General features: G+C 32.9%; 51 protein-coding genes and 1 pseudogene (2 of these 52 cut by a window edge). 51 read left to right on the top strand and 1 reads right to left on the bottom strand.

The annotated features are described in order from the left end of the window. The 7 genes from WFZ86_RS02285 to ctlX all read left to right on the top strand — a co-directional run. Positions 1-851, top strand: the 3' portion of a protein-coding gene (locus WFZ86_RS02285; protein ID WP_064716169.1) for a DNA-directed RNA polymerase subunit alpha. The gene continues 142 nt to the left of window position 1, outside the view; 851 of the gene's 993 nt are visible here — the last part of the coding sequence; the start codon falls outside the window, past its left edge; the stop codon is at positions 849-851. Between the two features lie 39 nt (positions 852-890). Continuing rightward, positions 891-1,385 (top strand): 50S ribosomal protein L17, encoded by a 495-nt coding sequence (gene rplQ, locus WFZ86_RS02280; protein WP_342690437.1) that lies wholly within the window; start codon positions 891-893, stop codon positions 1,383-1,385. A gap of 149 nt (positions 1,386-1,534) precedes the next feature. Beyond that, positions 1,535-2,644, top strand: a complete 1,110-nt coding sequence (gene carA / locus WFZ86_RS02275) for a glutamine-hydrolyzing carbamoyl-phosphate synthase small subunit (protein WP_342690436.1) — start codon at positions 1,535-1,537, stop codon at positions 2,642-2,644. A 111-nt stretch (positions 2,645-2,755) separates the two neighbouring features. Beyond that, on the top strand, positions 2,756-4,048 hold the full coding sequence (gene eno / locus WFZ86_RS02270; protein WP_342690435.1) for a phosphopyruvate hydratase: 1,293 nt from the start codon (positions 2,756-2,758) through the stop codon (positions 4,046-4,048). 156 nt (positions 4,049-4,204) lie between these two features. After that, positions 4,205-5,488 carry a citrate synthase gene (locus WFZ86_RS02265; protein ID WP_342690434.1) on the top strand — a complete coding sequence of 428 codons (1,284 nt, stop codon included), beginning with the start codon at positions 4,205-4,207 and terminating at the stop codon, positions 5,486-5,488. Positions 5,489-5,553: 65 nt separating this feature from the next. Next, positions 5,554-6,468: a dimethylarginine dimethylaminohydrolase family protein gene (locus WFZ86_RS02260; protein ID WP_342690433.1), complete on the top strand. Its 915-nt coding sequence runs from the start codon at positions 5,554-5,556 to the stop codon at positions 6,466-6,468. A gap of 58 nt (positions 6,469-6,526) precedes the next feature. Next, entirely contained in the window at positions 6,527-7,462 is a 936-nt protein-coding gene (gene ctlX / locus WFZ86_RS02255; RefSeq protein WP_342690432.1) for a citrulline utilization hydrolase CtlX, read from the top strand. Between the two features lie 55 nt (positions 7,463-7,517). On the opposite strand, the gene WFZ86_RS02250 is transcribed toward ctlX, so the two are convergent. Next, positions 7,518-8,144, bottom strand: a complete 627-nt coding sequence (locus WFZ86_RS02250; RefSeq protein WP_342690431.1) for a MarC family NAAT transporter — start codon at positions 8,142-8,144, stop codon at positions 7,518-7,520. Between the two features lie 151 nt (positions 8,145-8,295). Between WFZ86_RS02250 and WFZ86_RS02245 the strand changes: the two genes are divergently transcribed. From WFZ86_RS02245 to WFZ86_RS02030, 44 genes and pseudogenes are all read left to right on the top strand, one after another. Further along, positions 8,296-8,664, top strand: a complete 369-nt coding sequence (locus WFZ86_RS02245) for a CoA-binding protein (RefSeq protein ID WP_342690430.1) — start codon at positions 8,296-8,298, stop codon at positions 8,662-8,664. A gap of 164 nt (positions 8,665-8,828) precedes the next feature. Beyond that, positions 8,829-9,908: a DegT/DnrJ/EryC1/StrS family aminotransferase gene (locus WFZ86_RS02240; RefSeq protein ID WP_342690429.1), complete on the top strand. Its 1,080-nt coding sequence runs from the start codon at positions 8,829-8,831 to the stop codon at positions 9,906-9,908. A 150-nt stretch (positions 9,909-10,058) separates the two neighbouring features. Then, positions 10,059-10,688: a recombination mediator RecR gene (gene recR, locus WFZ86_RS02235; protein WP_342690428.1), complete on the top strand. Its 630-nt coding sequence runs from the start codon at positions 10,059-10,061 to the stop codon at positions 10,686-10,688. Between the two features lie 59 nt (positions 10,689-10,747). Continuing rightward, the gene (locus WFZ86_RS02230) at positions 10,748-11,545 is read left to right on the top strand and encodes a polysaccharide biosynthesis/export family protein (protein ID WP_342690427.1); all 798 of its coding nucleotides are present in this window, start codon (positions 10,748-10,750) and stop codon (positions 11,543-11,545) included. Positions 11,546-11,561: 16 nt separating this feature from the next. Further along, positions 11,562-14,027 carry a polysaccharide biosynthesis tyrosine autokinase gene (locus tag WFZ86_RS02225; protein WP_342690426.1) on the top strand — a complete coding sequence of 822 codons (2,466 nt, stop codon included), beginning with the start codon at positions 11,562-11,564 and terminating at the stop codon, positions 14,025-14,027. After that, a complete protein-coding gene (locus WFZ86_RS02220) occupies positions 14,027-14,998 on the top strand; it encodes an SDR family oxidoreductase (protein WP_342690425.1) in 972 nt (323 codons plus the stop codon). Before WFZ86_RS02225 ends, WFZ86_RS02220 begins: the two co-directional genes overlap by 1 nt. A gap of 78 nt (positions 14,999-15,076) precedes the next feature. Continuing rightward, complete coding sequence (locus WFZ86_RS02215) at positions 15,077-16,468, top strand: UDP-glucose 6-dehydrogenase (RefSeq protein WP_342690424.1); 1,392 nt, start codon at positions 15,077-15,079, stop codon at positions 16,466-16,468. Positions 16,469-16,731: 263 nt separating this feature from the next. After that, positions 16,732-18,018, top strand: a complete 1,287-nt coding sequence (locus tag WFZ86_RS02210) for a nucleotide sugar dehydrogenase (RefSeq protein ID WP_342690423.1) — start codon at positions 16,732-16,734, stop codon at positions 18,016-18,018. Positions 18,019-18,182: 164 nt separating this feature from the next. Further along, positions 18,183-19,229: a dTDP-glucose 4,6-dehydratase gene (gene rfbB, locus WFZ86_RS02205; RefSeq protein ID WP_342690422.1), complete on the top strand. Its 1,047-nt coding sequence runs from the start codon at positions 18,183-18,185 to the stop codon at positions 19,227-19,229. Between the two features lie 92 nt (positions 19,230-19,321). Then, positions 19,322-19,786, top strand: coding sequence for a UpxY family transcription antiterminator (locus WFZ86_RS02200; RefSeq protein ID WP_342690421.1), 465 nt, complete (start codon positions 19,322-19,324; stop codon positions 19,784-19,786). Positions 19,787-20,222: 436 nt separating this feature from the next. Beyond that, on the top strand, positions 20,223-22,625 hold the full coding sequence (locus WFZ86_RS02195) for an SLBB domain-containing protein (RefSeq protein ID WP_342690420.1): 2,403 nt from the start codon (positions 20,223-20,225) through the stop codon (positions 22,623-22,625). 213 nt (positions 22,626-22,838) lie between these two features. Then, positions 22,839-23,918 carry a Wzz/FepE/Etk N-terminal domain-containing protein gene (locus tag WFZ86_RS02190; protein WP_342690419.1) on the top strand — a complete coding sequence of 360 codons (1,080 nt, stop codon included), beginning with the start codon at positions 22,839-22,841 and terminating at the stop codon, positions 23,916-23,918. 298 nt (positions 23,919-24,216) lie between these two features. Next, positions 24,217-24,642 (top strand): annotated as a pseudogene (locus tag WFZ86_RS02185) (adenylyltransferase/cytidyltransferase family protein). 21 nt (positions 24,643-24,663) lie between these two features. Continuing rightward, positions 24,664-25,785, top strand: coding sequence for a non-hydrolyzing UDP-N-acetylglucosamine 2-epimerase (wecB, locus tag WFZ86_RS02180; RefSeq protein WP_342690418.1), 1,122 nt, complete (start codon positions 24,664-24,666; stop codon positions 25,783-25,785). Between the two features lie 5 nt (positions 25,786-25,790). Next, positions 25,791-27,182 (top strand): lipopolysaccharide biosynthesis protein, encoded by a 1,392-nt coding sequence (locus WFZ86_RS02175; protein ID WP_342690417.1) that lies wholly within the window; start codon positions 25,791-25,793, stop codon positions 27,180-27,182. Continuing rightward, on the top strand, positions 27,179-27,745 hold the full coding sequence (locus tag WFZ86_RS02170; protein ID WP_342690416.1) for an acyltransferase: 567 nt from the start codon (positions 27,179-27,181) through the stop codon (positions 27,743-27,745). The genes WFZ86_RS02175 and WFZ86_RS02170 overlap by 4 nt, the downstream gene beginning before the upstream one ends. 34 nt (positions 27,746-27,779) lie before the next feature. Next, positions 27,780-29,447, top strand: coding sequence for an FAD-dependent oxidoreductase (locus tag WFZ86_RS02165; protein WP_342690415.1), 1,668 nt, complete (start codon positions 27,780-27,782; stop codon positions 29,445-29,447). A 5-nt stretch (positions 29,448-29,452) separates the two neighbouring features. Next, positions 29,453-30,532 (top strand): polysaccharide pyruvyl transferase family protein, encoded by a 1,080-nt coding sequence (locus WFZ86_RS02160; RefSeq protein WP_342690414.1) that lies wholly within the window; start codon positions 29,453-29,455, stop codon positions 30,530-30,532. 144 nt (positions 30,533-30,676) lie between these two features. Then, on the top strand, positions 30,677-31,669 hold the full coding sequence (locus tag WFZ86_RS02155) for a glycosyltransferase family protein (RefSeq protein ID WP_342690413.1): 993 nt from the start codon (positions 30,677-30,679) through the stop codon (positions 31,667-31,669). Positions 31,670-31,712: 43 nt separating this feature from the next. Continuing rightward, entirely contained in the window at positions 31,713-32,561 is an 849-nt protein-coding gene (locus WFZ86_RS02150) for a glycosyltransferase family 2 protein (protein WP_342690412.1), read from the top strand. Beyond that, on the top strand, positions 32,548-33,618 hold the full coding sequence (locus tag WFZ86_RS02145; RefSeq protein ID WP_342690411.1) for an EpsG family protein: 1,071 nt from the start codon (positions 32,548-32,550) through the stop codon (positions 33,616-33,618). Before WFZ86_RS02150 ends, WFZ86_RS02145 begins: the two co-directional genes overlap by 14 nt. 5 nt (positions 33,619-33,623) lie before the next feature. Further along, on the top strand, positions 33,624-34,712 hold the full coding sequence (locus WFZ86_RS02140) for a right-handed parallel beta-helix repeat-containing protein (protein ID WP_342690410.1): 1,089 nt from the start codon (positions 33,624-33,626) through the stop codon (positions 34,710-34,712). Positions 34,713-34,719: 7 nt separating this feature from the next. After that, complete coding sequence (locus tag WFZ86_RS02135) at positions 34,720-35,874, top strand: glycosyltransferase family 4 protein (RefSeq protein WP_342690409.1); 1,155 nt, start codon at positions 34,720-34,722, stop codon at positions 35,872-35,874. Further along, a complete protein-coding gene (locus WFZ86_RS02130) occupies positions 35,864-36,466 on the top strand; it encodes a sugar transferase (RefSeq protein ID WP_342690408.1) in 603 nt (200 codons plus the stop codon). Before WFZ86_RS02135 ends, WFZ86_RS02130 begins: the two co-directional genes overlap by 11 nt. A gap of 1 nt (position 36,467) precedes the next feature. Then, complete coding sequence (locus WFZ86_RS02125) at positions 36,468-37,082, top strand: acetyltransferase (protein WP_342690407.1); 615 nt, start codon at positions 36,468-36,470, stop codon at positions 37,080-37,082. Positions 37,083-37,254: 172 nt separating this feature from the next. Next, positions 37,255-39,198: an NAD-dependent epimerase/dehydratase family protein gene (locus WFZ86_RS02120; RefSeq protein WP_342690406.1), complete on the top strand. Its 1,944-nt coding sequence runs from the start codon at positions 37,255-37,257 to the stop codon at positions 39,196-39,198. Between the two features lie 139 nt (positions 39,199-39,337). After that, positions 39,338-40,477, top strand: a complete 1,140-nt coding sequence (locus WFZ86_RS02115) for a DegT/DnrJ/EryC1/StrS family aminotransferase (protein WP_342690405.1) — start codon at positions 39,338-39,340, stop codon at positions 40,475-40,477. Positions 40,478-40,958: 481 nt separating this feature from the next. Next, entirely contained in the window at positions 40,959-41,507 is a 549-nt protein-coding gene (rfbC, locus tag WFZ86_RS02110; RefSeq protein ID WP_342690404.1) for a dTDP-4-dehydrorhamnose 3,5-epimerase, read from the top strand. Between the two features lie 132 nt (positions 41,508-41,639). After that, a complete protein-coding gene (gene rfbD / locus WFZ86_RS02105) occupies positions 41,640-42,497 on the top strand; it encodes a dTDP-4-dehydrorhamnose reductase (RefSeq protein WP_342690403.1) in 858 nt (285 codons plus the stop codon). A 176-nt stretch (positions 42,498-42,673) separates the two neighbouring features. Then, a complete protein-coding gene (gene rfbA / locus WFZ86_RS02100; protein ID WP_342690402.1) occupies positions 42,674-43,543 on the top strand; it encodes a glucose-1-phosphate thymidylyltransferase RfbA in 870 nt (289 codons plus the stop codon). A gap of 215 nt (positions 43,544-43,758) precedes the next feature. After that, on the top strand, positions 43,759-45,702 hold the full coding sequence (locus tag WFZ86_RS02095) for a polysaccharide biosynthesis protein (RefSeq protein WP_425402850.1): 1,944 nt from the start codon (positions 43,759-43,761) through the stop codon (positions 45,700-45,702). A 257-nt stretch (positions 45,703-45,959) separates the two neighbouring features. Next, positions 45,960-46,829 carry an ABC transporter permease gene (locus WFZ86_RS02090; protein ID WP_342690401.1) on the top strand — a complete coding sequence of 290 codons (870 nt, stop codon included), beginning with the start codon at positions 45,960-45,962 and terminating at the stop codon, positions 46,827-46,829. Between the two features lie 41 nt (positions 46,830-46,870). After that, positions 46,871-48,097 (top strand): ABC transporter ATP-binding protein, encoded by a 1,227-nt coding sequence (locus WFZ86_RS02085; protein WP_342690400.1) that lies wholly within the window; start codon positions 46,871-46,873, stop codon positions 48,095-48,097. Next, a complete protein-coding gene (locus WFZ86_RS02080; RefSeq protein WP_342690399.1) occupies positions 48,079-48,600 on the top strand; it encodes an acyltransferase in 522 nt (173 codons plus the stop codon). The genes WFZ86_RS02085 and WFZ86_RS02080 overlap by 19 nt, the downstream gene beginning before the upstream one ends. Before the next feature lie 9 nt (positions 48,601-48,609). Beyond that, on the top strand, positions 48,610-49,422 hold the full coding sequence (locus WFZ86_RS02075) for an FkbM family methyltransferase (protein ID WP_342690398.1): 813 nt from the start codon (positions 48,610-48,612) through the stop codon (positions 49,420-49,422). Position 49,423: 1 nt separating this feature from the next. Next, positions 49,424-50,455 (top strand): glycosyltransferase family 2 protein, encoded by a 1,032-nt coding sequence (locus WFZ86_RS02070; protein WP_342690397.1) that lies wholly within the window; start codon positions 49,424-49,426, stop codon positions 50,453-50,455. Further along, positions 50,439-51,494, top strand: a complete 1,056-nt coding sequence (locus WFZ86_RS02065; protein WP_342690396.1) for a glycosyltransferase family 4 protein — start codon at positions 50,439-50,441, stop codon at positions 51,492-51,494. Before WFZ86_RS02070 ends, WFZ86_RS02065 begins: the two co-directional genes overlap by 17 nt. Beyond that, positions 51,487-52,341 (top strand): glycosyltransferase family 2 protein, encoded by an 855-nt coding sequence (locus tag WFZ86_RS02060; RefSeq protein ID WP_342690395.1) that lies wholly within the window; start codon positions 51,487-51,489, stop codon positions 52,339-52,341. The genes WFZ86_RS02065 and WFZ86_RS02060 overlap by 8 nt, the downstream gene beginning before the upstream one ends. Then, the gene (locus WFZ86_RS02055) at positions 52,328-53,413 is read left to right on the top strand and encodes an acyltransferase family protein (protein ID WP_342690394.1); all 1,086 of its coding nucleotides are present in this window, start codon (positions 52,328-52,330) and stop codon (positions 53,411-53,413) included. The genes WFZ86_RS02060 and WFZ86_RS02055 overlap by 14 nt, the downstream gene beginning before the upstream one ends. Next, positions 53,414-54,301, top strand: coding sequence for a glycosyltransferase family 2 protein (locus tag WFZ86_RS02050; protein WP_342690393.1), 888 nt, complete (start codon positions 53,414-53,416; stop codon positions 54,299-54,301). It begins immediately after the preceding gene. A gap of 4 nt (positions 54,302-54,305) precedes the next feature. Next, a complete protein-coding gene (locus WFZ86_RS02045; protein ID WP_342690392.1) occupies positions 54,306-55,139 on the top strand; it encodes a glycosyltransferase family 2 protein in 834 nt (277 codons plus the stop codon). Continuing rightward, positions 55,136-56,050, top strand: coding sequence for a glycosyltransferase family 2 protein (locus WFZ86_RS02040; protein WP_342690391.1), 915 nt, complete (start codon positions 55,136-55,138; stop codon positions 56,048-56,050). The genes WFZ86_RS02045 and WFZ86_RS02040 overlap by 4 nt, the downstream gene beginning before the upstream one ends. Positions 56,051-56,053: 3 nt before the next feature. Then, the gene (locus tag WFZ86_RS02035) at positions 56,054-56,959 is read left to right on the top strand and encodes a glycosyltransferase family 2 protein (protein WP_342690390.1); all 906 of its coding nucleotides are present in this window, start codon (positions 56,054-56,056) and stop codon (positions 56,957-56,959) included. 40 nt (positions 56,960-56,999) lie between these two features. Beyond that, positions 57,000-57,671, top strand: the 5' portion of a protein-coding gene (locus tag WFZ86_RS02030; protein WP_342690389.1) for a glycosyltransferase family 2 protein. 177 nt of this gene lie beyond the right edge of the window; 672 of the gene's 849 nt are visible here — the first part of the coding sequence; it begins with the start codon at positions 57,000-57,002; its stop codon lies off the right edge, out of view.

Here is a 57,671-nt window from a genome sequence, read left to right as displayed (position 1 = left end):
CATTAGAAGGATATGCAATAACATCTGTTCGTATCGAAGGTGTAGATCATGAGTTTTCCACTATTTCAGGAGTTGTTGAAGATGTTACCGAGATAATCCTAAATCTAAAGCAAGTACGTTTTAAACGTCAAATTGAAGATATAGATAATGAATCAGTTACTATTTCTGTTTCAGGTAAAGATCAATTAACAGCTGGTGATTTTCAAAAGTTTATTTCAGGTTTTCAAGTTTTGAATCCAGAACTTGTTATCTGTAATTTAGACAGTAAAATCAAATTAAGTTTTGATTTAACTATTGAAAAAGGAAGAGGATATGTTCCTGCAGAAGAGAACAAAAAACAGAATGCAGCTATTGGTACAATTTTTACAGATTCTATTTTTACACCTGTAAAAAATGTAAAATATGCTATTGAAAACTTTCGTGTTGAGCAGAAGACAGATTACGAAAAATTAGTTTTTGAAATTAAAACTGATGGTTCTATTAATCCAAAAGATGCTCTTACTGAAGCTGCAAAAGTTTTAATTCACCATTTCATGTTGTTTTCTGATGAAAGAATTACACTTGAGGCTGACGAAATTGCACAAACAGAATCTTATGATGAAGAGTCACTACATATGAGGCAATTGCTTAAAACTAAGCTTGTTGATATGGACTTGTCTGTTAGAGCTTTAAATTGTTTGAAAGCGGCTGAAGTTGATACACTTGGTGATTTAGTATCTTTTAATAAAAATGACTTAATGAAATTCCGTAATTTCGGTAAAAAATCTTTGACTGAACTAGATGAATTGGTTGCAGTTAAGAACCTGACTTTCGGTATGGATTTAACAAAATACAAACTAGATAAAGAATAATCTAATCCACCTTCATGGTGTGATTAAATTCATAAAGCAATGAGACACGGAAAAAAAAATAATCACTTAAGCAGACAGACTTCTCATAGAAAATCTATGTTAGCTAATATGGCTTGTTCTCTTATTGAGCACAAGCGCATTAATACTACTGTTGCTAAGGCTAAAGCGCTTAAACAATTTGTTGAGCCGCTTATAACAAAATCTAAAGCTGATACTACTCATAACCGTCGTATCGTTTTCTCTTATTTACGTAGTAAATATGCTGTAACTGATTTATTCAGAGATGTTGCTGCAAAAGTTGGAGATCGTCCAGGTGGATATACTCGTATTATTAAAGTTGGTAATCGTTTGGGAGATAATGCTGATATGGCAATGATCGAACTAGTAGATTTTAACGAACTTTATAACGGAGGTAAAAAAGAAGTTAAAAAAGCAAAAAGCCGTCGTGGTGGTAAAGCTAAAAAAGTTGAAGAAGCTACTGATACTGATGCTCCTGAAGCTAGTGCTGAGCCAACTGCTGAAGCTGCTGAATAAATATGAGAATAATTATTCAATAAAAATTAAGGATAAGCTATTTATAGTTTATCCTTTTTTTTTGAAATTAAAATTATCTTTTATTTATTATACTCTTTAATTGTTTCGCCTCCTTTTATAATTTAAATTTGCAAAATTTTTAACTACAAATGAAATATACAACTAGACAACAAGCTTTATTATTACTTAGTGATGGAACTATTTTTTATGGAAAATCAATTGGTTTAAGCGGAATCGCTTATGGGGAAGTTTGTTTTAATACAGGAATGACTGGATATCAAGAGATTTTTACAGATCCTTCTTATTTTGGGCAACTAATGGTAGCTACAAATGCTCATATTGGTAATTATGGAGTCAATGATAAAGAAGTAGAGTCAGACAATATAAAAATATCTGGTCTTATTTGTAAAAATTTTAGTTTTAACCATTCGCGTCCAGATGCAACCGAGAGTCTTGAGAATTATTTTAAAAATCAAAATTTAATTTGTATTTCAGATGTTGATACTAGAGCTCTTGTGAGTTATATCAGAGAGAATGGTGCAATGAATGCTGTTATTTGTACTGATGGGACATCAATCGAAGATTTAAAATTGGCATTGGCTAATGTTCCTGATATGAAAGGTTTAGAACTGGCTTCAAGAGTATCAACAAAAAAGCCTTATTTTTATGGTGAGGAAAATGCAAAATATAAAGTATCAGCTTTAGATTTAGGTATTAAAACTAATATCCTGCGAAACCTTGCCAAAAGAGACTGTTATATAAAAGTCTTTCCTTATGATGCTAGCTTTGAAGATTTAGCGTCGTTTAATCCTGATGGATATTTTTTATCAAATGGACCTGGTGATCCTGATCCACTTGAAAGTGCTATTAATGTTGCAAAACAAATCATCGAAATAGATAAACCTTTGTTTGGAATTTGTTTAGGGCATCAAGTAATTGCATTGGCAAATGGAGTTTCGACTTATAAAATGTTTAATGGACACAGAGGTATAAATCATCCAGTTACTAATTTAGAAACTGGAAAAGGTGAAATTACTTCTCAAAACCACGGATTCGCCGTAAATAAGGAAGAATTAGAAAAGCATCCTGATTTGGTAATAACCCATTTGCATTTAAACGATTCCACTGTTGCAGGAATGAGAATGAAAAATAAAAATTGTTTTTCTGTACAATATCATCCTGAAGCAAGCCCTGGTCCACATGATTCATCTTATTTATTTGATCAGTTTATTGTTAATATACAGAAAGCAAAAAGCTAAAACGTTATCGTTAATAAATTATAAAATATAGTCTATTCTTTATTTATGATTATCATTTTATTTCCGTAATTTTGAGTAAAATACAAATTAATAACATAAAATATAAGAATAATGAGTATTATTGTTAAAATTTTCGCAAGACAAATTTTCGATTCAAGAGGTAATCCAACTATTGAAGTAGATGTAATTACAGAAAATGGAATTATAGGAAGAGCTGCAGTTCCATCAGGAGCTTCAACAGGGGAGCATGAGGCGGTAGAGTTGAGAGATGGTGGTAAAGCCTTTTTAGGAAAAGGTGTTTTGACTGCTGTAAATAATGTAAACACAATTATAGCTGAAGAATTAGTAGGTACTTCTGTATTTGAACAAAATAAAATTGATCAATTAATGATTGATTTAGATGGTACTCCAAATAAATCAAAATTAGGAGCAAATGCTATCTTGGGTGTTTCTCTTGCTGCTGCGAAAGCTGCTGCAAATGAATTAGGACTTCCTTTGTATAGATATGTAGGTGGAGTTTCAGCTAATACTTTACCATTGCCAATGATGAATATTATTAATGGTGGTTCTCATTCTGATGCTCCTATTGCTTTTCAAGAGTTTATGATTATGCCCGTAAAAGCAACATCATTTACACATGCTTTGCAAATGGGTACAGAGATCTTTCATAATCTTAAAAAAGTATTGCACGATAGAGGTCTTTCTACGGCTGTTGGTGATGAAGGAGGTTTTGCTCCGAATTTAGCTGGTGGTACTGAAGATGCATTAGATACTATCAAAAAAGCTGTGGAAGCGGCAGGTTATACGTTTGGAGATGAAGTAATGATTGCTTTAGATTGTGCTTCTTCTGAGTTCTATGTTGATGGTAAATACGATTATTCTAAATTTGAAGGTCCAACGGGAAAAGTTAGAACATCAGCTGAGCAAGTTGATTATTTAGCAGAATTAGCAGCTAAATATCCAATTATTTCTATCGAGGACGGTATGCAAGAAAATGATTGGGAAGGTTGGAAATTATTAACTGAGAAAATTGGTGATAAAGTACAATTAGTTGGTGATGATTTATTTGTTACTAATGTAGAGCGTTTGTCTACCGGTATTGAAAAAGGAATAGCGAATTCAATCCTTGTAAAAGTTAACCAAATTGGTACTTTAACAGAAACGATTGCTGCAGTAAATATGGCTAAAAATGCTGGTTATACTTCTGTAATGTCTCACCGTTCAGGAGAGACTGAAGATTATACTATTGCTGATTTAGCGGTTGCTTTGAACTGCGGGCAAATTAAAACAGGTTCAGCATCTCGTTCTGATCGTATGGCAAAATACAATCAGTTATTGAGAATTGAGGAAGAGCTTGAAGCTACAGCGTATTTTCCTGGTAAAAATGCTTTTAATGTGAAATAACACAAGTGAGATTTTTATAACAAAAGCCATCTGTTTATTCAGATGGCTTTTTTTGTAAAACATTTAACAAGTTGGAGATTGAAATCGTTTTTAAATTAGTTCTAAATTCATTAGATTTGGGAAATTATTTAATTTAAAGTATATCCATATAATATTATGTCAAAAATAGCAACGTTAGAAATTGATGGCAATAAATTTGAGCTTCCATTTATAGTAGGAAGTGAAAATGAAGGTGCTGTTGATATTAGTAAATTAAGAGACTTATCTGGGGTAATTACTATTGATCCGGGTTATAAAAATTCTGGTTCATGTAAAAGTGAAGTTACCTTTTTAGATGGTGAATTAGGAATTCTTCGTTACAGAGGGTATTCAATCGAAGACTTGGCTGAAAAAGCACACTTTTTAGAAGTGTCTTATCTTGTTATTTTTGGGGAATTACCAACTACAGAACAATTAGTGCAGTTTGAGAATGATATTCGTAAACATACTTTGGTGAACGAAGAGATGAAAAATATCATAGATGGGTTTCCAAAAACTGCGCATCCAATGGGGGTTTTGTCTGCATTAACAAGCGCATTGACTGCATTTAATCCAAAATCAGTTAATGTTGAAAATGAGAAGGAAATGTATGAGGCTGTTTGCAAAACTATGGGTAAATTTTTAGTTATTGCTACTTGGACTTATAGAAAAAGTATGGGATTCCCTTTGAATTATTATGATAATACTAAAGGATATGTTGAGAATTTCATGCGACTTATGTTTGAATTACCAACAGGACCTTACCAGGCAGATCCAGTTGTAGTAAGTGCTTTAGATAAATTATTTATTTTGCATGCAGACCATGAACAAAACTGTTCTACATCAACAGTTCGCATGGTAGGTTCTTCTCATGCTGGTTTATTTGCTTCTATTTCTGCAGGAGTTTCTGCACTTTGGGGACCTCTTCACGGTGGAGCTAATCAAGCAGTTTTAGAGATGCTTGAAGAAATTAATAAAGATGGTGGAGATGCTGAAAAGTATTTATCAAAAGCAAAAGATAAAAATGATCCTTTCCGATTGATGGGATTTGGTCATAGAGTATACAAAAATTTTGATCCTAGAGCAAGAATTATTAAGAAAGCGGCAGACGAAGTTTTAGCTACTTTGGGTGTTGAAGATCCAATTTTGGAAATAGCTAAAAAATTAGAAGTAGCAGCTTTGGAAGATGAATATTTCAAATCAAGAAGCTTGTATCCTAATGTTGATTTCTATTCTGGAATTATTTATAGAGCTTTAGGTATTCCAACTGATATGTTTACTGTAATGTTTGCAATTGGTCGTTTGCCAGGTTGGATTGCTCAATGGAAAGAAATGAGAGAAAACAAAGAACCTATTGGTCGTCCAAGACAAGTTTATGTTGGATATCCATTACGGGAATTTAAAGGTGTAGATAAAAGATAAAAATCAAAACTAAAAGCTTCACGAATCTGTGAAGCTTTTTTGGTTCTAAATAATTTCAAGTTAGAATGTTAGATTTAAATGTAAAAAATGAAACGGCGCGATTAAGAAAGGTTATTTTAGGATTAGCAAATAGTAATGGGTCGACTCCAACTGTTGATGAGGCTTATGATCCAAAATCATTGGAGCATATTTTAGCAGGTACTTATCCTATTGAAAAAGACATGGTCGCTGAGATGGATGCGTTCAATTCTGTTTTTCAAAAATATGAGGTTGATGTACTTAGGCCTGAATTAATTGCTGATTATAACCAAATATTTGCAAGAGATATTGGATTTGTTATTGATGATGTTTTTATCAAATCGAATATTTTACCAGATAGAGAAAGGGAGTTGGATGCTATTCAATATATAATCGATCAAATCAATCCTTCTAAGGTTGTTAGACCTCCAGAAGAAGTTCACATAGAAGGCGGTGATGTTATGCTATGGAATAATTACATTTTTATAGGGACTTACAAAGGGAGTGACTACAAAGATTATATAACCGCAAGAACAAATTGGCAAGGTGTTGATTTTATTAAGCAACTTTTTCCTAATAAAATAATCAAAGATTTTGATTTGGTAAAATCAAAATTGGAAGCAAGAGATAATGCATTACATTTAGATTGTTGTTTTCAGCCAATAGGCAATGATAAGGGGATTATTTATAAAAATGGGTTTAGGGAAGAGTCTGATTACTTGTTCTTAGTGAATCTTTTTGGTAAGGAAAACTTGTTTCATATCACTAGAGATGAAATGTATGATATGAATTCTAATGTGTTTTCTATTGCTCCTAACGTTGTCATTTCTGAAAGAAATTTCACTAGATTAAATAATTGGTTAAGAAATCAAGGTTTTATGGTTGAAGAAATTCCTTATGCTGAAATTGCCAAGCAAGAAGGATTGTTACGTTGTTCTACCTTGCCATTAGTAAGAGATTAAAAAAAATGTTTTTGGGTTAAAATGCTAAATTTATAAATTTGTTTTAAATTAATAAAAAATGAAACAAACAACCAGCTCTATATTGATGATTCGTCCAGTTGCTTTTAGAATGAATGAGCAAACTGCTGTAAATAATTATTACCAAAAAGTTTTAGATGGACTTTTACCTGCTAGTGTTAATGCAAAAGCTCAAGAAGAGTTTGATGCATTTGTTGCTAAATTACGTTCAGTTGGAGTTAATGTAATTGTTGTTGATGATACCCTTAGTCCTGACACGCCGGATAGTATTTTTCCAAATAATTGGATTTCTTTTCACGAAAATGGAGATGTAGTTTTGTATCCCATGTTTGCCGAAAATCGCCGAATGGAAAGGAGAGAAGATATTCTAGATGTTTTGGAAGACGAGGGTTTTGTGATTAATGAAATCATGGATTACACAGAGGCTGAAATGGATGGTATATTTTTGGAAGGGACAGGGAGTTTATTGTTAGATCGTGCCAATGGGAAAGCGTATTGTGCGTTATCGCCAAGAGCCGATGAAGAACTGTTTATTGAGTTTTGTGAAGATTTTGATTTTGCGCCAGTAATTTTTGAAGCCTTTCAAACCGTAAATGGAGATAGAAAATTGATTTATCATACCAATGTAATGATGTGCTTGGGAGAAACTTTTGCTGTTTTGTGTGCAGATGCAATTGATGATAAAAAAGAGCGTAAGATGTTGATTGATAGTCTGAAAAACGATGACAAGCAAGTTGTTTTGATTACAGAAGATCAAGTGAATAATTTTGCAGGTAATATGCTTGAGGTTAAAGGTGCAGACGATAGAAGATATTTAGTTATGAGTGCTGCAGCTCACCAAGCATTGACTAAAAAACAAATTACGCAACTAGAGGAACATGTTACTATTTTGAGTTCAAGTTTAGATACTATTGAGGCTTGTGGTGGCGGAAGCGCTCGCTGTATGATGGCGGAGATTTTTTTGCCAAGAGCATAGATATATTTTAAAATTCAGCCTGTCAGAAGTTAGTTTTTGACAGACTTTTTTTTGCTTAAAAATTAGCTTTGATAATGTTGATTAGTGCACTTACAATGTATTGTATACCAATAGCGATGACTATAAATCCAACAATACGAGAAATGGCAACAATTCCAGATGCCCCTAGTGCTCTTGCTAGATAATGAGCGCTTCTTAAAATAATGTATATTGTTGCCGATATAGCAAGAATAGCCGCAATCGAAATTAAAATTTCGTTGGTAGATTTGTGCTGGTTATAAAAAGCAATTAGTAATGACATAGAACCAGGTCCCGCGAGCATAGGAATGGCTAATGGAGTCAATGCAATGTCGTTTCTTTGTTGTGCTTCGTTTTCAATCTTTTTGTTGATTCCTCTTTTTTTGTTGAATTTTCCTGACAATAGAGAGAATCCAGAACTCACAATCACAATCCCGCCAGCAATTCGTAGAGAATCAATACTGATGCCAAAGAAAGTAAGGACATATTGGCCAATCAGGTAGGAGACGACTAGAATGATAAAAACGTTAATGGATGTCCAAAGGGAGAGTCTATTACGTTCTGATTGAGCATCGTTTTGTGTTAATCCAACAAAAATAGGTACAGTTCCAATCGGATTTAGTACAGAAAATAAAGCTGCAAATAGATAAAAAAATAATTCCATAAGTCTGATTTTATCACAAAGCTACAATTTTTAGAATGATAAATCTTGCTCGTTTGTTATTTAATTGTTTCTTAAATACAATGATTTTCGAGACTTAAAAGAGTTAACGCTTAGTTATTTTTGGCTACTTTTGTAACATATATTCTGAAAAATGACAAAAAATAAAAAGACAGTAGTTTTAGGAGCTACTTCTAAACCAGAAAAGTACGCTTTTAAAGCCATATCCATGTTGGTGCAAAAAGGGCATTCTGTAATAGCCATAGGACAAAACGCTGGAGAAGCAGCTGGTGTTAAAATTCAAACCAAAGCGATACCTTTAAAAAATATTGATACCGTTACGTTGTATTTAAATCCAGCTAGTCAAAGAGATTATTATAATTATATCGTTGAAGCTCAGCCGAAACGAGTAGTTTTTAATCCAGGTACTGAAAATCCGGAACTTTATCAGTTGTTAGAGTTAAATGGTATTCAAGCTGAAGTGGCTTGTACTTTGGTTTTATTAGCTACGAACCAATATTAAAAATTAAACTCTTTTTTGAGTTAGCAAAGTAATTCATATTTCGATTTATTAAAACATAAGAATTTAGAGAATTTTAATTACTGCTTTATTTCAGTTGTTTTTTGTTTTGATAAAAAGTAAAAAAAATAATCTCCCTTTTTTAGCATTTAAAGCTAGTAGTATTTATGAATGTAGATAGAATTTTTCTGTCTGAAGCTCACTCCAGCGGTAAGGAGCTGTCTTATTTGCAGAAGGCATTGCAAGTTAAGGCAATTACTTCCGGCGGTAGTATTGTGCGTGATTTTGAAAAAGATTTGGAACATTATCTAGAAGATAAAGTATATGTTAATGCTACAAATTCAGGAACAGCAGCCATACATTTAGGCTTGATGTTATTAGGAGTGCAATCTGGTGATGAAGTTTTGTGTCAAACGATGACGTTTTCAGCTTCTGTGAATCCTATTCTTTATATTGGTGCTACACCTGTTTTTGTTGATAGCGAGCCATCAACTTGGAATATGTGTCCAGTAGTTTTGGATGAAGCGATACAAGATAGGCTATCTAAAGGTAAAAAAACAAAGTGCATTGTGGTTGTTGATCTTTATGGGATGCCTTATCAAGTCGAAAAAATTCGTGCAGTTCCAGCTAGTTATTCCATTCCTCTTTTGGAGGACAGTGCAGAGGTATTGGGTAGTAGTTACAAAGGTATGCCTTGTGGTACACTTGGCGATATTGGTGTTTTTTCTTTTAATGGTAATAAAATCATAACCACTTCTAGTGGAGGAGCTTTGTTGCTTTTGGATAAGTTGCAAAAAGAGAGAGCTACTTTTTTGGCTACTCAAGCCAGAGATGCAGCACCCTATTATCAGCATAGTGAAATTGGGTATAATTACGCTATGAGCTCAATTGCAGCAGCAGTTGGAAGAGGACAATTAGAGGTTTTGAAAGAACGCATACAGGCGCGGCGTGACAATCATTCGTTTTATTGTGAACTATTTTCTGAGGCTAAAGGGATAACCGTTTTTTCTGAGCCGAGTAACGATTTTTTCTCCAATTATTGGTTAACTACAATTTTGATAGATAAGGAAAAGACCAATGGATTAACTCCTGAAATTTTTCGTTTGTTTTTAGAAGAATTTAATATTGAGGGACGTCATTTATGGAAGCCGATGCATTTGCAGCCTATATTCGAAAAATATCCTTATTACGTAGATAAAATGGCAGCTTCATTGTTTGAAATAGGATTATGTCTTTCAAGATTCTAGTTTAACTGAAGAAGGTGAAGCAATAATTCGAGAGAGTTGTCTTGCTTTGTTGCAGAAGTACCGCTGTTTATAATGTATGCTAGTAAATGTAAAGTGCTAGTTTGTCTTTAGAGCTATGTTTTTTTCAATTTTAAAAGTATTTTTGTCCCTATGGAATTTTCTTCAAAATTATTAGAAAAAGCGGTAAACGAAATGGTCCAATTGCCTGGAATAGGGAAGAGAACGGCCTTGCGTTTGGTGTTGCATTTACTCAAACAGCCTTTAGATCAAACACATTTTCTGGCAGAGGCTTTAACAAATATGCGAAATAACATTCGATTTTGTTCCAATTGTCATAATATTTCGGATACAGAATTGTGTCAAATTTGCTCGAATCATTCTAGGAATCACCAATTAATTTGCGTTGTAGAAGATATTCGAGATGTTATGGCTATTGAAAATACGGGGCAATACAAAGGAGTTTATCATGTTTTGGGGGGTAAAATTTCACCAATTGATGGGGTAGGGCCAAGTCAATTAAATATTAATTCGTTGTTAGAAAAAGTAAACTCAGGACAAGTAAAAGAATTGATTTTCGCTCTGAGTTCTACTATGGAGGGTGATACGACCAATTTTTATATTTACAAACAAATTGCTAATACACATTTGATTGTTTCCACAATAGCTAGAGGAATAGCCGTGGGAGACGAATTAGAGTACGCAGACGAGGTAACTCTTGGTCGAAGTATTTTGCAACGCGTGCCTTTTGAATCTTCGTTTAGGGTAACAAGTTCCAATTAATAGTTTTTGTTTTCTGTTAATTGTGAATGATAAACTATATTTGTAACAAAATAACTAGCATGAACAAATCGATTTTCTTTTTGGTGATGATGAGTGGTCTACTTTTAGCTTCTTGTATACCAACAAAAGATTTAACTTATTTACAGCAAAAAGAGTCTGAATCTCCTGAAAAAGCTATTGCAGCTATTGAGTTGAAACCATACCGTTTGCAAACCAATGATGTGTTAAGTATTAATCTAAAAACCATTGATCCTAAATTAGTCTCCATATTTAATGCCAATACTAATGCGAACGAGAACATGGTTCAAACTTCGGAAAATAGTTTGTATTTTAATGGATATCGCGTTGATGATCACGGTAATATTCGTATTCCAATTTTAGGAGAGATTAATGTATTAGGCTATACATTAGAAGAAGTACGCTTAAAAATTGAAAAGCAATTGTTAGAAGAATACTTCAACAAAGAAGCGAATCTTTTTGTAAACGTGAAGCTTTCTGGATTTAGATATACCATCAATGGTGAAGTAGGGAGTACAGGGACAAAAATGCTCTATCAAGAAAATGTACACATACTTGAAGCGATTGCAAATGCGGGAGATATTACAATGGTTGGAAATAGAAAAGAAGTTACCATTATGAGAAAAACACCCACAGGTGTCGAAATGCATGATTTGGATTTAACCGATAGAAATGTAATTAATTCACCTTATTATTATTTGCAACCTAATGATTATATCTATGTAAAACCACTCAAGCAAAAGTCTTGGGGAACAGGTAAGACAGGGATAGAATCACTAGGTACGGTTATTACATTGTTATCTTTGGTGACCACAACTTATTTATTATTAAAAAATTAATTCCTTTTTCTAGAAGATGCTTGACCTAAAAGATTTTTCCATTTTTGAAAATCAATCCACTTTTGATTTCAAAGGCTTTTTGATAAAAATAGCAGGATACTGGAAGTGGTTTTTGATGAGTTTAGTTATTGCTTTCTTTATTGCTTATCAAGTAAATATTCGGAAAGAAAAAATATATGGTTTAGAGACGTTAATTTCTGTAAAAGAAGAAAATAATCCTTTGTTTACTTCAAACACCAGTCTAACATTCAATTGGGGCGGAGTCTCTGATGAAGTACAGACCATAACTACGACATTGCAATCTCGATCTCATAATGAGTTGGTAGTCGAAAAGCTGCAATATTACATTGACTATTTGGTTCAAGGAGAATACAATCTGATTGATGCATATGGTGCTGTTCCATTCGAATTAGTTTTGGATAAAAAGAAAGGGCAAATAGCAGGTACGCTTATCAGTATTACTTTTGTATCAGAATCAGTATATGAGATAAAAATTCCTTTTGAAAACAACTCCGTTTCATTGATTCATTATGTAGATAACTCTAAATCTAATACCGCAGTGGCTGTGGGGGAGTTTAAGAAAAGATATAGAGTGGGAGAGGTTATTACTTTGCCTTTTTTGAATTGGAAATTACAAATTAAAGATAATCCAGGGTTCTATAAAGGGAATGAATATTTTGTTCGTTTTAATGACTTTGATGGAACTGTTATAAATTATAAAGGAATTGGTGTAAGAGCAGATGAAGGGGGATCGATACTGGCTTTAAGTATGCAGGGCACCAACAAGGCACGTTTGGTCGATTATTTGAATGCCACTGTAAAAATGTTAATCAAAAGGCAATTAGATAGTAAGAATCAATTTGCTACTAATACGATTGCCTTTATCGATAGCACTTTGGTATCAATGGAGTCTCAATTGAAAGAAACCGGTAATGAATTAAAAACTTTCCGGAGAGACAAGAATATTATTGATGTAGAAGATGGAGGGGTTAGGTTTTCGGATAGAGTCCTTAAATATGATGTTCATAAGGATGAAATTACACGAAAAATTGCCTATTACAATTCGTTGAAATCTTATCTGAAAAATAGTGTAGATTATTCAAAACTTCCAGCACCTTCTGTAGCTGGGATTGAAGATCCTAATATCATAGTAAACGTTTCTAAATTGATTGCTTTATCTACGCAACGATCAGAAATGGCTTATGCTGTAAAAAGCGAGAAGATTTTTAAAGATTTTGACAACCAAATGATGGCAGTAAAAAATGTTTTATTAGAAAATATTGCCACTGCCAAACAATCATTGCAGTATGATTTGGCAACAATTAATAGCAAGATTGGGGAATCAGAAAGTGCTATAAAGCAATTACCAGAAGATCAACAAGAATTGATAAAAATCAAGCGGAAGTATGATTTGAGTGACAATATTTATAATACATTTTTACAAAAAAGAAGTGAAGCTGATATTGTAAAAGCAGCTAATTTGTCAGACATTCATTTTATTGACCCTGCTAAGGATGTAGGAGGAGGTCTTATAGGCCCAAAGACTTCTGTTAATTATGTTTTGGCTCTGTTTTTAGGAATTTTAATTCCACTGATAGTTGTTTTGATTATTTTCTTTATCAATAACTCTATTCAAAACACAGATGAGTTAGGTAGCTTGACTCAGATACCTCTAATTGGAGTTGTTGGTGTTAATAGAGATAAAACGAGTTTAGCAGTTTATGATAAACCAAAATCGGCTTTGTCGGAATCCTTTCGAGCGATACGTTCCTCTCTACAATTTATGTATAAAAAGCAGAATGTAGATGGGGCAAAAACATTAATGATTACTTCTTCAGTGAGTGGTGAGGGCAAAACATTTTGTTCTATTAATATTGCAACTGTTTTTGCTTTAAGTGAAAAGAGAACAGTAATTGTTGGATTGGATTTACGTAAACCTAAACTTTTTGAAGAGTTTAATTTGAATAATGATAAAGGGGTAGTCAATTATTTAATCCATCAAAACACCTTAGAGGAGATTACTAATACTACCGAAGTGCCTTTCTTGGATGTTATTCTTTCAGGGCCTGTTCCGCCAAATCCAGGTGAGTTGATTATTAGTGAAAGTATGGGTGAAATGATTGCTGCTTTAAAGCAAAAGTACGACTATATTATTTTAGATACTTCTCCAGTGGGATTGGTTTCTGATGCGCTTGAACTGGATCAGTATTGTGATGCGACACTATATATTGTTCGTCAGAATTTCTCTAAGAAAGATATGATAACTTTGTTGAATAATAGAGTAAAAAGAGGAGAATTGAAGAACGTTAGTATAGTATTGAATGGTTTTGAGAATAAAGCAAGATATGGAACGGGCTATGGTTATGGTTATGGTTACGGATACGGGAACAATACCTATGCTGAAGGGTATCATGACCGAGAACCTAAGAAAAAGTTGATCACAAAAGTACTAGATTGGTTGAAAAAAGAAAGAAAAGTGTAATGGAGGCAACGATTTTAATCACAGGGGGTGCTGGTTTTATTGGCTCTAATTTAACCGAATATTTTTTAGCAAAAGGATATAAGGTGGTGGCCCTAGATAATTTTGCAACTGGACATCTTCATAATCTTGCTGCTGTGGCCTCCCATTCACATTTTAAATTAATTGAAGGCGATATTAGAAATATCAATGATTGTGCATTAGCTGTTGAAAGTGTTGATTATGTGTTACATCAAGCAGCATTAGGTTCTGTTCCGCGCTCAATTGGAGATCCTGTTACTACCAATGAAGTAAACGTTTCTGGTTTTTTGAATATGTTGGTGGCTGCAAGAGACGCCAAAGTAAAACGTTTTGTATATGCAGCAAGTTCTTCTACTTATGGTGATTCTCAAGGGCTACCAAAAGTGGAAGAAGTAATAGGCAAACCATTATCTCCCTATGCGATTACAAAATATGTTAATGAACTATATGCTGAGATTTTTGGGAAAACGTACGGTTTAGAAACAATCGGTTTGCGTTATTTTAATGTTTTCGGACGGAAACAAGACCCTAAAGGTGCTTATGCCGCAGTTATTCCTAAATTTGTGATGCAGTTGATGCAACATGAAAGTCCAATAATTAATGGAGATGGAAATTATTCTAGAGATTTTACCTATATCGACAATGTTATTCAAATGAATGAATTGGCAATGACGACCGCTCATCCAGAAGCTATTAATACTGTTTTTAATACTGCCTTTGGAGACCGTAATACATTGAATGATCTTGTGGGGTATTTGAAAAAGTATTTAGGGGAATTTGATGAAAGCATTAAAAACATTCCTATTAATTATGGTCCCAATCGCGCGGGCGACATTCCTCATTCGTTGGCTAGTATTGATAAGGCAAAACGGCTTTTAGGGTATGCTCCTCAGTTTTCTCTACAACAGGGCTTAAAAGAAGCGGTGGTTTGGTATTGGGAGCATTTGAGATAGTACTTCAACCACTTTTGTTTCTTATTGGCTATTCTCAGTCGCCAAAAAAGGTTTAATCTAAAGTAATAAAAATAAAAAATGTCAATTACAAAAATATGTTGCATAGGAGCCGGATATGTTGGAGGACCAACGATGGCGGTTATAGCACAAAAATGTCCACATATCCAAGTGACTGTGGTGGATTTGAATCAAGAAAGAATTGCGGCATGGAATGATGCAGACGTGAACAATATTCCAATTTACGAGCCCGGTTTGTCCGAAGTTGTAGAAGAAGCTCGAGGGCGTAATTTGTTTTTTTCTACCGATGTGGAAAAAGCTATTGATGAAGCGCAGCTGATTTTTATCTCAGTGAACACCCCAACCAAAACTTATGGAAAAGGAAAGGGAATGGCTGCGGATTTAAAATACATCGAGTTGTGTGCCCGTCAGATTGCTAAAATTGCGAAAGACAATAAAATTGTAGTTGAAAAGTCGACTTTACCAGTGCGTACAGCCGAAGCGATTAAAAGTATTTTAGATTATACAGGTAATGGGGTACAGTTTCAAATTTTATCTAACCCAGAGTTTTTAGCTGAAGGTACTGCAGTGAACGATTTGTTATTTCCTGACCGAATTTTGATTGGGGGTGATGCTTCAATAGAAGGACAAAAAGCTATCCAAGCTTTAGTCGATGTATATTCTAATTGGGTTTCGCCTGAAAAGATTTTGACGACTAATTTATGGTCTTCCGAATTGTCTAAATTAACGGCTAATGCTTTTTTAGCGCAGCGCATTTCTTCCATCAATGCGATGTCGGAATTATGTGAACAAACGGGTGCAGATGTGAATGAAGTCGCTAAGGCTATTGGAATGGATAGTCGAATTGGACCCAAGTTTTTGAAAGCCTCAGTTGGGTTTGGGGGGTCTTGTTTTCAAAAGGATATTTTGAATTTGGTGTATATTGCTAAGTCCTATGGTTTATATGAAGTGGCCGATTATTGGGAGCAGGTCATTATTATGAATGATCATCAAAAAAGACGTTTCTCTAATAAAATTGTGCAAACCTTATACAATACGGTAGCCGATAAAAAGATCGCTTTTTTAGGCTGGGCCTTTAAGAAAGATACCAATGATACTCGTGAATCGGCGGCTATTTATGTGGCTGATGATTTGATTAATGAAGAAGCGCGACTTTCGGTGTATGATCCTAAGGTACCGTTTAAAAAAGTACTTGCCGATTTGGATTATTTAGAGTCACGAAGTACAACACAAAATCAAAAACATATTGCTCCTGCAACTTCTGCCTATGAAGCATGTGAAAACGCTCATGCTGTTGCCATTCTAACAGAGTGGGATGAGTTTAGAACTTACGACTGGCAAAGAATTTACGATAGTATGCAAAAACCGGCCTTTGTTTTTGATGGGCGAAATATTTTAGACGCTGACCAGATGAAAGCCATTGGTTTTGTTTACAATAGGATTGGGGCTTAGTAATACTATGGGGTGTTGGTTAAAGAATTAAACAGCTAACCAAGTTAGACCAAAAAACTATCATTAATTTTAGTGATTTTTTATTTTCATTTTTTAATTTATAATATCGATTAGCGTTTCAAAAACAGTAGGTTGTATTTCGAGTGCCGCTTTTTGTTTTTTTTTGCAACTTTTAAATGCTAGGTATAGCTGTTTAGATTTTGTTATATTTGCAATCCCGATAACTTTCAGCTGACTGTTGTTGATTTAAAATAAGTAGCGCATTGGATACAAAAATTAAAATTGCCGTAATTGGATTAGGATATGTAGGATTGCCTTTGGCTAGACTTTTTGCTACTCAGTATTCAGTTGTTGGATTTGATATTAATGAAAACCGAATTTCCGAATTGCAAAAAGGGACTGATAGTACTTTAGAAGTAGCGGATGCGGTTCTTCAATCTGTTTTGGTTCACGATTTCGACTCCGTTACTAAAGGTTTGTTATGTTCTAGTGATTTAGCAACTATTCAAGATTGTAATTATTACATCGTTACGGTACCTACACCCGTGGATAAAAACAATCGACCTGACTTATCACCTTTATATAAATCCAGTGCAACAGTTGGAAAAGTATTAAAAAAAGGAGATGTCGTTATTTACGAATCTACTGTTTATCCGGGTGTAACCGAAGAGGAGTGTGTGCCTGTTTTAGAGCAGGTTTCGGGGCTTCAATTTAATGTTGATTTTTTTGCTGGGTATTCTCCTGAACGTATTAATCCAGGGGATAAAGAACATACCGTAGAAAAAATTTTAAAAATCACCTCGGGATCTACTCCTGAAGTTGGTCAAAAAGTTGATGCCTTGTATCGATCGGTTATCTTGGCCGGGACTCATTTGGCACCTTCTATAAAAGTAGCCGAAGCCGCTAAAGTTATCGAAAATTCGCAGCGTGATATCAACATTGCTTTTGTTAATGAATTAGCTAAAATCTTCAATTTACTCGATATAGATACTGCCGAGGTCTTAAAGGCAGCGAGTACGAAATGGAATTTCCTACCCTTCAAGCCAGGCTTGGTGGGAGGGCATTGTATTGGGGTTGATCCTTATTATTTGGCACAAAAAGCCCAAGAGAAAGGGTATCATCCCGAAATTATTTTAGCTGGGCGACGTTTGAATGACAGCATGGGGGAATATGTGGCTTCTCAAGTCGTAAAGCTCATGATTAAAAAAGGGGTGACGATCAATGGCGCCAACTTGTTGTTGTTAGGAATTACTTTCAAAGAAAATTGTCCCGACGTTCGTAACACCAAAATCGTAGATGTGGTTCGCGCTTTGGTAGATTATGGTATTCAGGTTACGATTTATGACCCTTGGGCTAATCCTGATGAAGTAGTGCATGAATACAGATTGACTACGATAAACGAATTGCCAAATACTACTTTTGATACTATAGTTTTAGGGGTAGCGCATCAAGTTTTTTTGGATATAGACTATGCTGTTTTGAGAAAAGAGAAAAGCGTTTTATATGATGTAAAAGGGGTGTTACAAGTGCCTGTGGATGGGAAGTTGTAAGCTAAATTGTTAGTTATTTGTGTTTTTGTTTTGTGATTTATGGGTTTTAGGTTAACTGTTGACTAAAAATATAATATAAAAATTTGCTAGGATTTAGTTTTATATGTGTTGGTTTTGGTTTGCGGAGAACCTATGATATAGATTACTTTGATAAAAAATAAAAGATGAAAAAAATATTGATTACTGGAGGTGCAGGGTTTATTGGGTCACACGTGGTGAGGCGTTTCGTAACTAATTATCCTCATTATCATGTTTTTAATTTAGATGCTTTGACGTATGCAGGTAATCTAGAGAATGTCAAGGATATTGAAAAAGCGCCTAATTACACTTTTGTTAAGGGAGATATAACCGATGAAGCTTTCATTGGCGCTTTGTTTGCTCAGTATCATTTTGATGGTGTACTACATTTAGCAGCTGAATCGCATGTCGATAGATCTATTACGGATCCTTTGGCGTTTGTCAAGACGAATGTTTTTGGTACTATGATTTTATTGAATGCCGCTAAAAATCAGTGGAAAGGTAGTTTTGAAGGTAAACGCTTTTATCATATTAGTACTGATGAGGTTTATGGATCTTTGGGTACTGAAGGGCTCTTTACCGAGACCACTCCTTATGATCCTAATTCGCCCTATTCGGCTTCAAAAGCGAGCTCGGATCACTTCGTGCGTGCTTATGGCGAAACGTACGGATTGCCTTATGTGCTTACTAATTGTTCGAACAATTACGGACCGTATCATTTTCCAGAGAAATTGATTCCACTTTTTGTCAATAATATCATTCATAATAAATCTTTACCTGTTTATGGTGATGGGAATTATACTAGAGACTGGTTGTTTGTTAAGGATCACGCGGTAGCTATCGATTTGGTTTTTCACAAAGGAAAGAATCATGAAACTTATAATATCGGAGGTTTTAATGAATGGAAAAATATTGATTTGGTGAAACTCTTGTGCCGTATCATGGATGAAAAATTAGGTCGTCCAGAAGGAAATTCTCAAGAGTTGATTACTTACGTGAAAGATCGTCCTGGGCATGATTTGCGTTACGCTATTGATGCTAGTAAAATTAATAAAGAATTAGGTTGGAAGCCTTCTGTTACTTTTGAAGAAGGACTAGAGCAAACTATCGATTGGTATTTGAGCAATCAAGAATGGTTGAATAATGTTACTTCTGGGGCGTATGCTTCGTATTATGAGCAGCAGTATTTGTAGTTGGCGGTTATCCGTTTTAAGTTATGAGTTGACGTAACAGACAACCAAGAATGGACAATCGAGAACCGAAAGATAATAACTGAAAACCGAAAATGAATTGGTACGTACTCTATACAAAGCCCAAATGGGAGAAGAAGGTAGCTGAAAGGCTTAATGCAATTGGTATTACTTCTTATTGTCCTACAGTAGTTAAGGTGCAACAATGGAGTGATCGGAAGAAAAAAGTGGAAGTGCCTTTGTTTTCGTCCTATGTCTTTGTGCATTTGGAGGAAAAGGAGAGGAATGATGTTTTTGCGGTTACTGGAGTGCTACGTTATTTGTTTTGGCTAGGGAAGCCTGCTGTAGTTCGAGAGAACGAAATTCAGGCTATTCAGCACTGGCTGTCGGAGCCCGATGGGTTTGAGATTGCTGTCACAACTTGGCAACCGGGCGATCGCGTGGCCTTAGAATATGGAGTTTTTAAAGATCAATCGGCTATTGTTCAGGAAGTTAAAAGTAATGCTTGTGTCTTGGTTTTGGAAGCCTTGGGTTGTGTGTTGCGGGTTGGGAAGAAGTGAGGAGTGAGATGTGAAAAGTGAGTATATGGATTGGTGAAATTGGTGAGTTTTGTAAGAGTAAATCTTATTTTATTTATTCTCAACTATTTGATTAGTAGTTTGCATGAATTTATAAAATTAAGATTTAAATAGTCTGTAAATTCTTGTTTATTTGCGTTAAATTCGTAAAAAAAATAAAAAGGGAGTCTTGAATGGGACTCACAGTGGCGGAGCCTTGGATAGAGATGAGGAGTGAGAAAGTAGAAGTGAGTTTGTAAGTAATCAGTGAGGGAGTAGGTGGTAAATAAAGGATAGAAGTTAAAAGTTATAAAAAATTAGTTGCGTCAGGCCATCGCTTTTAGTCCTTAGCTGTGATCGGTCTGAAAGTTGCATAAACAGATTACAAATTTCTTATATCAGTCGTTGAAAAGGCTGAACATAAATACATTTAATAGATATGAAAAAAATAATACTTGCTTTTGTTTTGGTTTTAGCTTTTTTACAGCCGTACATGTTGGTGGCTCAGGATTTATTAAAAAGTCAAAATTTAAGTGCTGTAATAGTTGATAATTTAAAGGACACAGATATTCTTAAAATAAAAGCACAGTTAAAAGCGAATAATTTGTCAATTGATCAAGCGGAAACTATGGCACTTTCAAAAGGGATGTCAGCAACAGAGTTTGGTAAATTGAAACTCCGATTGCAAGAAGAAAATCAGGAGCAAGTGCTAACAAAATCAGAACCTTTATCTTTTCAAGAAGGTAGAGTAAAGGAAAAGGCTGCTGCTGGAAAAGTTAAGGACACTACCATCGCAAGAATCTTTGGTACGGAGTTGTTTGATAATCCAACACTTAATTTTGAACCAGATTTAAAGTTAGCGACTCCTGTAAATTATGTTTTAGGTCCTGGAGATGAGTTACAAGTGGCTATTTATGGAGTACAAGAATACAGTGGTTCATTAGCCGTTTCTCCAGAGGGTAAAGTGTCTATCCCCTATGTTGGACAACTTTATGTTAGTGGTATGACGGTTGAAGCAGCGACAGCTAAGATTAAAGGCGCAGTAGCTAAGGTCTATAGTACGGTAAGAAATGGACAATCTACACTTTCCGTAAGTTTAGGACGCATACGAACGATTAAAATTACAGTGATTGGTGGTAAACAACCTGGAAATTACTCCGTTTCTTCGTTAGGAACCGTTTATCATGCCTTGCATTTGGCGGGAGGGCCAGGTATAAATGGTAGTTTCCGAAATATTGAATTGATTCGTAACAATAAGTTGCTACGAAATATCGATTTATATCGTTTTTTAGTAAGTGGTAATGCTAGCGACAATATTGGTTTAAAAGACAACGACGTAATAAGGATACCTTCTTATTCAAATCGAGTGACTATTGAGGGGGAAGTTAAAAGAGCAGGTATTTTTGAATTAAAATCAGGAGAGAGTTTTAAAGACTTGCTTCGTTATGCCTCGGGTTTTACAGATATGGCCTATACCGCATCTGTGCAAGTATTACAAAAAACAGCTAAAGAATTGAAGGTAGAAGATATTAAGTCAAGTAGCTTCGGTAGTTATCTTCCTAAAACAGGTGATTTCTTTAAAGTTGCTGAAATTTTAAATCGTTTCGAAAATAAGATTGCCATACAAGGAGCTGTTTTTAGACCTAGTATTTATTCCTTCTATTCCGGTATGAGGGTTATGGATTTGATCAAGTTGGCTGAAGGATTAAAAGAAGACGCTTATCTCAAAAGAGCACGGATAAGCCGTTTAAAAAGTGACTTGACAACCGAGGTTATTTCCATAGCCTTAGATCAAGCGCTAAACAATCAAAATCAAGCGAATATTTTATTGCAAAAAGATGATGAAGTAACGATTTACTCCGTAAATGATTTTGTAGAAGATTATGTGGTAACCATAGAAGGGGAGATAAAAAAACCAGGGGCTTATGCTTATCTAGAAAATTTGACCTTAAATGATTTGTTGATAGAAGCAGGGGGACTGAAAGATGCAGCCTCAAAACGTGTAGAAATTGCGCGTATGAAAAAAGCTGAAGAAATAGACGATAAAGATCTCAATAGGGTTGAACTAATTCAACTAGATATTGATCCTAAGAGTAACGAACAGCTTACTAATTTTAGCTTACAACCTTTTGATGTTGTTACCATAAGACGCATTGGATTGTATGAAAAACCACAAACTGTTTCTGTTGAAGGAGCAGTTGCTTACCCTGGAAAGTATGTGATTAGTACTAAAAACGAAACCATTTATGATGTTATTTCAAGAGCAGGAGGCTTATTGTCTAAAGCAAATATCTTTGGTGTAAAAGTGATACGCTCGATTAAACAAAAACAAATTAACGATTTAAAACGAGTTAATACTGGGGATGAATCTAATAAAGAAGAGTTAAAAGATATAATTGCCCAAAATTTGAATCAAACAATTATTCCAATTGATTGGGATCAGATTGAAAAAGACCCTAGACATAGAAGTAACATTGTATTGCAAGCAGGTGATAAAATACAAGTGGCAGATTATGATGGAAGTGTTAAGGTCTCTGGCAATGTAGTGTTAATGTCTGAGATTCCTTTTCATAAAGGAAAAGGATTTGCTTATTATTTTAATGCAGTAGGAGGGGTTGATGACAAAGGCTGGAAGAAAAAATCCTATATTGTTTATCCTAATGGTAAGGCAGCTACTACAAGTAGTTTTTTGTTTTTCACCAGCTATCCAAAAGTAATTGCGGGATCACAAATTATTGTTCCTGAAAAACCCGAAAGACAGAAGATGACTACGGGAGAGTGGGTTAGTATTGGAAGTGTGATTACAAGTTTGGCACTATTAGTAGTAACGGCGTTTAAGTAGTTGTGGTTTGTGAGTTGGGGATTGCGGTTATGGGTTAAGTCTTTACAGTAGTCCTTATAAAATAACCTCATTTGTCAGCTTGAGTGCAGTCGAGACAGCTTAGTCCGAAAACCTAAAGTAAGATAGAAAGTAGAAGGTAGAAAATAGAGCTAAAGTGTAAAATTTTAACCAATTAATACGTTAAACAATTAATCGAAAACCGAAATTTGAATAATGGAGGAACAAAAAAATAGCATAAAGAGCGACGAAATATCGTTAAAAGAGTTAATAGGAAAAATTAAGGATTGGTACCACTATTTGCTTACGAAATGGAAGCTTATTGTACTGGTAGGGATTATTGGAGGAGTCCTAGGTCTTACTTATTCTTTTATAAAACAACCGGTCTATACGGCAACTTTAACCTTTGCTTTAGAAGATGAAAAAGCAGGGGGTGGTTTAGGTGGTGCTTTAGGATTAGCAAGTACTTTAGGATTGGATTTAGGTAGTAGTGGAGGAAGTATGTTTGCGGGTTCTAATCTAACCGAGTTATTCAAATCACGTGCTATGGTGGAGAAAACCCTGCTAAGTACAGTTATTGATACCAACGGAAAGCTTATTACCTTAGCCGAAGTGTACATCAAAAACAACGACTGGCGAGAAAAATGGGAGAGGCAAGCTCAACTCAAAACTATTCAATTTTTGCCTGGTGTAAAGCGTGCGTATTTCACAAGAGTGCATGATAGTATTTTGGGTGTTATGTATGAAAATCTTTCTAAAAAGAGCTTGTCGGTATTCCAAAAAGAAAAAAAAATTGCGATTGTTAATATTGATGTCATTGATAAAAACGAATTGTTTGCTAAACAGTTTTGTGAGAACTTAGCCAAGACCGTTTCTGATTTTTATGTTACTACGAAAAGCAAAAAAGCCAAAATGAATATGGATATTCTAATTCGCCAAACGGATTCTATTCGTGGGGAGTTGAATGGGGCGATAACTGGAGTGGCAGTAGCCAATGATAATACCTTTAATTTGAATCCTGCTTTGAATGTTCGTAGAGCCCCCTCTGCTAGGCGACAAGTGGATGTTCAGGCTAATACGGCCATTCTAACCGAATTAGTCAAACAAACAGAATTGGCTAAAGTTACCTTAAGAAAAGAAACTCCTTTAATTCAGGTAATTGATCGTCCGATATTGCCTTTGCCTAAAGTAAGATTAGATAAAGCTAAAGGACTGTTATTGGGTGGATTTTTAGCAGTTTTTTTGACTGTTTTATTTTTGATTGGAAGGCGTGTAATGAAAGAGATGATGAATTAGTCACGGGTTAGCTGTTTTAAATGGTTAATCGGCTAATTAATTTAAAAGGTTAAGAAAGGTAACGTTGAGTAACTAAAGAAATTTTATGTATAGTGCAGTTGATACTCTTTAGTCCAAAGTTCTAAAAGAACGGAATACAACAAAGTATAGGGTTGAGAATAAGAGGAAGATAAAATAGGAGCTTGAAATTAAAGTTTAATCGTTTAAGATTTAAGGTTGTAATAAAAACCTTTATCCTTCAACAAATAACATAGCCTCTAGATAGTTTCCCATTTGGGAGCTAGAATGGCTTCATCATATGAAAATAGGAATTACCTTTAGTGCTTTTGATTTGTTTCACGCTGGTCACGTAAAAATGTTAGAAGAAGCGAAACGTCAATGTGACTATTTAATTGTGGGTTTACAAACGGATCCTAATTTAGATAGACCAGAAAAAAACCAACCAGTGCAAACAGTTGTAGAGCGTTACATTCAATTGAAGGGCTGTAAGTTTGTGGATGAAATTGTTCCTTACGCTACTGAACAGGATTTAGAAGACATCTTGCGTTCTTTTAAAATTGACATACGCATCCTAGGAGACGAATATCAGGAGTAAAACTTTACTGGGCGAATATATTGCGAAGCTAAGGGAATTGAATTGTATTTCAATATAAGAGATCATCGGTTTTCAAGCTCAGGTTTGCGAAAAGAATTGAGTCAGAAAGAGATGAAATTTAAAATATAAGAAAATATAACATTAATTTAAATGATAAAAAATTTAATCATATTTGGTACACGACCTGAGGCTATTAAAATGGCACCACTAGTCAATGCGTTCAGAACGTATTCGGATGAATTTGAAACTAGAGTTTGTGTAACAGCTCAACATAGAGAGATGTTAGATCAAGTCTTAGATTTTTTTGCAATAAAACCTGATTTTGATTTAGATTTAATGAAACCTAATCAAAACCTATACTCTTTAACATCTGATATTATTTTAGGACTAAAATCTGTTTTAGAAGAGTTTAAGCCTGATTATGTGTATGTACATGGCGATACTACTACAACTATGGCAGCAAGTATCTCAGCATTTTATTCTGGTGCAAAAGTTTGTCACATAGAAGCAGGTTTGCGAACACATAATAAATATTCTCCGTTTCCTGAAGAAATGAATCGTCAAGTAACTGGAAGAATTGCTGATTTTCATTTTGCACCTACAACTGCTTCACAACATAATTTGTTAGCTGAGAATATAAGTAGTGAAAAAATATTGGTTACAGGAAATACTGTTATAGATGCTTTATTAGAAAGTGTTGTAATTGTTGATAAAATCGAGAATGAAGAAATTGATTTTTTATTAAAAGTTATTGATTCTTCAAAAAAAATAATTTTAGTAACAGGGCATCGAAGAGAAAATCATGGACAAGGATTTATAAATATTTGTGAAGCATTGAAAGAAATTGCTTTGCAACATCCAGAAGTTCAAATCATTTATCCTGTCCATCTAAATCCAAATGTGAAAAAACCTGTTTACGAAATACTTTCTAATATTTCTAACATACAGTTAATAGATCCATTGAGTTATCCTGCTTTTGTATGGCTAATGAAAGAGTCGTATTTAATAATTACTGATTCTGGCGGTGTTCAGGAAGAAGCTCCCAGTTTAGGGAAGCCAGTGTTGGTTTTGCGTGATACAACAGAAAGGCCTGAGGCTGTTGAGGCTGGAACAGTAATTTTAGTAGGCACCAATAAAGAAAAAATAGTATCTGAAACAAAAAAATTATTGATAAATTTTAAGCATTATACTGATATGAGTGCCTTACACAACCCATATGGAGATGGTAGTGCATGCAAAAGAATAATTGAATTCATACGCGAGAACCAGTAATGAAAATGAATTCCGCTAGTAGTATTGGTAATAAGTTATTTAAAGAAACAGTAATTTATTCTATAGGGAGTTTCGGTTCAAAAATTTTATCTTTTCTATTACTCCCTTTTTATACTTTTTTATTAACCAAAAAAGATTTGGGGGAATATGATATATTTATAACTACGATTACATTATTTGTGCCTTTAGTTTCACTACAAATATCAGATGCTGCATATAGATGGTTGATCGAAATAGATATTGATAATAAGTGTTTGAAAAAACAAATAATTACCAATACTTTATTTTTGTTTGGTATTGGTTTTTTGCTTTTTTCAGTTTCATTTTTAATATATTCTGAATTTGAGGATTTCAAGTATAAGACATATTTTTTCTTCTTAATGTTTCTTAACTGCCTTTTGCCAATATTGCAAAATATTTTAAGAGGCGAAGGGCAAACTGAAAAATTTGCGCTAAATGGTCTTTTTACCACATTTTTAGTAATAATTTTTAATGTAATTTTTATTTATTTCTTACACTTAAAAGTTGAAGGTATTTTACTAGCGAATGTTGTAGCTTATACATTAGGATGTTTAGTCATTTTAATTCAAATCAATATTTTTAAATACTTTTCTTTTAAAAGTTTAGATAAAAAATTATTGAAAGAGATGTGTTATTATTCTCTACCTCTTATCCCTAATTTAATTAGCTGGTGGGTTATAGGTTCAGCAAGTAAGTTTGTTATTTTGCATTATTTAGGGGCTGAAGCTAATGGGATTTATGCAATTTCTTCGAGATTTCCTTCTATAATTGTAATCATAAATTCAATTTTTGTTTTGCCCATACAAGATGCTTTTCTTAAAAAAGATATTAAAATTGAAGATTTTAATAAATTATTGGTTTATTTTGTTAAAATTGAGTTTAGTATGATAATTTTGTTAATTGCTGGCGCACCAATTTATACCAAGTATATTGTTGATTTAGCGTTTTACGAATCTTGGAAGTTTATGCCTTTTTTATATTTGGGAGTGGGTTTTAATACAATAGCAGCATTAATAAGTCTTATTTATCAAAAAAGTAGGGCAACAGTAAAAATAACTGTTACTACCATAATTGGTGGAATTGTTTCTATAGGGCTTTGTGTTTTGTTAGTAAATGAATATGGATTATATGGTATTTCTATATCTTATTTTTTTGGTTTTTTTGTTATATTTTTATTGAGGTACATAGATTTAAAAAAAGTATTGGTTCAGGAGATAAAAATATTTAATTATATTTTTGCATTAATAAGTATTATTGCCGTGATTTTTTTGATGGATTTTTTAACGTTTCTATATCAGTTAGTTTTATTTGTCATAGTTTTTTTATTGACTGTCTACTCCAATAAAGGTTTAATTTTTAAATTGTTGAAAAAATGATTTTACGGACAATTTTTGAGTTTTATAAGAATTATAAACTTAAAAGAGTATTGAAAAATCTTAAAAGTAATGGAATTTGTAATCAGATAAGTTCTTCAATATTTATTTATTACCCTGAAAGAGTTACTTTTGGGGATTACATTTACATAGGGCCTAATGCAGAAATTAATGGATTAGGTGGACTAGAAATAATGAATGGTGTAATTATTGGCCCTAACCTTGTTTTACATTCTGCAAATCATAATTTTAAAGATTCAAAATATATTCCTTATGATGAAACTTTTGATTTTAGAAAAGTTCTTATAGAAGAGAATGTTTGGATTGGTGGGAATGTAATTATTACTCCTGGTAGTACTATAGGGGAGGGTAGTATTATTGGAGCGGGATGCGTAGTTTCAGGAAATATTCCACCACTTTCTATTGTAGTTGGCAATCCATGTAAAGTTATTAAAACAAGGGATGCAGAACACTATTATAAACTTAAAAACGAGAAAAAGTTTTATCTCAAAGCTAAGTTAGAAAACAATCTAGAACCACAGGTTAATTATAATTATAGAGAGTGATTTTTAGAATAATAGTAAATTATTTTTAAGTTTTATGTCTACAGATATTCCTTTTTTTAAGCTACGGTTTGTACCATTTTTAATCGTTTGTTTTTTTTCTTTTTATTCTTGCTGCAAGGATGATATTCCTGAGCCAAAAGCAATTTCAAAATTTGATACTACTTCTGGGCTTAAAGATATCGATGTTAAAAAACAATATGATGTGGTTGTTTATGGAGGTACTGCTGCGGGTATTATAGCGGCTGTAGAACTTTCCAAATCAAGAAAAAGTGTTCTTCTTATAAAACCCTTGAATACAGCTTTGGGGGGTATGACTGCAAATGGACTTGGTATCACAGATGTTGTTAATACCAACATATTGGGTGGATTGACTAGGGATTTCTATAAATCGATTAAAGAGTACTATAGTAATTCACAAAATTGGTTTATAGGAAATGCGGCTAATTACGCCAGGTATTCTTATGATGGTGATGTAATGATTTGGTTTGAACCTAAAGCTGCTCAGTATGTTTTGAGAGATTTGATCGTTAAAAATGCAATTCCTGTTTTGCACACGGAAAGACTTGATTTGCAAAATGGTGTTACCAAAAATTCTCTAAATGCGATCACTGCAATAAAAATGGAATCAGGTTTAATTATACAAGGTAAAATATTTATTGATGCAACGTATGAAGGAGATCTAATGGCTAAAAGTGGTGTTTCATATGCAGTTGGTAGAGAAAGCAATTCTCAGTATAATGAACAAACAAATGGTGTGCAAAGGATTTATGCTACCAGTCGCAATCAGTTCCCCAATGGTATAAAGCGTTTGGGCTATTTGATGAATTTACCACCTAATGGGACGGGAGATAAAAAAATACAAGCATTTTGCTTCAGAATGTGTTTGACCAATGCACCAGAAAATCGTATAAAAATAGAAAAGCCAGCTGGATATGATGAGAATGATTACGATTTACTGTTTGAATATCTAAAACTATATAATGGTAATACTTTTTTTGATTTAATGCCATTACCTAATAGTAAGACAGACTCAAATAATTTTGGTCCAATTTCAACAAACTATGTCGGTAAGAATTATAATTATCCAGAGGGAAATTATTCTGAAAGGGAAATGATAATTGCGGATCATAAGCGATATCAAATTGGGTTTTTATGGACCCTAGCCAATCATCCAAAAGTGCCAGAAAGAATACGTGATTTTTACAAGGAATGGGGACTACCAAAAGATGAATTTATAGATAACGGTAATTGGCCCAATCAATTATATATCAGGGAGGCAAGAAGAATGATTAGCGAATATGTAATTACTGAAAAGAACTGTAGCGGAAAGATTATTGCCGATCAAGGTGTTGCTATGGGAGATTATCCAATGGACTCTCATATTGTGCAACGTTATATAGACCAAAATGGGAACGTTAAGAATGAAGGTCAGTTTATGGCAAGAACTCCTAAACCGTACCCTATTGACTATCGTGCAATTGTTCCTAAACAAACGGAATGTACAAATTTATTTGTTCCTATCTGTTTGTCTGCATCTAGAATTGCATATAGCTCATTAAGAATGGAGCCTGTTTATATGTCATTGGGACAAGCATCAGCAGTAGCAGCAATATTGGCATTGAACAATAACATAACAGTTCAAAATGTACCATACGAAAACTTGAGAAATTCATTATTAGAAAAAAAAGTTGTATTACAATAATATAAATGACAAAACTAACAATAAGAGGCGCTTACGGAGAAACTAATTTCGGTGATGATTTATTGATGTGCGTGTTTGAAAACTATTTTTTAACAGAGTTTGATGATTTACAGTTAAATTTTGTAGGTGAGAACAGTAATTATGTTGATCTTCTTTTGACAAAAGGTAAGTATATGCAGTCTAGTTTTGTAGCTGATTGGGAAATATATGGAGGAGGGACTCAATTTTTCGCTTTTCAAAGCAAAAATGAAACCTCTCTAAAGCAAAAAGTACTTTTTGCGATTAATAATCCAAAAGCTATAAAAGAAAGAATAAAAAAAATCCTTGTTAAGGATAAATATGATGAGGCGAAAGTTGCTTTTTTAGGTTTTGGAATAGGTCCTTTTTATGAAAATTATGAAGCAATACTTCATGCAAAAGAGAAGACATCTAAAGCTAATTTTGTTGGGGTCAGAGACGAAGTGTCTTATAGTTATTGCACAGAATGGAATATTCCAGCAATATTAGGTGCCGATGTCGTTTTTTCATCGTATTTCAACAAACCCGATATACTAAAATCTACTCATTCAAGTGGGAAAATAAAAATTGGAATAATTGTTAGGGATTGGGACTGGGAGAAATCAGGTAATAGCTACATTAATAATCTACTAGAATTCTATAAAAACTATTCAGATGCAGAATTTCAATTTATTGTTTTTGCTCCATCTAGAGATAAGGAATGGATTGCAAAATTAAAGAATGAAAATGTTTTACTTTGGGATCCACAAAAGTATTCGATCAAATCTTTTTTAGATGAATTGAATAAATTTGATGGGTTTATTTCAGCTCGATACCATGGAGCGATTGTAGCTTCATTGTTAAATAAGCCTGTTATATGTGTTGAAATAGAACCCAAATTAAGAATATTAACTGAACAAGTAAAAGAAATTAAACTTTGGAAAAAGCCATTTGATGTTAAAGATTTGGCTGATTTAGTCAATCAATTAGATTTCAATGTTGATTACACAGACTCTTTAAATGAAAGAAAAGCAAATGCAGATTATATGCTTCTGGAGTTTAAAAAAATCTTTCACGAAATCGGATAGTTTTTTTACCCACACTAAATTGTACTTGAGTAACAAAAACACTAAGTAATTTTTTTAATTAAAGAAGTTCGCAAGTTAGCGATTTAACTTGCGTCGTAATTCCTAATAAATATGATAGTTCTTTTTTATTTGCCTAAAAGCGCCATGAACGAGGCAACAGAATATTATTCTAATCTAATGATCAAGGCATTTAATAGTTATGAAGTAATTATCTCAGAAACTCCCTATGTAGAAGAAAAAGTAGATATTATTGTTACTATAAGATTGGGGGATCAAAGTAAATTAAGATATACTAAAAAAAATAAAAAATATATTTATGTTAATTGGTTTCAGGGAATAGGTCCTGAAGAGTATGAATTATTGCATAATTACACATTAAAATCAAAGTTGGGTAAGTTTTACTTAAGCTATTTGGAGAAAAAGGGTCTTCAAAAAACAAATTTGTGTTTTTTTGTGTCTAAAGCAATGAAGGATTTTTATGAAAACAAATATAAATTAAGTTTTGAAAAAAAATCAATTGTTGTTCCATGCTATAACAAAGAGCTTGATGAATCCTCTTTTTTTGTCCAAAGAAAATACGAAAATCTTAGTTTTGTTTATGCAGGAGCGCTATATGGTTGGCAATGTATAGAGGAGAGCCTACAGGTTTTTAAAAAAATTTATGAAAATAATTCATCAGCACAATTAACTTTATTAACAGGACAAAAAGAGCAGGCTGCTGAATTAATAAAAAAATATGATTTAAAAAACGTGTCAGTTGGTTTTGTCAAATTAGAAAATTTACAAGATGAACTTGCAAAATATAAATATGGGTTTTTATTAAGAAAAAATGATCCAATTAATAATGTCGCAACACCAACAAAAATGAATTCGTATTTGGCAGCGGGAATCATTCCAGTGTATACTGATGTAGTTAAAGATTTTGAAGAAAATATTGATTTATTAGATTATTCAATAAAATTTAGAATAGAGAAAGATTCTTTGGAAAAAATAGCTGATGAAATTGTCGTTTTTGATAAAAAAAGCATAAATATAAATGAAATTATAAAGGTTTATAAACAGATTTTTTCGCAATACTATTCAGATGATAAATATATTAGTGAAATCCGAAAAAAGTTAGCTTCTTTAAATTTATAAATATCATTTAATATTTTTAAGATTTTAAATAAATTATTATAAAATGATGGTATCAATAGGGATTCCTATCTATAATGCTGATCAATATCTTCGATTAGCCATAGATTCTGTTTTAAAACAAACCTACTACAACTTTGAACTGTTATTAGTAAATGATGGTTCTTCAGATAATTCTTTAGAAATAATGAATTCGTATGACGATCCTCGAATAAAAATTATAAACGATGGAGTTAATAAAGGATTAATATATAGATTAAATGAAATGATTAATCTTTCTACTGGGAAATATTTTGCAAGAATGGATGCTGATGATATAATGTTTCCTGATAGAATTGAAAAACAGTTAGAATTATTACTTAGTAATTCTGAAATAGACCTTGTTTTTGGAGATGCTGTTAGTATAGATAAGGAGAATCAAGTTTTAGGATATAAAAAATCTTTTGCAGTTAATAACAAAAATGATGTTCTCAAAGGAATTTATCCTATTCATCCAACTGTAATGGCAAAAAGAGAGGTACTACTGAATAATCCTTATAAAGAAGGATTCATACAAATGGAGGATATGGAGTTATGGTACAGGCTAATTGAAGTTAATTGTTTCCAAAACTTGAATTGTCCTTTATTGTTTTATAGGGAAGACGGTAGCAATAATTCTCGAAAGCATTTAAAAATGATTAAAGGCAAGTTACGATTTGCCGAAACATATAAAACAGGAGTAATTAGTAAAATGAAATTAGTTTCAATATCTTATGTTAAGTATATTATCTATCTAATTTTAGAGAAACTAGAAAAAGAGCATATTTTATTAAATAAAAGATTTCAAAATTTGACACCAATCGAAAAAGTAAGTTTTGAAAAACAGTTAGATTTGATTAAAGGTGGCACAGTATAAAATACTATACTATACTATATATTCTGTTGCTGCATTATTTGCAGTATTTACAGCATTTAGTATAGATTTTAAAAAAAGAAACTACAAAGGTGCGGCTGATTGGATTGTATATGTTCTGATGTTCGCATATATTTTTCTATTTGGGATGCGTGCTGAAAATATTGGTACAGATACAACAATGTATCATTGGCAATACACACATTATGATGAAATAACTTTCGGTACTGATGCGCCTATAGGTTTGATTTTTAATTTTTTACATATCTTTAGTGATGGTCCTCAAATTTTTTTATTTGTAATGAGTTTGTTATATGTATCATTAAATTTTTATGCTCTAAAGAAGTATGCAAAATTTTATGAGTTTAACTTTTCTCTTATAGTTTTTTCATTAATTAGCCTTTTTTTCTTTGAATCATTGGGTATAAATATTATTAGACAAGGTCTATCTTTAGCTTTTTTTGTATTGGCTATTGTGTTTCGTGATGTTTCACCAACAAAGAGATTAAGATGGATTTTGTTTTTTATACTATCGATATGTTTTCATTTTACTAGTTTAATTCCAGTTATACTCTACTTATTGATTTTGTATTTCAAGCGAATAAGAATTATTTACTTTTGCATAATATATTTGTTAGCAGTTTTATCTTCAGCTGCGGGAATTAGTTTTTTATCTTTTAAAGATTATTTTATTGGATTCTTATTGGTCGATGAGAGAAGAAGTGGTTATTTAGATGGAAATGATTTCTCTTATGACATTGGGTTTAAGCCTCAGTTTGTAGCTTTTAATACAATATTTCTAATTCTATTTGTCTATTTGAACAAAATTCAAAAAAACGAGTTTTATTCAAGTTTATTAAAATATTATATGCTAATAAGTTCGATATTTTATATGATGTTTCAAATTCCTTTTTCCGATAGATGGGGAATAATGTCTTGGTGTGTTATCCCTTTTTTATTTGCTCCAATGTTTAAAGTTTATCAGGATAAAATTAGTTTGAAAGCGACATTTTCTATATTTTTTTTAGTGTTTATATTTTTATTTTTTCAATCTAGATAATTTTTATGTCAATACCAGTTGTTTCTTTTGCCAAAGCTACACTTTTGTGTTTATTGTTAACTCAATTATCCAGAGCCCAAAATTATATTGCTCCACCAAAGAATTTTGTAAAAATGTATTATAAAGGCTATCAAAAGTATGTTTTTCCAAAAGATGCCTACTATCTTGAAAAAAGCCTTCCAGTTAATGCCAATAAAGAAGCAAAAATTGATTATACAGAAAAACTTCAACAGGCAATTAATAAATATCCAGTAGTAATAATGCCGAATTTTCCTGTTTTAATAAATAGTAAGGGACTTTTGATTCCTTCAGACAGAATAATATATTTTAATCAATATTCAATGATTAAATTTAAAGGTCCAGCACTAGAGAGATTAAATGACATTATAAAGATATATGATGTATCAAATGTAAAAATTTACAATGCTAATATTATTGGGAGTAGGAGAGAAAAAAGCAACCAAAAAGGGGAATGGAGTGCGGGTATTTGTGTTTTGAACAGTTCAAATGTAGAGATTAATAATTTTCAAATAAAAGATACTTGGGGTGACGGAATCTTTATCGGGTCAGAGAATGGAAAAGTAAGTTCTAATATTGTAGTTAAAAATGGATTTATAGATTTTGCCAGGAGAGATGGTGTTTCCATAACTTCAGCTGATAATTTAGATATAGATTATGTTTTTATCTCTAATACTTATGGTACATTACCTATGTCAGGAATACAAATTGAGCCAAGTCTATATAGTGAGATCATTCAAAATGTTAAATTAAAGAATATATATACTTATAATAATCCAGGGGGATTAATTATTAATTTGCAATCTTTTTCGGCTAAAAGTGGCTTAAATAAGAAAGAAGTAAGTGTAAATGTGAAAAATTTCACAGACGAAGGATCAAATTATTCTTTTGGGACATCAATTAGTAATGATGATCTTACTCAGAATCCAATAGGTAAAATTATGATTACTAATGCTGTTTGGAAAAATCCTAAAAAAGATTTTTATTGGAGAAATTCTAATGCGTACGATATAAATATAGTTTTAGATAAAATAAATAAATACAAGAATAATAAATTGATAAGTACAGAAGATTAATCGCAAAATGAATAAACTAATACGATTATCGACAGTCCCATTGTCACTTAACATATTGTTAAAAGGACAGTTGAGTTTTTTAAATAATTTTTTTAATATTATTGCTGTTTCTGGCAATGGCCCTGACTTAAATGTAGTTGCTGAACGCGAAGGAGTACTTGTGTATTCAATTGAGATGGAAAGAAAAATATCTCCTTTTAAGGACGTTGTCTCTTTGGTTAAATTATATTTTTATTTTAGAAATGAACGTCCATTTATTGTACATTCAATTACACCAAAGGCTGGTTTGTTAAGTATGATTGCAGCGAAACTTGCTGGTGTTCCAATTCGTATGCATACATTTACAGGGCTAATTTTTCCATCAAAGACGGGGATATTACAAAAAATCCTAATAGCAATGGATAAATTATTGTGCTTATGTGCTACAAATATTTATCCAGAAGGAGAGGGCGTTAAAAAAGATTTAATGCGTTACAATATAACCAAAAAAGAGCTGAAAGTAATAGGAAATGGTAATATAAACGGGATAAATAAACATCATTTTAATCCAGAGTTGTATACTTCAGCAGATAGAATAAGAGAAAGGAAAAAGTTAGGGATTCAAAATAATGATTTTGTTTTCATTTTTGTTGGGCGTTTAGTTGGTGACAAAGGAATAAATGAAATGATACAGGCTTTTAAAAATTTGTCCAATGAAAATGATAGTGTTAAATTGATTTTGGTTGGACCTTTTGAACCACACTTTGATCCTTTACAACAAGAAACAGTACAAGAAATTAAAGCTAATGAAAGTATTATTTCTGTTGGTTTTCAGGAAGATGTAAGGCCCTATTTTGCTATAAGTGACTGTCTTGTTTTTCCAAGTTATCGTGAGGGTTTTCCAAATGTGGTTATGCAAGCAGGTGCTATGGGTTTACCAAGTATTGTAACAGATATTAATGGATGTAATGAGATAATAATTGATGGTAAAAATGGAATTATAATTCCTGCGAAGAGTTATAAAGCTATTCTAGAAGCGATGAAAAAAATATTTAACGAGCATGATTTCAGGAATCTTTTGAAAAATTGTGCTAGAGAAATGATAGTATCTCGATATGAACAAGATGTGGTTTGGGAAGCACTTTTATTAGAATACAAAAAATTAGAAACAAATGTATCGTAAGTTTATTAAAGCTAGTTTAGATTTTTTCTTTGCTTTAATCATACTGATTTTAGTGAGTCCTATTTTGATTTTTGTGACCATTGGTCTTTTTTTTGCGAACCAAGGTAAGCCTTTTTTCTTCCAAATTCGACCGGGTAAGAACGAGAATTTATTTCGTATTATGAAGTTCAAAACAATGAACGATAAAAAAGATGTTGAAGGTAATTTACTTTCCGATGCAGACCGTCTGACTCCTATTGGAGCTTGGGTACGTAAAACTTCTTTGGATGAATTACCACAATTGTTCAATGTGTTACGAGGGGATATGAGTTTGATTGGACCTCGCCCTTTATTATCTGAATACTTAACTTTGTACAATACCCAACAAAAAAAACGGCATTCAGTACGCCCTGGAATTACAGGTTGGGCACAAGTAAATGGTCGTAACGCCATCAGTTGGACCCAAAAATTTGAGTATGATGTTTGGTATGTGGAACATTTTAGTTTTAAATTGGATTTAAAAATTCTATTTTTGACAATAAAAAAAGTACTGATCAAAGAAGGAATCAATTCTAACACTTCCGCTACAATGGAGGAATTTAAAGGAAATTAAAATGTATCTACTTGGAGGAAACGGACATTGCAAAGTAGTTGTTGACCTTTTAAAAAAGGTGTCATCTATTACTATTGAATCAATTTTTGATGACCAACCAAAGTTCAAAGATATTGCAGGGATACCTGTTTATAAAACAAATTCCTTAGATTTTTTTAGAAACAAAGAATTGATAATATCTATTGGTAACAATCATGTTAGAAAAAGGATTGCTTCTCAAATTGAAGCAAATTACCTTAGTGCCATTCATCCTTCGGCGATTCTTGCGTCTGACGTAGTAATAGGTCAAGGAACGGTGGTATTGGCAGGTGCTATTATTAATCCGTCAGTATGCATCGGAAAGCATTGTATTGTCAATACGGGTGCGGTAGTAGAGCACGATTGCGTGCTTGGCGACTTTGTTCACGTGTCGCCTAATGCTTCTTTGGCAGGAAATGTTACCATTGGAGAAGGAACCCATTTGGGTATTGGCGCATGTGTAATTCAAGGGGTGAAAGTAGGACAATGGGTGACGGTTGGAGCAGGAGCAGTGATATTAAATGATGTACCTGATTTTGCTGTTATAGTAGGTAATCCAGGAAAAATAATTAAATATAATAGTATAGAAAATGGATAGCATCGCTATAGGATTGTCCTCTCTAGCAATTGGAGTAAATGAACCATCTTGTTGGACAAATTCTAATCTCTTATAAAAAAGAATGAATGCTAAAAAAACATACAATGTAGCCATCTCATGTGTGGGTAGTGGCATTGGGCAGTCTGTCATCAATTCAATCAGTTTGTCAAAATTGCCTATTAAGACTTTTGGATTAGATGTAAGCCATACGGCTTTTGGTTTGTATGATTGTGATGTCTTTCTTCCAACGCCTGCTGTTTCTCATAAGGACTATGTTTCGATTGTAATTGCTACTTGTGTAGCTCATAAAATTGACCTTATTATTCCCTGCATTGATGAAGAAGTGCAGTTGTTTGCACAGCATATAGCAGTATTTACAAAAGCAGGGGTCAAAGTGCTTGTGGCCGAAGAATCCTTGGTGGCTATGTGTAGGGATAAGGCAGCAATGAGCAGAGTCTTGAACCCGATTGTTCCCATTTTTGTTGCTTCCTATGATAAAAGATCTTTTGCCATTGCTTTGCTTAATGGGGAGGTTCATTTTCCGGTTATTGCTAAACCACGATCGGGATCCGCCTCTACGGGTATTCAAATTATTTCCAATGTAGAGGACTTTAAATCCCTTAATGAACAAATGATTATTCAGGAATTAGCAATTCCTCATAAAAATGATCTAGACTACGCTTTTTTTAAGCAGCAATTGGAGAAAAACATTAATCCACAGGTTTCAGAAATTTCAGTTCAAATTGTTGCTGACCAAGAAGGCAATCTGATTGGACAAATGATGTCTTTTAATAAACTCAAAAATGGTGTGCCAATCGAAATTTTTCCTTATGAAAATGAGGCTATTCTTCAGGAAGTAAGCCAACTCTATCCTTTTTTGAAAGAATTAGGATGGAAGGGACCGCTCAATTTGCAAGGGAGATTGACGGATAATGGGTTTAAAATTTTTGAGATGAATGCTCGATTTACCGGTATTACGGGGCTAAGAGCTTGTATGGGATTCAATGAAGTGGCCGTTTGCATACAAGAATGGTTGGGTATTAGATCTGAGTTGAATAGTTTGGATCTAAATATGAATCGTTTTGGAATTCGACAAGTGGCTGATAAGTCTATTCATTTACAACGAAATCAAACGCTTAAACTGCATTCTGAAAAATTAAACGGAAAAAAACTCAAAAGTAAAAAAACGCTTTTACTCACAGGAGCCACTGGATATTTAGGAAGAAATTTAATTGATTCCCTAATAGAAAGTAATGACTCTTTTGAAATCTTGGCGTTAGTAAGAGATAAGAAAAAAGCCCTCGAGTTATTGCCCGATAAAGTATTTTGTTATGATGTTCAGGATTTGGAAAATGGAAATCTTGTTCTTGGGAAAGTAGATATTCTTTTACATGCCGGATTTGCAAGACCTCATCGATCGCATGAAGAATTAGCTAATAGTTTGGCTTTTACTGCAGACTTGTTTAGTCGAGCTATATCTAATCAAGTGGCTACGATTCTTAATATTTCTTCTCAAAGTGTATATGGTCAGTCTGATTTGCCACCTTGGAAGGAAACCGCAACCATTGCGCCTACTACACCCTACGGCATAGCAAAATATGCATCAGAATTACTGCTTGAAAGTAGGGTGGCTCAACATAAGCACATTAATTATACTTCGATACGCTTGGGCAGTTTAGTAGGTGGTGCAAAGGGGATGGTAGAAGTTGACTTGGTGTCAAGATTAGTTTCTAAGGCGCTTGTGTCCGAGCCGATACAAATAAATGGGGGGATGCAGCTTGTAGATCGATTGGATATAAGGGACGCCGTTAATGCCATCAATGTTTTATTAAACCATTCCAGCATGAATTGGAAAAAAGTATATAATTTAGGTTCTTCCACCTCTATGCTATTAATTGATTTAGCAACATTAATAGTTGATACAGTAGCAACGGATATGGATGTTCCTCGTTCCATGGTTGAGGTGCATAACAGTAAGGACACGCAGTCTGCAGGAATGGATAGTAGTGCTTTCTGTCAGGATTTTCAATGGAAACCGAAATACACTATGATAGATTGTATCAAGACATTAATTGATTTTAAAAATAAATCAGATTCTAAATTACTTTTAAATTAATAGTAATTTTTTAATTGCTATTAATTGGAAAATTAACTTGTTTTCTGTTTTTATTTTTAATGGTGTTTGATAAGGGTGTATGTAAAAAATGTGTTTAGGTTAAATTTTCTTTTAAAATGATAAAACAATAGTTTATAATATGAATAACACCAAAATATGGCTTTCTTCACCACATATGGGAGGAAATGAACAAAAATTTGTAAATGAGGCCTTTGATACGAATTGGGTAGCACCACTTGGGCCTAATGTGAATGGTTTAGAACAAGATTTGGAGCTCTATTTGGGACAAGAGGTTAGTGTGGGTGCTTTGTCCTCAGGTACTGCAGCGATACATTTGGGATTGATTTTGTTAGGGGTGCAAACTGGAGATGTAGTATTGTGTCAATCTATGACTTTTTCGGCTTCGGCGAATCCTATATTATATCAAGGAGCCACTCCAATATTTATCGATAGTGAGCCTGAGACATGGAATTTGTGTCCCATTGCTTTAGAAGTTGCCATAAAAGATAGCTTGTCACAAGGCAATACACCTAAAGCGATTATAGCGGTGCATTTATATGGAGTTCCTTATCAAATTGAAGCCGTTCGAAAGATAGCTGATAAGTACGGTATCCCTATTTTAGAAGATAGTGCCGAGGCATTAGGTAGCAGCTATAAAGGGCAAAAATGCGGTACTTTTGGAGATATTGGTGTGTTGTCATTTAATGGGAATAAAATTATTACGACATCTGGCGGAGGTGCTATAGTGACTAAAACAAAAGCACAAAAAGATAAAGCCGTTTTTTACGCTACTCAATCCCGTGATGACGCTCCACACTATCAACATTCTCATATTGGCTACAATTATCGTATGAGTAATATTAGTGCCGGTATCGGAAGAGGACAAATGGAGGTATTGGATACTCACGTGGACTTACGAAGACAAATGCAAGAATTCTACGTGGATTTGTTTCAAGATATTGCAGGGGTTGGTGTTTTCACCGCGCCAACTACAGACTATTACCCGAATTATTGGTTGAGTGCAATAATCATTGATTCTGAATTAACTAATGGTATCACTAATGAAACCTTACGCTTAGCTTTTGAAGCTGAAAATATCGAATCTCGTCCGCTATGGAAACCAATGCATTTACAGCCTATTTTTGAAAATTATCCTTACTACGGAGGGACAGTTTCGGAAGATTTGTTTAATAATGGTTTGTGTTTGCCATCAGGTTCTAATTTAACTAATGAGGATCGATCGCGCATTGCCAGCGTGGTGAAAAGGATTTTTGTCTAGTTTTGGTTATGAGTTGTCAGTTAACAGGTATATCATGTGTAAACGGTTATTTATTTTTCATATAAAAAAAACTTTTGAGTTTTGCACTCCGAAAGTTTTTTTATTAAGATTATAACAGAATTCTAGCTTTGAGTAAGGATAAAGAGTATTTAGTAATTAGTTGGAAAGCCTTTAGAGAAATAAATAAGTGGGGAAATGAAAGATGATTTAGTAGTCTGTCCTTAGTGTTTAGTTAATCGTTGTAGAAGTTATCAGTGCAAGTTTTTGGTTTAGCCCAATCCTAAAGGCAGACGCAACGAAGGTGTATAGTGATGTAAGGCCTTTTGGCTTCGTTCTAGGATACATATTGCTTTGTTATTGTTGTAAATTTAAACTTTAATAATAAATTGTTATAATACTTAAAATAGTATAGTCTTTTTACTGGGCTTTGTTTCTATTTACTTTTCTTCATTTAGTTCATTTTAAAATATAAATTTGTAGCATGAATATAGAAGAAACATTTATTAAAGATTTAGTAGTGCTAACCCCTGACTTTTTTGAGGATTCTCGGGGGTATTTTTTTGAAGGCTACAATAAAAATAAGTTGAGTACCCTTGGTATTTCCGTCGATTTTGTACAGGATAATCAGTCATTTTCTAAAAAAGATACTATTAGAGGTCTACATTATCAAAATCCACCATATGCTCAGACCAAATTAGTACGAGTACTACAAGGTGAAATTATGGATGTGGTTGTCGATTTGAGGAAAGCTTCACCTACTTATGGTCAGCATTTTGGAATTTGTTTGACCGCTGATAATAAAAAACAATTGCTAGTGCCTCAGGGTTTTGCTCATGGTTTTTCGGTATTGAGCGAAACGGCTGTTGTGCTTTATAAATGTGATCAATTTTATAATAAAGCCAGCGAAGGGGGAATTTGTTTTGATGATGTCGCTTTAAACATCGATTGGGGTATGGATTTGAAGGTTGCTATTGTTTCTGAAAAGGATTTGGTATTGCCTGATTTTCAAAATTGTAATAGTAAGTTTTGAGTTTTTGGGGTGTAATTGTTAGATTCATTGAAATTCCAAAAGTTTAACCACAAAGTCCCCGATGGAGATTACGCAAAGAGCACAAAATGGTCTAAGTTGCTAACTGCTAATCACTAATTACTACAATAAATTATGAAAAGAATATTAGTTACCGGTGGTAAGGGCCAATTAGGTTCAGAATTGAATGTTTTGTCGAAAACGAATACTCAATTTGAATGGGTTTTTACGGATTATCAAGAATTGAATTTATCTGATTTGGATAATTTGGAGTTGACTATAGCAAAGATTAACCCCCAAATCATTATCAATTGTGCAGCACACACCGCTGTTGATAAAGCAGAATCTGAATTTGAATTGTCCGATATATTGAATCATCAATCTGTTGCGATTCTGGCAAAGTGGAGTTCTGAAAACGATTGTAAGTTCATCCATATTTCTACCGATTATGTTTTTGATGGTACAGTAGCAACCCCTTTAACAGAATCTGCTCCTACGGGGCCTATTAATGTTTATGGGCAAACTAAATTAGCTGGTGAATTGGCATGTGTAGAAGCTTGCTCGGATAGTATAATTATCAGAACCTCATGGGTATACTCGAGTTTTGGTGCTAATTTCGTTAAAACGATGTCTAGGTTGATGCAAGAAAGAGATAGTTTAAATGTTGTGAATGATCAAATTGGAAGCCCGACCTATGCGGCCGACTTGGCTAAAGCCATTATGACCATTATTACTCATTCCAAATGGGAGGCAGGTATCTACCACTTTTCAAATGAAGGTGAAATCAGTTGGTATGAATTTGCTTTAGCTATCCAAGAGATTGGGGGATTTGAGTGTGCAATTGAAGGTATTCCTTCTTCAGCCTATCCAACACCAGCAAGGCGTCCGCAGTATTCGTTATTAGACAAAACTAAAATTGGAGTTACTTTTGGAGTGGTTGTCCCTAAATATAGGGATAGTTTGGTTGAATGTATGGAGTTGTTGAAAGAATAGTTTATTGCTTCAATTTCATTCTGTTTGAATGTTTAATTTTAAAAAATTAATAGCAAGTTCGTTAATTTTTTTGGTTGTCATAATTTCTATACGTTCTTCGAGGTTCAAAATAAGCAATATAAGAATGTTTATTAATTTTAAAAATAATAATTCTTAGTACTTAATACATAAAAAATATGAAAGGAATAATATTAGCTGGAGGATCTGGTACTCGGTTGCATCCTTTGACTCTTGCAATGAGCAAGCAGATGATGCCAGTTTATGACAAACCTATGATTTATTATCCGTTGTCGACCTTAATGATGGCAGGAATAAATGAAATATTAATTATTTCGACACCTCACGATTTGCCTAACTTTAAAAAGTTATTAGGAGATGGGAGTAAGATCGGGTGTCAATTCAGTTATGCGGAGCAAGCGATACCTAATGGATTGGCGCAAGCTTTCGTGATTGGTGCAGATTTTATTGGTTCGGATTCTGTGGCGTTAGTATTAGGAGATAATATCTTTTTTGGTGCAAACATGCATGAGTTATTGCAGTCTAATACAAATCCTGAAGGAGGTGTGGTTTTTGCTTATCATGTTGTTGATCCTCAGCGTTATGGTGTGGTTGAGTTTGATGCGGATAAAAAAGCGCTTTCAATTGAAGAAAAACCTTTGGAGCCCAAATCAAATTATGCTGTTCCTGGATTGTATTTTTATGATAATTCGGTAGTAGATGTTGCTAAAAATATCCAGCCCAGTGCTCGAGGAGAGTATGAAATCACCGATGTGAATAAATTCTATTTGGCCAAAGGCAAACTTAAAGTAGGTATTTTGGGTAGAGGAACCGCCTGGTTGGACACGGGGACTTTCATTAGTTTGATGCAGGCGGGTCAATTTGTTCAGGTACTAGAAGAACGCCAAGGATTAAAAGTTGGATGTATAGAAGAAATTGCTTGGCGCCAAGGCTTTATTTCTGATATACAATTAAAAGCAATCGCAGAACCTTTAAGAAAATCTGGCTATGGAGACTATTTGTTGGGTTTGTTGAAGCAAAAAGTGTAGTTTGGGTTATGATGGTTAGGGTTAGTTGTTATATGGTTGGACGTTTAAATAGTTAAACTTAAAAAAAAGATAGTAGTTAATGATTTAGAGCTTGTTGTTTCATGTTTAGTTTTTATAAATAAATACTACCGGTAGGTTGTATTAACAATTTTATAGTCCATACTTTCCCAATAATTTGTATTTTTGTTATCTATTAATTTTTAAAGAAATAGCTTTTGAGTACTGCTGAACAAAATTTTTTTTCTAGAGCGAATCTAAGATTTAATATTCATAATCTGAGTTATTTACCTCGTTGGATTATTGTTGTTATGGATACAATGGTTTTGAATGTATCTTTTTTCTTTACAATTTTGATTTTCAAAGGGACAGGTTTGGCTTATGTTGTTACTCCTCATTACTTAGTTTACATCAGCTTATTGATGGGGGTCAATGTGTTTTTCTTTTGGTTATTTCGAACTTATTCGGGAATTATTAGGCATTCTTCTTATATTGATGCTGTAAAGCTTTTCTTTTCTCAAATCTCAGTATTAGTTGTTTTTTTAATTTGTAATTTTTTTTATGAAGTTAGCACTGGTGAGAAGGCAATATTAAATACAGCCTTGTTTATTAATATTGTTCTTTCTTTTTGTGGTTTGTTTTTATATCGCGTTGTGGTCAAACAAACCTTCGAATTGTATTTTTCTGATAAAGGAACTAATAAACTAATTCGAACTATTATTTACGGTACAGATGCTAATGCTATTTCAGTAGCTAATGCTTTGAAATTCGAAACTCCGACTCGTTTTAGGATTGTAGGATTTGTAGATAAAAATAATTTGAATTCCAATAAGCGCATGTTGGATTTGCCGATTTTGGTACAAAAAAAGAAATTGCCTACATTGATGCGCTCTGTTGGTGCAGAAGCTATTATCATTGCCGATAAGTCTCTTACCAAGGATGAACAGTTGGTAATTGTTGATAAATGTTTAGAATACAACTACAGAGTGTATACTGTACCTTTGATTTCCAATTGGGAAAATCAAAAAGAGATTTCAGAGAAAGTAAAGAATATACAAATTGAGGATTTACTGGAGCGTAATCCAATTATTTTGGATAATAAAACGATATCTAAAGATTTAAAAGATAAAACAATCATGATTACCGGTGCTGCTGGTTCTATTGGTAGCGAAATTGTGCGTCAAGTGATTCAATTTAAACCAAAATCTATTGTTTTGGTCGATCAAGCCGAAACTCCCTTACACCAACTGAGCCTAGAATTAGGGGCTATCGTTACAGATGCCGAGTTATTTAGTATGATTGCTGATGTTAGAAATAGAGAAGTAATGAGGAGAATTTTCAGGGAACATCAACCTCAAGTAGTTTATCATGCAGCAGCTTATAAACATGTACCTTTGATGGAGGATAATCCTACTCAAGCGATACAAACTAATGTTGAGGGAACTAAAAATGTAGCAGATTTGGCTTGTGAATACAAAGTTAAAAAGTTTGTCATGGTGTCAACGGACAAAGCTGTGAATCCTAGTAATGTAATGGGAGCAAGTAAGCGTATTGCTGAAAAATATGTCCAATCGTTACAGTTGAGAAGTATTAAAGAAAATAATGGAAAAGGAACCAAATTTATAACGACTCGCTTTGGTAATGTGTTAGGATCAAATGGTTCAGTGGTGCCTTTATTTACCAAGCAGATTGCAGCAGGAGGTCCAGTAACAATTACTCACCAAGATATTATTCGTTATTTTATGACAATCCCTGAAGCATGTCAGTTGGTTTTGGAAGCAGGCTCTATGGGTAAAGGAGGAGAAATCTATATTTTCGATATGGGGAAACCTGTAAAGATTATTGATTTGGCTCGAAAAATGATCAAATTGGCGGGGTTTATCCCTGATAAAGATATTCCTATAAAAATCGTTGGATTACGACCTGGAGAGAAATTATATGAAGAATTATTAAATGATACTTCTAAAACGATACCAACCTATCATGAAAAAATCATGATTGCAGAGGAAATTCAAGAGGAATTCGAAAATTTGCATTTGGAGATTGAAGAACTTATTGGAATGTCGACCTTTTTTAGTAATGATGATATAGTTGGTAAAATGAAGAAAATTGTTCCTGAATTTAAAAGTATGAATTCTACTTATCAATTTTTAGATAAATAATTTTTTTGTGTTTAATTGATTGCTAGTAAATAACGGATTCTTAAAATTAAAGCGATTTGGGTATGGTTTTAAGTTATATATACTCGAAGTTTACTAAAGATTTATGACTATAATCTATAAACATTAAACCCTTTTAGAGTGTTACACTTTGAAAGGGTTTAATGTTCTTCGGAATTAGAAGATTATAGTTATCTTTGTTATAAACAAATTTTAATAACCTTTGTTAGTGATTTTTAATAATAGCTTTTATATCCAAAATGAATACCACTCCTACTCCAAATGAAGATTGGTTGTTTGAAATAACACCCAAGAATTCTTTTTTTTCATTACCTCTTAAAGAGGTATGGCAGTATCGTGATTTGTTGATTCTTTTTGTGAAACGCGATATCGTGACGGTATATAAACAAACGGTGTTGGGGCCACTTTGGTATTTGATTCAGCCCTTATTTACCTCTATCACTTTTACTATTATTTTTAATTCAGTTGCAGGAATCGAAACGGGTACAGTACCACCATTTTTATTTAATATGGCAGGGATAACTGTTTGGAATTATTTTACTGCTTGCTTGAATGGTACTTCCGATACTTTTAGAGCGAATGCTGGTATTTTTGGTAAAGTTTATTTTCCTAGAATCATAACGCCTATTTCTATAGTAGTTTCCAATTTAGTAAAGTTGGGGATACAAGTCCTAATTTTTCTTGCTTTTTATGTTTATTTTTATGTTCAAGGAGCAGCAGTTAGTTTTCATTGGACAGTAGTTTTTTTTCCGTTACTTATTCTTATCATGGGAATTTTAGGCTTGGGCTTGGGTATGATCATCTCTTCATTGGTGACTAAATACCGAGATTTCACCCATCTGATTGGTTTTGGAGTACAGTTGTTGATGTATTTATCGGCAGTGATGTACCCTCTAGCATTGATTGAAGACAAACTGCCTAAGTACGGATGGGTGGTGCATTACAATCCATTGGCTTATATCATCGAAACGTCACGTTATATGTTGCTTAATGTAGGTACTATATCTGTAAAAGGTTTGGTGTTTACTTTTGGTTTTACACTTTTTGTTTTCTTTGCAGGCCTACTAGTTTTCAATCGAACTGAGAAAAGTTTTATTGATACGGTTTAGTTTAATGTTCAGTAGTCATTTGATTTATAGTTCGATAATAAATGTGTAAAGATATTATTTTAAAAGCCGAAAACATCTCCAAGCAATACCGTTTAGGTACTGTTGGGACGGGTACACTCAGCCACGACTTGAACCGTTGGTGGCATAGAATAAGGGGAAAAGAAGATCCGTATCTTAGAATTGGAGAAGCAAATGATCGAACCACAAAAGGAGAGTCGGATTATGTTTGGGCCTTGCAAGATATCAATTTTGAGGTGCAACGTGGCGAAGTGTTGGGTATTATTGGAAAGAATGGCGCTGGTAAATCGACTTTGTTGAAGATTTTATCGAAAGTAACAGCACCAACCACGGGTAGCATCAAATCACGAGGGCGCATTGCTTCCTTGCTCGAAGTAGGTACCGGATTTAATGGCGAACTCACCGGTCGTGAGAATGTGTATTTAAACGGTGCGATTTTAGGGATGACTAAAAAAGAAATCACCACCAAATTGGATGAAATTATTGCTTTCTCGGGTTGTGAGCGCTACATTGATACTCCGGTTAAGCGCTACAGCAGCGGAATGACCGTGCGTTTGGCCTTTGCCGTAGCAGCATTCCTAGAACCTGAAATATTGGTAATAGATGAGGTCTTAGCCGTTGGCGACGCCGAATTCCAAAAGAAAGCCATTGGCAAAATGCAAGACATTTCAAAAGGCGAAGGGAGAACGGTGCTTTTTGTGAGCCATAATATGGCAGCGGTGAAGAGTTTGTGTACTAGGGGGATTGTGATGGAGAATGGGAAGGTGGTGTTTGAAGGTGGGATTGAGGAGAGTGTTGAGTATTATTTAAGTGATAATAGCGGAAAAGAAAACTCTAAGATTTATGAAAATTTTGAAGAAGTACAAGGTAGAATTAAGTCGGTAAAAATTTTGAGTGATTTGCAATTTTTGAAACACTCTGAAAGTATTAAAATTGAAATTCTTCTTTATAATGAAATGCATAATATTAATATTGGCATAGCTTTATTGAATTCTGATAAAACTAAAATTTTTACAACTGTTCACAAAATCGAAAAGAATGTTCAGAAGATTATCTGTGAAATACCAGATAATCTTGTGTTGAAAGGTTTGTATAGTATAGATGTTGCAATTTTTAATGATTTATCAGTTATTGAATACTTGAATGACATATGTATGTTTCAGATTGAAGATTTGGAAAATGATTATAAGATATACAATGGTAAAATAGGTGATTTAAACATTAAATGTTCATGGTACGAAAACTTCTAAATTTTTTGTCAAAGTCAAGAAAGAATATAAATATTAAGGTTGATTCTTCGGTAAGAATTTATCCTAATGTTGTACTTGATGCGGATCATGGAGGTAGTATTACTGTAGGTGCTAAATCGGAGCTTTTACATGGGGTTATTTTAATGACATACGGAGGAAATATTAAAATCGGTGAGAATTGTTCCATTAATCCGTATACGGTATTGTATGGACATGGTAATTTAACTATTGGTAATAATGTGTTAATTGCTGGTCATGTTTTAATAATTCCTGCCAATCATAAATTTGACGATTTAAGTGTTCCAATTAACCAACAAGGTGAAACGAGGAAAGGAATTGTTATAGAAGATAATGTGTGGATTGGTTCTGGGTGTAGGATTTTAGATGGAGTTGTGATTAGAAGTGGTGCAATTATAGCAGCTGGAGCAGTTGTTAATCGTGATGTAGCAAGTGATACTATTGTAGGGGGAGTACCAGCAAGAATAATCAAAACAAGAAAATAATTTCTTAATATGAGATTTAAAAAGATAAGAAAAATATATAGAATTTTATTTCCATTACAGCTAACGGAGAAGCAAATTTTTGTGAATCGACTAGTTTCTAACCCTATAGTTGAAAGTGTAAGTCAAGAAGTGGGGAACTACTACAAAGTACAGCTACATGATAAACTTGAGTTATATATTCGTGATGAAAATCATAGTGACTATAGTGTTTTTCAACAGATTTTTAATTTTGAAGAATATAAAACGGTGCTTTCACTATTGAAATTTAATAAAATAGGAGAAAGTTCAGTTTTAATTGATTGTGGTGCTAATGTAGGGTATACAACAGTGTATTTTTCTCAAAAATTTAACTTTGATAAAATAGTTTGCATAGAACCTTCTTTGTCAAATATAGAGGCTTTAAAAAAGAATATTTGTAAACTAGAAAATGCTGATACAATTGCAATAATGCATAGAGCTTTATCAGGAAATAGTAATGAGAGTTTTGATTTAAGAACTGATTTTAGAGATGGTCTAGATTGGTCATATTCAACAGCAATAAATGAAAATGGAAATATTAAGGGAATAACCATTAATGAAATTGTTATTCAAAATAATCTGGATCGTATTACTTTGTTAAAAATCGACATTGAAGGAGCAGAGCGTTATATTTTTAAGGATAATGTGGATTTGTCTTTTTTGTCAATTACAAAAATAATTGCGATTGAAATACACGATGAGTTTCAGATAAGAGAGGAAATTTATTATATACTTAAAAAAAAGGATTTCATTTTATTTGAGTCGGGAGAATTGACTATTGGTATAAATTATAAAATGTTTTAAATTGGATATTCTTAATCCCAAAGTTACGGTTTTAATGCCAGTGTACAATTGCGAATTGTATATCAAAGAAGCAATAGATAGCATTTTAAATCAAACATTTACTGATTTTGAATTTTTGATTATTGATGACGCTTCAACTGATAAGACAGTTAGTATTGTTAAGGAATACAACGATTGTAGAATTGAATTAATTGAAAAGCCTGTTAACACTGGATATACCAACAGTCTGAATTACGGATTAAAAGTTGCTAAAGGCGAGTATATAGCTCGAATGGATGGAGATGATATTAGTTTGCCTAATAGATTTGAAAAACAAATAGCTTTTTTAGATGCAAATCCTGAAGTTGTTTTGTGTGGTACAGCTGTAAAAGTTATCGACTCAGATAGGGTTATAAGATATCCTGAATTTAATGATTATATAAAATTGGAATTTCTCTCACAGAATTGTATTGTACATCCTTCTGTAATGATTCGAAAATCTATTTTGGATTTTTATTCTATATCTTATGATACAAACAAAGAGCCCGCTGAAGATTATAATTTATGGGTAAAATTATTGAATTATGGTAATTTGTATAATATTCAGGAAGTTTTATTGTATTACAGGGTTCATAGTTCTCAAGTATCTCAAAAACGGTTTAATTTACAAGTTGAAAGTTCAATAGAAACTCAGTTAGAACTTTTAGATTTTATACATAATGGCAAAGATGAATCACTTAGTAGCTTATTAAATAAAATTTTTAGAAACAATAAATATTCCTATAAAGATATAATGTTTTTTAATCAGCTTAAAAAAGACTTATTGCTAGCAAACAAAAGTGAATTTTTTGAACCTAATGGATTTGAGAAATATTTAATTCAAACAGAATATAAAATAATTAATTCATACTTTATTAAAAGAGATAATTTTAATCCGAACATATTTTTTCAGTTTATTGCTTGTAAACATAAGTTAATGAGTAAAATGAGCTTTAGGACTCAGATGAAAATATTTTTAAAATCAATACTTTTTTGGAATGTTAAAAAAACTTAAAATAATAATCTTCTTCATTCCACACCACCATATAGGCGGAGCAGAGCGAGTGCATTTGAATATTATTAAAGCATTGTATTATAAACCCATTGTGTTTTTTGATTCTTCAAATACAAATACTGTAAGTAAGGAATTTAGTGATAATGCCCATTGTTTTTTGATAACTAATTCAAAAATAAGGAAGTATGCGTTTAGATTTTTACAAGTTTTAACTTTTTTGTTTCCAGTTACTCTTTTTGGATGTAATAGTAGTTTGTTCTACAACTTTATTTCAAGATTAAAGAAAAAGACCCAAGCAATTGATTTAACGCATGCTTTTTCATTTCCAGAGCAAGGTATAGAAATATCTTCTTTACCCTATGTGAATTTATTGGATAAAAGAATAGTTATTAATGCTAAAACTTATGAAGATTATGAACAATTGTATTCTGAAAATAATGTAGATCAGCACTTATTAAAAAGATTTACAATTATACCCAATGGAATTGAGATATATGATTTTGATAGTAGTTTGATTGATTCTCGCTGGAGTAATTTTACAGTTGGATTTGTTGGTAGAAACTCGTCTGAAAAGCGTCCTGAATTATTTTTTGAGTTAATAAAAAAAAATAGTATCAAAGCAAAAGTCATTGGAGACAACTTTGAAAAATTTAAAATAGAATTTCCTAATGTGACATACTTTGAAAATTGTAATAATAAAGACGTGGTTAGAGAGCAGTTTTCGGATATTTCTCTTTTAATTGTTTCTTCTAGACGTGAGGGATTTCCTTTAGTAATAATGGAGGCTATGGAGCTTGGGATTCCTGTAATAGCAACTAATGTAGGGAGTATTTCAGAACATGTGATTTCTTATGAAAATAGTTTTTTAGCACCAGTTGAAGAAAAAGTGTTTTTAGAATATACATCTAGTATTATTAACGAACTTAAAAATAATAAAGAGTTGTACTTTGATATTTCTAAAAATGCACGAAGTCACGCCGAAAGGAATTTTTCAATAGAAGTGTTTAATTCCAAATATCAAGAATTATTTTATGAATAATCCCAAAGTATCTATTGTTGTTCCTTGTTATAATCAAGCGGAGTATTTGGCTGAGGCCTTACAATCAGTATTGGACCAAACGTATGAGAACTGGGAATGTATTATTGTAAACGATGGTAGTCCAGATAATACAAAAGAGGTAGCTCAAAAATGGGTAAAAAAAGATTCTAGATTTATTTATTTGTATAAAGAAAATGGAGGATTGAGTAGTGCTAGGAATGCTGGTATTGCTGTTGCAGAAGGGGAATTTATTTTACCTTTAGATGCAGACGATCGAATTGGTATGGAGTATACTTTTTTGGCTATTAAAGCCTTTCAAAAAGAAACAGATTTAGAATTGGTATACTGTAAAGCTGAAAAATTCGGTGAGGAATTGGGGAGTTGGGATTTGCCTGATTTTTCACTTTTTGAATTAGCTAGACAAAATATGATTTTTTGTACTGCATTATATAGAAAACAGGAATGGGAGAGGGTAGGAGGATATGACATAAATATGCAAAAGGGATGGGAAGATTGGGAATTTTGGATTGCTGTTTTAAAAAATGGAGGTAAAGTAAAACGTTTGGATGAAGTTTGTTTTTACTATAGAATCAAAAAAATCTCTATGATAAAAATGATTAAAGAAAGTAATCATCAAGAAATTTTGGAGTATGTAGGCGTTAAACATGCTGATTTTTTTATCCAACAGTTTGGGACATTTTGGAGTTTAGAAAACAAAATATCAGTTATCAAAAAGGAGCATAAAATAAATTTGAAAAGCGAAAAATTTGTGATTGATTTGTTTTGCGAAACTTTTTTTAGGTTCAATGTTTTTGGAAAATTTAAAAGGGAGAATGATAAAAACTAACAACTTTGATTTTTTAAGGTTGCTTTTTGCAATTTTGGTTATAGTTACGCATTCCCACCCATTATCTGGTGATAAAGGTTGGGATTTGTTGGGCGAAATTTCCAATGGTAATCTTCAATTTTCTTATATTGCTGTCAAAGGTTTTTTCATCATCAGTGGATACCTGATTTTTCAAAGTCTTTTAAGAAGTAAAAATTGGATTGATTATTTTTGGAAACGTGTATTGCGGTTGTTTCCGGGATTGTTTGTCGTATTGTGTTTAACCATTCTATTAGCGCCATTCGTGTATGAAAGTCCTATATTTTATTTAGAGAATAGAAAAGTATATACCTATTTAATTAGGAATATCACTCTTTTCAAATTACAGTATAGCATTCCAGGTGTTTTTGATAGTAATGTATATGGTTCGGCTATAAATGGGTCTTTGTGGACAATCTGTTATGAGTTTTCAATGTATGTTTTACTTTCTTTTTTGATATTTTTTAGGGCCAAAAGGATGTTTTTAGGATTACTTTTATTATTTGTTTACGGCTTGTTTTTTATATTTTACTTTTTCCTGTCAACTGATTTTTATTTTCATATTTATGATTTAAATAGCACTTATTTGACTGAGTTGGGATTGTTCTTTTTTGGAGGATCACTATTGGGTTTTTTCAATTACCATTCGTTCAGGTTTATAAATAGGATAGTTTTTTTTTCGGGAATTTTAATCTTCGTTTCAGAATTATTTTTTCAAAATTTGGTGGTTTCCAGAGTACTAATTTGGCCTTTTTTTATCATTGGGATTGGGGAAAAAGCGACTCCTTTAATTAGTCAAGTTGGCACTAGATTCGGAGATTTGTCATATGGTATTTATATCTACGGTTTTCCTATCCAGCAGACGTTAATGTACTTTTTTGACTTTAATGTCATAGAATTGATGGTGTTGTCGGTTCCGATTTCTATGTTTTTAGGGTATTTGTCTTGGCATATTGTTGAAAAAAAAGTATTGCGTTATAAGAAAGCGGATCCGTTATGTTTAATAAAGTTGTTTGTAGATAAGAGTTTAAAGTATAAAAGAAATGTAATATAAATGCTAGCGATAATAATTCCTTATTATAAACGCACCTTCTTTGAGGCTACCTTGCAGTCCTTGGCGGCGCAAACCTGTAAAGATTTTAAAGTCTATATTGGTAATGATGCTAGTACAGAAGACCCTGCTGATTTGTTGCAACATTTTCAAGGGCAATTTGATTTTGTGTATCGTTGCTTTGAAACCAACTTGGGAGGTGTATCTTTGACCCAACAATGGGAGCGTTGCATTGCATTATCCGCGAATGAACCTTGGCTTATGATTTTGGGGGATGATGATCTGTTGGGGGAGAAAGTGGTTGAAGCTTTTTATAAAAATTTGGAGGAGATTGAACAAATTGGGTGCAATGTGGTGCGCTTTGCCACCCAAATCATAGATGGAGAGGGTAGATCAATTTCGGAAGTTTATGAACATTCTAAACTAGAAAAAGCTACGGATGCTTTTTGGAGAAAATTTAAAGGGGAAACTAGGAGTTCTTTGAGTGAGTATGTTTTTTCAAGAGTAGCTTATTCAAAATATGGGTTCAAAGACTATCCTTTGGCTTGGTATAGTGATGATATGGCTTGGTTGGAGTTTGCAGATAAAAATCCAATTTTCTCAATAAATAGTGTGCTGTTTTATATTCGTATGAGCAGTGCAAGTATCTCAGGAAAAATTGATAATCTCGAAAACAAAAGGCTAGCCTCAAATGTTTTTTATGAAGATATTTCAAATGATTTTTTGTCCTTTTTTGATAAAAAGCAATGCTTAAAATTAATAGCTAAACTGGAGCAACAATTTTTTAAACGAAAGCAAAGAAGCTTGTTCTTCAAAATTATGAAATACCATCTTAAATATACAGATTTGACTAATTTAGTTAAATTTTTTAGAAGAATATATTATAATTAAACAAATGCAGTCACTGGTCTCAATAATCGTACCTTGTTTTAAACAGGCCCAATACTTAGATGAAGCATTGAAATCTGTTTTGTATCAGTCATATACTAATTGGGAATGTATTATTGTGAATGATGGTAGCCCTGATGATACAGAGAAGGTAGCCAAGAAATGGTTGGATAAAGACAAACGATTTAAATATTGCTATCAGGAAAATCTTGGGGTTAGTGCAGCAAGAAATCTTGGAGTTACTTTTGCAAATGGGGAATTTATATTGCCCTTAGATGCAGATGATAAATTAGGAGATAGTTATATTACTCTAGCAGTAGAGGCTTTTCAAAAGGAGAACAATTTAAAAGTGGTTTATTGTAAGGCAGAAAAATTTGGAGATGAAAAAGGAGAATGGATTTTAAAGCCTTTTTCTTTGTATAATTTAAGCCTGAAGAATATGATTTTTTGTTCTGCTTTGTATAAAAAAAGCGAATGGGAAAGAATAGGAGGATACGATTCAAACATGCGTGAAGGTCTTGAAGATTGGGAATTTTGGATTGCTATGTTAAAAGATGGCGGAGAGGTAAAATGCTTGGATTGTAAAGGTTTTTATTATAGGACAAAAGTAACTTCTAGAAATGTTAATTTTGATTTTGAAACCAGAAAAGAATTACTTGAATATTTAACTTTAAAACATACCGCTTTTTTTGTCAAACAGTTGGGGTCTATTAATTATTTAGTATTGTTGAATGAGAATACTAAAGCACAATATGAAGCTAAATTGAAAAGTGAAAAATTTATCATCAATTTGTTCTTTAAAACTTTCTTTAAGTTTAAGATTTTTAAAAATGTAGAATGAAAGTATATGTTATTATAGTTACTTACAATGGTATTAAGTGGATTGAAAAATGCTTAAATAGTGTTTTTAATAGTACTTTGTCAATTAATGTAATTGTTGTTGATAATAATAGTTCTGATGAAACAGTTAACCTCATAAAGACGAAGTTTCAACAAGTGGAACTGTTAGAACAGAAAGAAAATTTGGGATTTGGAGGAGCTAATAACTTAGGAATTAAAACTGCATATGCATCAGGAGCAGACTATTTTTTTTTATTAAATCAAGATGCATGGATAGAGCCAGATACAGTTGAAAAATTGATAGAAGCACATCTAAAAGAATCTGAATTTGGAATAGTGAGTCCAATCCATTTAAATGGAGCTGGTGATGCTTTAGATTACAAGTTCTCTAAATTCATAGAACCTTCAAGATGTAAGCAATTGTTCTCTGATATCTATGTAAACAAAATTAGAAATAATATCTATGAGGCTAATTTTGTTAATGCAGCAGCTTGGTTGCTATCTAGACAATGTATAAAAAAGGTTGGGGGCTTTAATCCTTCTTTTTTTCATTATGGTGAAGATGTTAACTATGTTCAAAGAATAAAATATCATAATTTAAAAATTGGGGTTTATGCTCATTGTGTTGTTTTTCACGATCGAGAATACCGTTCGGAGAATCATTATTTTGAAAATCATAAAGAAGTTTACAAAAGAGAATTGTTGTTAAAGATTTCAAATCCTAACGAGAATTTTTCTCTTAGTAAAGAATATTTAAAACTTTATAAGTTGTTTTTAAAATCAATACTTTTTTTTAGATGGGAACAGATTAAAATTGTTACGTCAAAATATAAAATTTTGAATGATACAAATAAGAAAGCAATTTTTAAAAACGTATCCGAAAGCAAAAAAGAACAACCCTCATTTTTATAATTTATGTCTAATCCATTAGTTTCTATTATTATTCCTACTTTCAATCGTGCACACTTGATAGATGAGACACTCGATAGTGTATTAGCTCAAACGTATACAAATTGGGAATGTATTATTGTGGATGATGGTTCTACAGACAATACTGAGGAGGTAATTACTATCTATATAAAAAGAGATGCTCGTTTTCAATACCATCATAGACCAAAAGATAGACTAAAGGGGGGGAATGCTGCAAGAAATTATGGTTTTGAAGTATGTAATGGAGACTATGTTAATTGGTTTGACAGTGATGATGTGATGTCTCCTAATAAAATTCAATATAAAATGAATTTAATTTTGAATGCGGATTATGACTTTGTAGTTTGCAAAGGGGCAATTTATGAAAGTTTGCCAGTAATAGAGCCTATTCCTTGGCCATTGCATTTGGATGGAAATGTATTGCTAAATCATATTCGAGGGAGAATTTCTTTTGTAACGAATGGACCTCTTTTCAAAAAAGAATTTCTGAATAGCAATAAACCTCTTTTTAACGAGAAATTGACCGTTAGACAAGAATGGGAGTTTTTTAATAGACTGTTGATGAAATGTCCTAAAATTGCAGTATACGACAGTCCTCTTTATTATTATCGCAGCTTGAATTCAGGTATAAGAGGTCAAATTAGTTTTGATAAATATAAGAGCCGATTAGTAGCAGAAAGACTAACTCTTTTAAATGTTAATAAGTATCGTACTTTTAATAAAGAGGAAGATTATATTTTTAGGAAAATGGTATTTAGAAGAGGATTGGATTTTTTTAAAAGTTTTCCATTAAAAACTAAAATTAGGTTACTCCCTTATATTTTGAATACATTTGTGATTAATCTTAATTTAAACTTTTTAAAAGTTTATTTTCTAAATAGAAGTAGATAATCAATTTTATGTTTTGTAATTGATTCAATATAGTTTTTAAATGAAAAATTTCTTTTTAGTCATTCCTACTCGGGACCGTATTGGCTTTCTTTCTAATCTGTTGTTGGATTTGAATGCTTTTGCTCCTTACATATCTCAGGTAGTTATAGTGGATCAAAGTGTTGAAGATTACACCACTAATCTTGAAAAGCTGGAATTGAACTATCCATATACTTTAGTTAAAAATGATCGAAGTCATTCAGTGAATCATTCTCGAAATCAAGCTTTAGCTTTTTACAAAGAGGAAGAGTGGTTATTCTTTTTGGACGATGATTTGCGCATACCTAGCCAAGCTTTTGAAAAAATTGTAGCTACCTTGCAGCCAAATGTAATTGATGTGCTGATTCCTGGGATTCAATTTGAAGGGATGGAAGAAAAGGAATTTCAATTTCATACAGTTTTAGATACTATTGCCAAACCTCATAATTTTTCCAAAGGGCGGTTTCGCTTGCAAGTGTGTTCTGGTATGAATATTGTCAAAAAATCAGTTTTTAAGGAAACGGGATTTTATTTTGATGAACATTTTACCATTTGGGGTGATGATTGGGACTATGGGATGAGGTTGTTGCAAGCAGGTGCTAATATTTATTATCAGCCAGAAATATTAGTAGAACATTTACATGCTCCATCTGGCGGTCAGAGGGATAAAGGGAAATCAATGAATGTAGCTTTA

It is taken from the genome of Flavobacterium polysaccharolyticum (assembly GCF_038739875.1).
Classification (GTDB): domain Bacteria; phylum Bacteroidota; class Bacteroidia; order Flavobacteriales; family Flavobacteriaceae; genus Flavobacterium; species Flavobacterium polysaccharolyticum.
Note: the sequence above shows the minus strand (reverse complement) of the source record. Positions and strands in the feature narration are given on the sequence as shown.

Coding starts and splice junctions, on each gene's coding strand:
- WFZ86_RS02260 (WP_342690433.1), top strand. CDS start 5,554: ATGTTAGATTTAAATGTAAAAAATGAAACGGCGCGATTAAGAAAGGTT.
- WFZ86_RS02135 (WP_342690409.1), top strand. CDS start 34,720: ATGAATAAACTAATACGATTATCGACAGTCCCATTGTCACTTAACATA.
- WFZ86_RS02040 (WP_342690391.1), top strand. CDS start 55,136: ATGAAAGTATATGTTATTATAGTTACTTACAATGGTATTAAGTGGATT.
- WFZ86_RS02165 (WP_342690415.1), top strand. CDS start 27,780: ATGTCTACAGATATTCCTTTTTTTAAGCTACGGTTTGTACCATTTTTA.
- WFZ86_RS02115 (WP_342690405.1), top strand. CDS start 39,338: ATGAATAACACCAAAATATGGCTTTCTTCACCACATATGGGAGGAAAT.
- WFZ86_RS02195 (WP_342690420.1), top strand. CDS start 20,223: ATGAAAAAAATAATACTTGCTTTTGTTTTGGTTTTAGCTTTTTTACAG.
- ctlX (WP_342690432.1), top strand. CDS start 6,527: ATGAAACAAACAACCAGCTCTATATTGATGATTCGTCCAGTTGCTTTT.
- WFZ86_RS02150 (WP_342690412.1), top strand. CDS start 31,713: ATGATGGTATCAATAGGGATTCCTATCTATAATGCTGATCAATATCTT.
- WFZ86_RS02230 (WP_342690427.1), top strand. CDS start 10,748: ATGAACAAATCGATTTTCTTTTTGGTGATGATGAGTGGTCTACTTTTA.
- eno (WP_342690435.1), top strand. CDS start 2,756: ATGAGTATTATTGTTAAAATTTTCGCAAGACAAATTTTCGATTCAAGA.
- WFZ86_RS02265 (WP_342690434.1), top strand. CDS start 4,205: ATGTCAAAAATAGCAACGTTAGAAATTGATGGCAATAAATTTGAGCTT.
- WFZ86_RS02050 (WP_342690393.1), top strand. CDS start 53,414: ATGCTAGCGATAATAATTCCTTATTATAAACGCACCTTCTTTGAGGCT.
- carA (WP_342690436.1), top strand. CDS start 1,535: ATGAAATATACAACTAGACAACAAGCTTTATTATTACTTAGTGATGGA.
- WFZ86_RS02190 (WP_342690419.1), top strand. CDS start 22,839: ATGGAGGAACAAAAAAATAGCATAAAGAGCGACGAAATATCGTTAAAA.
- WFZ86_RS02035 (WP_342690390.1), top strand. CDS start 56,054: ATGTCTAATCCATTAGTTTCTATTATTATTCCTACTTTCAATCGTGCA.
- rfbD (WP_342690403.1), top strand. CDS start 41,640: ATGAAAAGAATATTAGTTACCGGTGGTAAGGGCCAATTAGGTTCAGAA.
- WFZ86_RS02090 (WP_342690401.1), top strand. CDS start 45,960: ATGAATACCACTCCTACTCCAAATGAAGATTGGTTGTTTGAAATAACA.
- rfbC (WP_342690404.1), top strand. CDS start 40,959: ATGAATATAGAAGAAACATTTATTAAAGATTTAGTAGTGCTAACCCCT.
- WFZ86_RS02215 (WP_342690424.1), top strand. CDS start 15,077: ATGTCAATTACAAAAATATGTTGCATAGGAGCCGGATATGTTGGAGGA.
- WFZ86_RS02245 (WP_342690430.1), top strand. CDS start 8,296: ATGACAAAAAATAAAAAGACAGTAGTTTTAGGAGCTACTTCTAAACCA.
- WFZ86_RS02160 (WP_342690414.1), top strand. CDS start 29,453: ATGACAAAACTAACAATAAGAGGCGCTTACGGAGAAACTAATTTCGGT.
- WFZ86_RS02175 (WP_342690417.1), top strand. CDS start 25,791: ATGAATTCCGCTAGTAGTATTGGTAATAAGTTATTTAAAGAAACAGTA.
- WFZ86_RS02140 (WP_342690410.1), top strand. CDS start 33,624: ATGTCAATACCAGTTGTTTCTTTTGCCAAAGCTACACTTTTGTGTTTA.
- WFZ86_RS02045 (WP_342690392.1), top strand. CDS start 54,306: ATGCAGTCACTGGTCTCAATAATCGTACCTTGTTTTAAACAGGCCCAA.
- WFZ86_RS02155 (WP_342690413.1), top strand. CDS start 30,677: ATGAACGAGGCAACAGAATATTATTCTAATCTAATGATCAAGGCATTT.
- rplQ (WP_342690437.1), top strand. CDS start 891: ATGAGACACGGAAAAAAAAATAATCACTTAAGCAGACAGACTTCTCAT.
- WFZ86_RS02125 (WP_342690407.1), top strand. CDS start 36,468: ATGTATCTACTTGGAGGAAACGGACATTGCAAAGTAGTTGTTGACCTT.
- rfbA (WP_342690402.1), top strand. CDS start 42,674: ATGAAAGGAATAATATTAGCTGGAGGATCTGGTACTCGGTTGCATCCT.
- WFZ86_RS02200 (WP_342690421.1), top strand. CDS start 19,322: ATGAATTGGTACGTACTCTATACAAAGCCCAAATGGGAGAAGAAGGTA.
- WFZ86_RS02225 (WP_342690426.1), top strand. CDS start 11,562: ATGCTTGACCTAAAAGATTTTTCCATTTTTGAAAATCAATCCACTTTT.
- WFZ86_RS02085 (WP_342690400.1), top strand. CDS start 46,871: ATGTGTAAAGATATTATTTTAAAAGCCGAAAACATCTCCAAGCAATAC.
- rfbB (WP_342690422.1), top strand. CDS start 18,183: ATGAAAAAAATATTGATTACTGGAGGTGCAGGGTTTATTGGGTCACAC.
- wecB (WP_342690418.1), top strand. CDS start 24,664: ATGATAAAAAATTTAATCATATTTGGTACACGACCTGAGGCTATTAAA.
- WFZ86_RS02080 (WP_342690399.1), top strand. CDS start 48,079: ATGGTACGAAAACTTCTAAATTTTTTGTCAAAGTCAAGAAAGAATATA.
- WFZ86_RS02250 (WP_342690431.1), bottom strand. CDS start 8,144: ATGGAATTATTTTTTTATCTATTTGCAGCTTTATTTTCTGTACTAAAT.
- WFZ86_RS02170 (WP_342690416.1), top strand. CDS start 27,179: ATGATTTTACGGACAATTTTTGAGTTTTATAAGAATTATAAACTTAAA.
- WFZ86_RS02060 (WP_342690395.1), top strand. CDS start 51,487: ATGAATAATCCCAAAGTATCTATTGTTGTTCCTTGTTATAATCAAGCG.
- WFZ86_RS02075 (WP_342690398.1), top strand. CDS start 48,610: ATGAGATTTAAAAAGATAAGAAAAATATATAGAATTTTATTTCCATTA.
- WFZ86_RS02130 (WP_342690408.1), top strand. CDS start 35,864: ATGTATCGTAAGTTTATTAAAGCTAGTTTAGATTTTTTCTTTGCTTTA.
- WFZ86_RS02240 (WP_342690429.1), top strand. CDS start 8,829: ATGAATGTAGATAGAATTTTTCTGTCTGAAGCTCACTCCAGCGGTAAG.
- WFZ86_RS02220 (WP_342690425.1), top strand. CDS start 14,027: ATGGAGGCAACGATTTTAATCACAGGGGGTGCTGGTTTTATTGGCTCT.
- recR (WP_342690428.1), top strand. CDS start 10,059: ATGGAATTTTCTTCAAAATTATTAGAAAAAGCGGTAAACGAAATGGTC.
- WFZ86_RS02065 (WP_342690396.1), top strand. CDS start 50,439: ATGTTAAAAAAACTTAAAATAATAATCTTCTTCATTCCACACCACCAT.
- WFZ86_RS02055 (WP_342690394.1), top strand. CDS start 52,328: ATGATAAAAACTAACAACTTTGATTTTTTAAGGTTGCTTTTTGCAATT.